The sequence below is a fragment of the Sorangium sp. So ce362 genome, from assembly GCF_051519845.1.
In the GTDB taxonomy this organism is placed as follows: Bacteria; Myxococcota_A; Polyangia; order Polyangiales; family Polyangiaceae; genus Sorangium.
Genome location: NZ_CP150332.1, coordinates 6,968,233 through 7,025,377 on the forward strand (window position 1 = coordinate 6,968,233; position 57,145 = coordinate 7,025,377).

Here is a 57,145-nt window from a genome sequence, read left to right on the forward strand (position 1 = left end):
GCCGTCAGGATGGAGGCGTTCGATCCGCACCTGTCGGACGCGCGCAATCCGCGCGGCGGGCTCTGCACCGTGCTCGGCCGGCGGCTCATCCTTGTCGACGCCAATGCGTCGCTGCCCGATCGCATCGCCACCATCGCGACCGCGCTCGCGCGCGTGGACCTGGAGTCCATTTTCCTGCCGCCGATCGTGCGCGCGACCATCGGCGCCCACGCCCGCGGCGCGCGGCCGCGGGCGCCCGCGCCGGGCGAGCCGGTGCGGCTGCCGACGCGCCACGGGAGGAGCGGAAAACCCCCGAAGCTCCTCCCGCTCGCCCGCACCAAGTGGCGTGACGCCTGAGCGCGGCGGCGCGCCCGCCCCCCTCGGGCGCGCCGCGCGTGCAGCGCGCTACGATGCGAGCGCCCGCTCGACCTCGGCGTAGATCGCCGCGATCGCCGCATCCAGCTGCCCGACGTCGGTCCCGCCGGCCTGCGCCATGTCGGGGCGGCCGCCGCCCGAGCCGCCCACGATGCGGGCGATCGGCTTGATCAGCTCCCCGGCCTTGAGCCGCTCGGTCGCCGGCTTGGAGACCATCACCGCGAGCTGCGCCTTGTCGCCCACGGCCGCGCCGAGCAGCACCGCCGCGCGATCGCCGAGCTTGTCGCGCAGCTTCTCCGCCAGGTCGCGCAGCGCGCCCGGGTTTGTGCCGTCCGGCATCCGGCGCGCCAGCACCTTGATCCCGCCGATCTCCCGCGCGCCCTCCAGCATCGCCTCGATGCCGCCGCCGCCGCCGCCCTGCGCCGGACCGGCGCCCTCCAGGATCCGCCGCTCGAGGTCCGCCACCTTCTTCTCGAGCTCCCGCTCGTGCGCCACGATCTTCCCGATCTTCTCGGCGAGATCGCCGCCCTGCGCCTTCGCGACCTGCCGCGCCCGCGCGAGCTCGGCCTCGACGCCCCGCGCGTAGCCGAGCGCGTTCAGCCCCGTCGACGCGAGGATCCGGCGCACGCCCGCGGCCACGCCGCCCTCGCTCGTGATCTTGAACAGCCCGATGTCGCCGAGCGCGCGCGCGTGCGTGCCGCCGCAGAGCTCCACCACGTCGGGCGTCATCGTGAGCATTCGCACCGTGTCGCCGTACTTCTCCTCGAAGATCGCCATCGCGCCCCGCCGCCGCGCCTCGTCCATCGGCAGGATCTCGGTCGTCACCCGCGCGTTCGTGAGGACCTTCTCGTTTACCAGATCCTCGATCCGCGCGATCTCCTCGCGGGTGAGGGGCCTGTTGTGCGTGAAGTCGAAGCGGAGGATGTCCGGGCCGACCCGCGAGCCCTTCTGCTGCGCGTGCTCCCCGAGCACCTTGCGCAGCGCCCAGTGCAGGACGTGCGTCGCCGAGTGGTTGCGGCGCGTCGCCGACCTCGCCGCGTTGTCGACCGCCAGGTGGACGCGCTGCCCCACCTCGATCGCCCCCTCGCGGACCACGCCCTCGTGCACGACAAGCCCGGCGACCGGCTTCTGCGCGTCCTTCACCTCGACGCGCGCCCCGTCCGCCGTCACCTCGCCGCTGTCGCCGACCTGGCCGCCCGACTCGGCGTAGAACGGCGTCTCGCGGACGACGATCTCGACCGCCTCCCCCGCCTCCGCGCGCGGGACAGGCGTCCTCATCTTGCGCGCCTTCTCGCCCTCGCCCTGCGCCTCGACCCGGAGGATCGCGACGATCTCGCTGTCGCCCTCCTCGTGCTCGTAGCCCGTGAAGACGACCGGCTGCGCGAGCTGCGCGCGCGCGGCGCGGTGCGCGGGATCCACGGCGGCGTTCGGATCGATCGGGCCGTCCGCCTCGGCCGCGCCGTGGATGACCGCCTCGGCCCCCGGGACGTCGACGTCGAAGTTCGACTCGGCGCAGATGACCTGCGTCAGATCCAGCGGGAAGCCGTAGGTGGTGTAGAGATCGGCGGCCGCGGCGGCCGGGAGCGTCCTCTCGCCCGACGAGCGCATCTCCGCGAAGCGCTCGTCCAGGATCTTCATCCCGCGCTTCAGCGTGGAGCGGAAGCGGACCTCCTCGTCCTCGGTGACACGGGCGATGAGCTCCCGCCGGTCCCTGAGCTCCGGATACGTCTCGCCCATCCGGCGGACCACCTCGAGCGCGACCTCGTGCAAGAACGGCCTGTCGATCCCGAGCCGGTGCCCGTGCCGGATCGCGCGGCGCATCACGCGGCGGAGCACGTACTCGCGCCGCTGCCGCTCGGGCATCACGCCCTCGGCGATCAGGAACGCTGTCGTCCGCGCGTGATCGGCGATGACCCGCATCGACACGTCGTCGTCGGCGCTCCCGCCCGTGTACGGCTTGCCGCTGAGCTCCGCGGCCTTGTCGACGAGCCCCCGGAGCAGATCCGTATCGTAGTTCGACGTGGCGCCCTGGAGCACGCTCGCGATCCGCTCCAGGCCCATACCCGTATCGATGCTCGGCGCCGGCAGCGCGACGAGCGGGCCGTCCTTCTCGACGCGCTCGTACTGCATGAACACATTGTTCCAGATCTCGGTCCAGCCGGTGCCGTCCATGCGCGGCTCCTCGCCGAAGCGCGAGACGTCGGGCTCGTTCCCGTGGAAGAAGTGGATCTCGGAGCAGGGCCCGCACGGGCCGACGTCGCCCATCGTCCAGAAGTTGTCGGCCAGCCCCAGCCGGAGGATCCGGTCGTCGCCGAAGCCGGTGACCTTGCGCCAGATCGCCGCGGCCTCCTCGTCGGCAGGAAAGCCCCCCTCGCCGTTGTAGATCGTGACCACGAGCCGCGAGGGAGAGACCTCGTAGACCTTCGTCAGGAGCTCCCAGGCAAAGGCGATCGCGTCTTCCTTGAAGTAGTCGCCAAAGCTGAAGTTGCCGAGCATCTCGAAGAACGTCTGATGGCGCGCGGTCACGCCGACGTTCTCCAGGTCGTTGTGCTTGCCGCTGATCCGGATGCACTTCTGGCTCGAGGCGGCGCGCTGGTAGGGGCGCTTGTCCTTGCCTGTGAACACGTCCTTGAACGGCACCATGCCCGCGTTCACGAACATCAGCGTAGGATCGTTCTGCGGCAGCAGCGGCGCGCTCGGAACGACCTCGTGCCCGCGCTGGGCGAAGAACTCGAGGAACGTGCGTCGGATCAGATCGGAGCTGGCAGGCGTTGCGATGGACATAGGAGGAGGCGCGGTCTAGCACGACCGGAGAGCGGCTTCCGCCCGCTCGATGCGCCGGCCCCGGCCGCTGCGGACGCGCGCGCGCCGGCCGGGCCCGCCGGCGCCGCCGGACGATCGCGGCCGGCGGCGCCGGCGGGCCTGGCCGGCGCCGGCGCGGCGCGCGGGTCAGCGGCCGGAGGGGACGACGCTGCTGCCCGAGGCGGCCTCGAGGGCGAGGGGCGCCCGCTGCAGCGCGCTCTCGATCGCGCCCGCGACGGCGTCGGTCTGCAGCTGGGCGAGCTCCCGCCGGCCGCTGGCGCGCCGCGCCTCGGCGACCGCCTGGGCCGAGCCGGTCATCGAGCCCTTCAGCGTCTGGCTGGGCATCTCGCGGATCACGTACTCGACCCTGGCCGAGAAGCCGATCCCGTCGGACCCCTGGCGCCTGTTCAGCTGCGTGACCGAGCCGTCCAGCGTGAAGGCCGGCAGCTTGCGGCTCTTGCCCTGCGCCGCCACGTCCGTGCCGTCGGCGACGACCTCGATGTCGGCGAACTGCGCCACGCGGTTGCGCGTCTGCTGCTTGAGCAGCGAGCCGATCATCGCGTCCTTCACGCCGGAGCGGTTCTCGAACTTGCCCAGGCTGACCAGGAAGCGCGCCTTCGCCGACGACCTCGAGAGCCGCTCGATGGCGGCCTCGATCGGGCGCTTCCGGCCGGCGGCGGGCTCGAGGTTGAGCGCCGCCTTGAGCGCCGGCACCGCCGCGGGGTTGCCCAGCGCGCCGAGCGCGGCCGCGGCCGAGGCGCGCACCGCCGGGTGCGGATCCTTGAGCGCCTTCTCCAGGGCGGGCCGCGCGCCCTGGCTCTTCGACCTGCCGAGCGCCAGCGCCGCCGCGACCCGCAGCCGGTAATCCTTGCCTACCGCGATGTCGCGGAAAGCGGACGTGTCGCCGTCCTGCGCGCTCGACAGGGAGGTCGACCCGAGGACCATCGAAGTCGCCAAGAACATCGCAATGAAGAGACGACGAACCATCACGTCCCTCCGGAGAACGGCGACCCTCGCCACCTGCTCTCCTCGGTGAACCACGGAAGTCTCGCGACGCGCCTGGCGTCCAGACGGTCTTATCCTTGGCCAGGACGGTCGCGAGATCAAGGCTCCTTTGGCCTGCGATGGCTCATGCAGGACTCGTGACGAGGGCGACGACGTCGTCGCTTCACACCGCTTTACCGCCCCGAGCGCTCATTTCCAGACACACTGCCACGAATGAGCCCAGGGCGGCTTGTCGACTCAGAAGAGGATACCGAGATACCAGCGCACCGTCTGTGCGGTCTCGAGGTCGATCTTCTGGGCAGCCTGCTCCCCCGGGAGCTGGCCGAGGCCGCCGAGCGGGAACAGCACGCCGTACTGCACCGCCGTGTAGAAGCCGCCCATCTTGTCCGGATCGTCGTTGAGCGTCCCGTCCTTCGACTGGAAGTACAGCTGGCCGTTCAGCTCGAGGCCGAGATCCCTGGAGTTCCCGGGCGCCTGCACGAACTCCGAGGCGCGGCTCCAGATGGCCGCGGCGCCGATGCCGGCGCGCTGGCCGTTCTTGTCACGAGCGAAGTCCCAGTCCACGCCGGGGCGGAAATAATACGCCCCCTGGACCCGAGACAGGATGTTCCTGAACAGGATCTGGTCGACGCGGTAATCCGGGTGGAAACGGAAGGTCGAGTAGGTGCGATCGGTCGAGTTCTGGGGGTCCATGCCCTCGGCCACGGGCTTGAGGGAGGGCACGTCGTCGTCGCCGGTCGCGTAGCCGAAGCCGAAATGCAGCCGCAGCCGGCCCTCCATCTCGGTGAGCTCGGCCTGGGTCGCGATCCCGAACTGGCGGATGCCCCAGCCGGTGTCCTTGTCGGAGAGGACGTTCGCGTAATCGGCCTCATCCTGCCCGCGCAGATCGAGGGATCCGTAGATCATCGCCGCCTCGAGCTCGAAGCGGAACTTCTTGTAGAGGAACTGGAACCACACGTCGGGGAGGATCATCTCCGCACCCCGGTGCCGGTACCCAGCCGCGACGGCGTCGGCGCTCGCGCCGAGCGAGGCGGACGTCTTGGCGTCGAGGCTGCCGGCGTAGTCGTTCGCCAGGGTCTGCTGCCGGTAAGCGAAGTAGACGCCGCCGTTCACGACCGTGTTGCCGCGGGCGAGCTCGAGCTTCTGGAGCTCCGGGTTCTTGCGGCGGACGGCGACGAACACGTACTGATCGACGTCATCGGCCTGGGCGAGGTCGTAGGGCTGGCCCTCCAGGTCGTGGAGGGAGGCGCTCGTCGCGCCCTCGTTGGTCCAGTCCCACGCACCGGCGAAGTAGAGGTCGTATTTCTTGATCCCCGTGACGAACATCAGCCGATCGACGGTCGACTGGTAATCGGAGTCATGCCCATCGCCGCTGTTCGCCACCATGCCGAGGCCCCAGTGGTTCGGCATGCGGCCGAAGCGCAGGAGCCCTACGGGGGTCATGTACTCGCCCCAGATCCGCTTGACGGAGATCGAGTCCTTGGGTGAGTTGATGCCGGCGCTCGGCGCCCACTGGGTGCCGGCGAAGGCCCCGAGCGGCGAGTACCCGCCCCGGCGGACGACCTCGTAGCCGCCGCTCGCCCCCGGCCGGTTCGCGTAGCCCTCCGGGGTCGAGCCGAGCACCACGTTGTCGAGCAGATCGACCTGCGAGAGGATCCGCAGGTTGTCGCTGATGTGCAGCTCGGGGTTGAGCCGGAAGCGCATGTTCGCGCCGGCCTGGGTGTCGTTCGTGCACCGCTCGAACGTGCGCGAGCCGCCGCTCGTTGTCTCGCTCGGGTTGCAGAGGTTGACCGGGTGGTCCGCGTTGTAGGAGTTGTCGGCCGGCTGCGGCCAGAGCGCCTTGTCGCGCGCGTCGAGGCGGCCGAGGGCGAAGCTGTTGAAGAGCTCCCACCGGAGCCGGTAGTAGCCGTGGAACTCGAACGTCGGCCGCGCGTGGGACCACCAGTCCTCGGCGTAGACCTCGCTGGGCCGGGCGCCGATCTCCCCCTGGGTCGCCTTCCGCTCCGGCTGCTCGGCGGCCGTGGCCGCCGCCGGTCCTTCCGAGGCCTCCAGGCCGGCCGGCTGCGGCGCGGCGGGGGCGACCGTGTCGCCCGGCGGCATCAGCGGCTCGCGCGACGGCGCCGGGGGCTCGAGCGCCTCCACGTCGTTGCCGCCGACCGGCGCCGCGCCGGGCTGCACCGGCGCCGCGCCGGGCTGCACCGGTGCCGCGCCGGGCTGCGCGCCGCCGGGCTGCGGAGCAGGAGCGCCCGCCTGGCCGGCAGGCGGCTGCGCTGGGGCCGCCGGCGGCTGGGCCGGCCGGCCCGCCGGCTGGGCGGACGCGGAGGACGCGCCCAGCACGAGCGCGAGCGCGAGGCCCGACCGGAGGCGACGGCGAGGGGTGCCAGGGCTGCACGACGTTCCCGGAGACCGCAACGAGATGGGCATCTGCTTGGTTTCGTTCGCGCGTTTTCGCCCCGCGCGCAGGAAGAGGTTGAAAGTTCCGAGCTCTCGGTGGCCCGGAGGCCGGGGGCCGATGTCTCATGCCCGGCTTGTGTGGTCAAGGCGCCGCTCGGGGCCGACCTCTGGAACCCAGACCCCGGAACGCCGCGCGGGCCCCCGCGCCCCATCGCGCACGGTCGCTTATTTGAGCCCTCTTGGAATTCCGCGCATGATCCGGGAAGATCCACCCGCAGCGGTGGATGCCGCCGGGCGTCTCGGCTGCCGTACTCGCCTCACCGTCCGCGCGGGGCGCCGCTGTCCCGGCGCACGTCCGTCCTGCAAGGCGCCGTGCGCTGCAGGATGCTCACCGACCGGGAAGATGTGTGAAAGGGGATAGATGAGAACGCTGCGAGCGCTGAGTCTGCTGTCGATCGTGGGCGCTGGGGTGGGGCTCGCCTCGAGCGTGGCGCGCGCGCAGGAGGCGGCCCGCGAGGGGGAGTTCTCGGTGCAGCGGTTCGAGCCGGCGCCGGGCTCGAAGAACTACCTGAGCGTCGAGGGCGCCCGGATGGAGGCGTCGCTCGGGGTCACGGCCGGCCTGATGTTCGACTACGCCCGGGAGCCGTTCGTCGTGGAGAGCTGCGTCTCGGCGACCGACTGCTCCGCGCCGGACGCGCGGGACAAGCGGGAGGTGCCGGTCATCTCGGACCTGCTGACCTGGAACCTGCTGGCCTCGATCACGCCAGCGCCGTGGCTCCAGGCCGGCCTGCGCTTCCCCGTCGCCTACGCGAGCGGCCAGGGCATCGACGCCGCGACCGGCGCGGCGCCCGCGGAGGGGCTGAAGGCGTTCGGCGCGGGCGACCCGACGCTCGAGGTCAAAGCGCGGTTCTTCGGCGGGCCGCGGGATCCGCTGGTGCTCGGCGCGGCGGCCGACGTGAGCTTCCCGCTCGGGCACGCGACGAGCGAGGGGAGCTACCTCGGCAGCTCGTCGCCGGTGACCGCGGGGCTGCGCCTCATCGTGGACGGCAGCGCCGGGCCGCTGTCGTTCGGGCTCAACCTGCGCGGCAAGCTGCTCCCCGAGACGGCGCGGATCGCGACGACGGAGGTCGGCCCTGTCGAGTTCCGCTACGGCGGGGCGCTCGGCTACCAGATCAACCCGACGCTCCGCGTGCTCGCCGAGGGGTACGGCGCGACCCAGTTCAAGGCGCGCGGCGGGACGAACTCGCTCGAGGTCGACGGCGCGCTCCAGATCGCCCCGCGCGACCTCGGCCTCGTGTTCACGGTCGGCGGCGGCGCGGGCATCGTCGAGGGCATCGGCGTGCCCGTCGCGCGCGGCATCGCGGGGATCCTCTTCGTGCGCGAGCCCGGCGACGCCGACGCCGACGGGATCGGCGACGCGGCGGACCAGTGCCCGACCCTGCCCGAGGACCGGGACGGGATCTTCGACGAGGACGGCTGCCCCGAGGACGACGGCGACGGGGACGGCATCCCGGACGAGAGCGACCGCTGCCCGGCGAAGGCGGAGGTCATCAACGGGCTCGACGACAAGGACGGCTGCCCCGACGAGCTGGCGGATCGCGACAAGGATCGGGTCCCCGACGCCCAGGACAAGTGCCCGGATCAGGCGGGCCACGTGCTCCTGCCCGAGCACTACGGCTGCCCCGACAAGGACGAGGACGGCGTGCCGGATCGGGTCGACAAGTGCGTCGACGCGCCCGAGGACACCGACGGGTTCGAGGACGAGGACGGCTGCCCCGACCCGGACAACGACCGCGACGGCGTGCTCGACGCGCAGGACGAGTGCGTCGACCAGCCCGAGGTCAAGAACGGCTTCAAGGACGAGGACGGCTGCCCCGACGAGCTCCCCGACACCGACGGGGACGGCATCCCGGACGAGAAGGACAAGTGCCCGACGCAGCCCGAGAACCTGAACGGCGTCGAGGACCTGGACGGCTGCCCGGACCGCGGCGCGAGCCTCGTGCAGGTCGGCGAGGAGGACATCAAGATCCTCCAGCGGATCGAGTTCGCGCTCAACAACGACAAGATCCATGGCGCGCAGAGCTTCGCCGTGCTCGACGCCGTTGTGTCGGCGCTGATGCTCCACCCGGAAATTTTCAAGGTGGAGGTCGCGGGCCACACGGACAACGCGGGGCCGGCGGACCTGAACCGCGCGCTGTCGCAGCGACGCGCCGAGGCCGTTGTCGCCTACCTCACGCGCAAGGGCATCGATCCGAAGCAGCTCGTGGCGCGGGGCTACGGGCCGGACAGGCCGATCGACGACAACAGGACCGCCAAGGGGCGCCAGAAGAACCGGCGCGTCGAGTTCACCATCCTGCACTCGGTGAAGAAGCCGCTGCAGGCGCCCGGCGATCCGGCGGCGCCGGCGGCGACAGCGCCGCCCGCCTCGACGCCGGCAGCGCGGCCTGCGGATCCACTGCCGCTGGCCCCGCCGCCGCCGAAGCCCTGATCCCTCCTGTCCCACGGCGCACGGCCGCGTGGACGGGCGGAGCCCGGCGTCCTCCCCTCTGGATCTCTCGCCCCGTCTGAGCGAGGCTCTGGCCCGCGGCACCGCGCTCCGCGGTACGGAGCCATGGAGAAAGCATGAACCGGACACTCATCGCGCTACCTCTCGTGCTGTCGTCGCTGTTCGCCGCGGGCTGCGGCCACTCCGAGCAGGAGTGGAAGGCGCAGCTCGCCAAGTACAACGACCTCCAGAACCGGAGCCAGAAGAAGGAGGCGGAGCTCGAGAAGGAGCTCGCCGAGGCGAAGCAGCGCGTCGAGGAGCTGGAGAAGCAGCTCGCGGACCAGGGCGCCGACATCTCGAAGATGACCTCGACGCTCGAGGACCGCGAGAAGGCCCTGGCGGAGTACAAGGCGCGCGCGAAGCAGCTGGAGGCGATCCAGGCGCGGTTCAACCTGCTCCGGAAGAAGCTCGAGGAGCTGACAAAGCTCGGCCTGGAGGTCCAGGTCCGCCGGAACCGGATGGTCATCTCGCTGCCCGGGGACGTCCTGTTCGACTCGGGCAAGGACACCCTGAGCAAGGAGGGCCAGGCGATCCTGAAGAAGATCGCGGACGTCATCCGCGGGGACAAGTCGCTGGTGGACCGCGATTACCAGGTCGCCGGGCACACGGACAGCCAGCCGTACAAGAACGGTCCGTACTACGACAACTGGGGGCTGTCGCTGATGCGCGCGCGGTCCGTGCTGCTGTTCCTGATCGGGCGGGAAGGCCAGCTGCCGACGCGGCACTGGAGCGCGGCCGGGTTCGGGGACACCGACCCCATCGCGAACAACGCCACGCCGGCCGGCAAGCAGAAGAACCGCCGGTGCGACCTGATCGTGATGCCGGACGTGGACGAAATGCTCGACCTGACGAAGCTCGCCACGAAGTGAGGGCGGGCGGGTGAGCGGGGGCTCGCAACGCGCGGGCCCCGCGTCGCCGCGGGGGCGGGCGGGGCGGTGTTCCGGGCCGGCAATTCGTGAGCTGGCTCACGTCGACATGAAAAAGCTGGGTGATTTCGAGATCCTGGCTCCTGAATCAACCACAACGCGTTGAGGTGGCGGGCGTCCGGGGACGCCGGCGACCTCAACGCGCTCAGGCGCGCGGGAGCGACGGCATGCCTGAGACGCGTCCGCTCTGTGACGTTGCGAACAACAAGGAGAAAAGGGTCATGAAGATTCGTTCCATCCCGCTCGTGATCTGCGTCTTTGCCCTCGGTGCTGCGTCGTGCTCGAAGGAAGCGCCGAGCGCCGGCAAGGCGGCGCCCGAGCCGACGCAGGCGGCGCACGCGCCAGCCGACGTGAAGCCCGGGTCCCACGAGGACTGGTGTGGAGAGCACGGCGTGCCCGAGTCCCAGTGCACGCGCTGCAACCCGGATCTGACGCCGGCCTTCAAGGCCACGGGCGACTGGTGCGCGGAGCACGGGCTGCCCGAGTCGCAGTGCCTCAAGTGCAACCCCGACCTGAAAATCGTCAGACCGCCGAAGGGGAGCTGAGATGCACGGCCGCCTTCACGTTGTTTGGTTACTGCTCCTCGCCGCTCTTTCGGGGTGCGGGGCGAAGGGGACCGGCAACGCGGCGCCGGAGAAGGCCGAGGCGACGCCCAGACCGGCGCCGGCCGTCGAGGGCGCCATGTGCAAGGAGCACGGCGTGCTGGAAGCGCTCTGCACGAAGTGCAATCCGAAGCTCGCCCCGGTCTTCCAGGCAAAGGGGGACTGGTGCAAAGAGCACGAATTGCCGGAGTCCATCTGTCCCATCTGCCACCCCGAGCGCGGCGGCAAGCCGGCGGCCGACGTGGCGAGCGACGGAGCGCCGGCCGACGGGACGAAGGTCAAGCTCAAGACCAGGGACACGGCGCGGCTCGCCGGCATCCTCACGACGAAGGCCGTCGAGCGACAGGGCAGCGGAGGCATCCCCGCCACCGCCAGGATCGTCTACGACGCGCTCAAGGTGGCGGAGCTCAACGCCCGCTCTCCGGGGGTCGTCCGGCAGCTGCACGTGGACGTGGGCTCGGCGGTCAAGAAGGGCGCGGCGCTCGCCGTCATCGACAGCGCCGACGTGGGGGCCGATCGCTCGCGGCTGGCCGGCGCGCTCTCGCGCCTCAAGGTGGCCGAGGAGCACCTGAAGCGCGAGGAGCAGCTCGAGAAAGAAGGGCTCGCGGCGCGCAAGAGCGTCCTCGCCGCGCAGCAGGAGCTCGACGCCGCCCGCGCCGAGCGCGCCTCGCTCGCGGCCTCCCTGGCCGTCGTGGGCGCCAGCGCGGGCGGGGGCGGGGGCTACACGCTCACGACGCCGCTCGCAGGGGTCGTGACCCAGCGCAAGGCGACCGTGGGCAGGCTCGTCGGCGTCGAGGAGACCCTGTTCGAGGTGGTCGACGTCTCGAGCATGTGGGCCGAGCTCGATGTCCCCGAGACCGACCTCCCGGCCGTCTCGCTGAAGCAGCCGGTGGTCATCGAGGTCGACGGCATCGAGGGGCGCGAGCTCCGAGGGGAGATCACGTACGTGGCGCCGGCCATCGACCCGGCGACGCGCACGGCCAAGGCGCGCGTCCCGCTCGAGAACCCGGGCGGCGCGCTGCGGGCCAACATGTTCGGCCGGGCGCGCATCCTCGCCCCCGCGCGCGCCGCGGTCATGGTGCCCCGCGCCGCGGTGCAGCGCGCGAGGACGGTGAAGCTCGTGTTCGTGCGGCTCGCGGAGGACCAGTTCGAGGCGCGGCGGGTCGAGATCGGGGCGACCGAGGGCGACCTCGTCGAGGTGAAGAAGGGCGTGCGCCCGGGCGAGGAGGTCGCGACCGAAGGGAGCTTCCTGCTGAAGACCGAGACCCTCAAGGAGAGCATCGGCGCCGGCTGCTGCGGCGAGGACTGAGGCGCGGTCATGCTGAACGCCGTCATCACGTGGTCGCTCCGCCACCGGCTGCTCGTGATCCTCGCCTCGATCGGCCTCTCGCTCGCGGGCATCCTCGCCTTCCGCCGCCTGCCGATCGACGCCTTCCCGGACACGACGCCGGTGCAGGTGCAGATCAACACCGTCGCCCCTGCCCTCTCCCCCGTCGAGATCGAGCGCCAGATCACGGCGCCCGTCGAGCAGGCGATCTCGGGGCTGCCGAGGCTCGAGGAGGTCCGCTCGCTCTCGCGCTTCGGCCTCTCGCAGGTGACGGCCCGGTTCGAGGACGACACGGACATCTACCTGGCCCGTCAGGTCGTCATGGAGCGGCTCCAGACCGTGGCGCTGCCGTCAGGCATCGATCGCCCGGAGCTCGGCCCGGTCGCCACGGGGCTCGGCGAGGTGTTCCACTACGTGGTCACGGGCAAGGGCAAGTCGCTGAGCGAGCTGCGCACGGTCCACGACTGGGTCATCGCGCCGCAGCTCCGCTCGGTGCGCGGCGTGGCCGAGGTCAACGCCTGGGGCGGCGACGAGCGGCAGATCCAGGTCCTCGTCGACCCGGCGGAGCTCACGGCGCGGGGGCTGTCGCTCCACGACCTGGCCGGAGCGCTGGAGCGCAACAACGCCAACGTGGGCGGGGGCAGCCTGGACCAGGCCGGCGAGTCGAGCCTGATCCAGGGCATCGGCATCGCCACGCGCGTGAGCGACATCGAGGACATCGTGGTCGCCGCCAAGGACGGGGCGCCCATCCGGGTGCGCGACGTGGCCCAGGTGGTCGAGGGGCGCGAGATCCGGCGGGGCGCGGTCACCGCGGATGGCCAGGGGGAGGTCGTGCTCGGCCTCGGCTTCATGCTGATGGGCGAGAACAGCCACGACGTCACGACGCGGCTCAAGGCGCGCCTCTCCGAGGTCAAGAAGAGCCTCCCGGAAGGGATCGACGTCGCCGTCGTGTACGACCGCACCGAGCTCATCGACCGGGTGCTCGGCACCGTGAAGAGGAACCTGCTCGAGGGCGCGCTCCTCGTCGTCGCGGTGCTCTTCGCCTTTCTCGGTAACCTCCGCGCCGGGCTCATCGTGGCCTCGGCCATCCCGCTGTCCATGCTCTTCGCCTTCGATCTGATGCTGCGCGCCGGCGTGGCGGGGAGCCTGATGAGCCTCGGCGCGATCGACTTCGGCCTCGTCGTCGACAGCTCGGTGATCATGGTCGAGAACTCGGTCCGGCGGCTGTCGGAGGACACGAGCGACCGGAGCACGACGGACGTCGTGCGCGACGCCTCGCTCGAGGTCCGCAAGCCGACGATGTTCGGCGAGCTCATCATCATGATCGTCTACCTGCCGATCCTCGCCCTCGAGGGGGCGGAGGGGAAGCTGTTCCGGCCGATGGCGCTCACGGTGATCTTCGCGCTCGTCGGCTCGATGATCCTGTCGCTCACGCTCATGCCGGTGCTCGCGAGCCTCCTCTTGCCGCGCCGCATGAAGGCGCGCGAGAACGCGCTCGTTCGCCTGCTGAAGCGGGCCTACCGGCCCGTGCTGCAGCTCGCGCTGCGGTGGCGCTGGGCGGTGCTCGCCGGCGCGGCGCTGCTCCTCGGCAACGCGGTCTTCCTGGCGACGCGGCTCGGCGCCGAGTTCGTGCCGCGGCTCCGCGAGGGCACCCTCGTCGCCAACACCGTGCGGCTCTCCGGGGTCTCGGCGGGCGAGTCGATCCGCTACGGGACCCAGCTGGAGCGGGTCCTGCTCGACAGGTTCCCGGACGAGATCGAGCGCGTCTGGACCCGCACGGGCACCGCGGAGGTGGCGACGGATCCCATGGGGCTCGAGCTGTCCGACATGTTCATCACGCTCAGGCCGCGGGAGGCCTGGAAGCGCGCCGCGACGCAGGACGAGCTCGTGCAGGCGATGGAGTCGGAGCTCGCGGGGATGCCGGGCATGCGCGTCATCTACACGCAGCCGATCGAGATGCGGGTCAACGAGATGGTGGCGGGGATCCGGGCCGATCTGGGGGTGAAGCTGTTCGGCGACGACTTCGACACGCTGAAGCAGAAGGCGCGCGAGATCGAGGCCGCCCTCAAGAAGATCCCCGGCGCCGCGGACGTTGTGACCGAGCAGATCACAGGCCAGCCCGTGCTCGAGATCGAGGTCGACCGCGCCGCCATCGGCCGGCACGGCATCGCCGCCGCCGATGTCCTGGAGGTCGTCGAGGCGCTCGGCGCGCGGGAGGTGGGGCAGCTCCAGGAGGGCGAGCGCCGCTTCCCCGTGGTGCTGCGCATCGACGATCGCTACCGGGAGGACCCGGCCTCCATCGGCCGCATCCTGGTCACGTCGGCCGGCGGGGAGCGCATCCCGCTCGCGCGGCTCGCGAAGATCCGCACGGCCGAGGGACCGACCGCGATCCACCGCGAGTGGGCGAAGCGCCGGATCGTGGTGCAGGCGAACGTCCGCGGCCGCGACGTGGGCACCTATGTCGAGGAGGCGAGAGCCAGGCTGGATCGGGAGGTCGAGCTCCCGCCCGGCTACTACGTCCGCTTCGGCGGGCAGTTCGAGCACCTCGAGCGGGCACAGGCACGCCTGCTCGTCGTGGTGCCCGTCGCCCTGGGGCTGATCCTGCTCTTGCTCTACTTCACGTACGGGCGGCTCCTCGATGCGGTCCGCGTCTTCACGGGTGTCCCGTTCGCCGCGATCGGCGGCGTCGTCGCGCTCTGGCTCCGCGGCCTGCCGTTCAGCATCTCCGCGGGCGTCGGGTTCGTGGCGCTGTCGGGCGTCGCGGTGCTCGGGGACATGGTGCTCGTCTCCACGATCCGGCAGCTCACCGCGGCCGGGATGCCGGTGCGGGCCGCCATCGAGCTCGCGGCGGAGCGGCGCCTGCGCCCGGTCCTGATGACGGCGCTCGTCGCTTCGCTGGGCTTCGTGCCGATGGCGCTGAACACCGGGGTCGGCGCCGAGGTGCAACGCCCGCTCGCGACGGTCGTGATCGGCGGCGTGATCTCCTCCACGCTGCTCACGCTGCTCGTTCTGCCGGTCCTCTACAGCGTGGCCGGTGGACGTCTCCGCACGGACGCCGCCGGCGAGCCGGACGCCGCCGAGCGCCCGCCGAGCGCCGGCGCGGCCCTGTCGCCCGCTGCGGAGTAGGCGATGAGCGCGCGCTCCCGCCTCCGCGTGGCCGCCGCTGCTGCGGGCGTCCTGGCCCTGGTTCAGGCGCTCGCGGCGGGGATCTACTGGGCCGTGGAGCATCGGCGCGAGGCGGAGCGGCCGGGTCGTCCTTTTGCGTACGAGCAGCTCAGCGGCGCCCAGCCGGTGCCGGACGTCGCCTTCGAGCAGCCGGACGGGACCTTGCTCCACCCGGGCGCGCTGCGCGGCCGGCCCGTGCTGCTCCATTTCTGGGCCACCTGGTGCGCCCCGTGCCGCGCTGAGCTCCCGCTGCTGCTGGAGCTTGGCCGAGAGGTGGAGCAAGCCGGGAGGGTCCAGCTCGTGGCCGTGAGCGTCGACGAGAACTGGGAGGTCGTGCGCGCCTTCTTCGGGGGCGAGGTCCCTCCCGGGGTCGTGCGGGCCGGATCGCCCGCCGTGCAGCGGCGGTTCGGGGTCTCGACGTTGCCTGACACCTTCCTGGTGGAGGCGGACGGCAGGATGGCCCTCCGGTTCACGGGCGCGCGCGACTGGCGAGCGCCCGAAGCGAAAGCGCTGTTGATTGGACAGGAGCGAGCAGGCCCCTGACCGCTCAGCTCCCTGCAACCCTGTTGAACAGCGAGACTGGAGCTCAAGATGACTCGTCCCTGGTTCGCCCTGGCTCTGTACGCCGTCTACATGGCGCTCGCGTTCGGGTGGCGGTCGCTCCGGCAGCGCCGTGCGACCGGATCCACGGGCTTCCGCGGCATCTCGGGGCCGCCGGGATCGCTGCCGTGGGTCGGCGGGGTGCTCTTTGTGCTCGCGATCCTGCTCGGTGTGGCGGCCCCTCTCGTGGAGCTCGCGGGCTGGATAGGGCCGCTTGTCGAGCCCGGCGCTCTGGTCGTCGGGCTCGGCGCGGCCATGACGATCGCGGGTACGCTCGGCACGCTGTGGTCGCAGGGCGCGATGGGTGAGTCGTGGCGCATCGGCGTCAGCGAGGCGGAGCGCACGAGCCTCGTGACCCGAGGACCGTTCGCCGTGGTGCGGAACCCCATCTTCAGCTTCATGATGCTGGCCGCGCTCGGGATGGCGCTGATCGTCCCGAACGCCGCTGCGCTCGCCTCGTTCGGGGCGCTGGTCTTCGCGATAGAGCTGCAGGTCCGGTGGGTCGAAGAGCCGTACCTGCTCGGCGCCCACGGCGAGGCTTACGCAGCGTACTGCGCGAAGGTAGGGCGCTTTGTGCCTGGCCTCGGCGTCGGGGTCCGGTCGCCTTCGCAATGAATGCAGAGGACGGCCAGAGCGCCGAATCTCAAGCTCCGGCCACCTGCGATAGCCGAGCTCGGCAGCGCAGCGAACGCGCTCGGCCTCGGCGCCCGCTGGGCGCGGAATGCATCTTGAACCGCCCTGATCCATGAGCGACGAGGCTGTGCATCCTGGTGACGCAGCGGGGGCCGCGGCGCTCCCGCTGACCGAGGCGACAAGCGAAGCGGGCGAGCGCGTGCGCCCGGTCGACGCATGGCTCGAGGAGCTCTTGTCCCGCGCGGTGCGCCGCTACAACCGGCGGCCTCGCCCCGCGACGATCGCCACGTCGACCGGCGTGACGGAGCCGACCGACGCGCGCGCGGTCATCCGGCGCGCCTGCATCCGCTCGGCGCTCGCGGGTGGCGCGACCGGGGCGTTCTCGACCGGCGCGGCCGCAGCCACGGCCGAGACGAACGGGCTCGGCGGGCTCATCGCGATCCCTGCCGCCATGCTCGCGATCGGCGGCGAGACGGTGCTCCGGCTGCTCCTGCACGTGCAGATGCTCTGCGAGCTCGCGGATCTCTTCGGGCACCGGTTCGATCCAGACGAGCCGGCCGACGTGTGGGCGCTGCTCGCCCTCACGTTCGGCGTCATGGAGCACCCCCAGGACACCGACGATCCAGCGGGCGTGCTCGTGCGCTCGGCGCGCGAGCGCGGCTCGGATGTGGCCAGGCAGCTCGCGGCGCGGCTCGCCGGCGAGAGCGTGGCGCGCAACCTGGTGCCCGTGCTCTCGGTCGCCTCGTCGTCGATCACGAGCTGGGTGGTAACCCGGCGCCTCGGGGATACCGCGCGCAGATACGTGCGTTACCGGCGCGCGCTCGACGGGGCGCTCTGCGACGAGACGCTGCGCCCGCACCTCGATCGGCTGTTCGACGGGCTCTGGTTCATCTTCACCGCCGACGGCCGCCTCAAGCCGGAGGAGACCGCGCTGCTCGCGGCCGTGCTGCGGCAGCTGCCGGCCTCGGCGCGCGCTGGCCTGAACGAACGGCTCGCCGACGACATCACCTGGATCGAGCGCCTCCGCGGCGTGCCGGAGGGCGCGCGCGCCCCGCTGCTGCGTGCGCTCGAGATCGCGGCGGCCGTCGACAAGGTCGCGTCGCTGCGGGAGCGGAAGCTCCTCGCCCACGCCGCGGCGGCCCTCGGCCTAAGGGTCGACGAGGGCGGGCTCGCTCGGATGATCCGCGAGTTCGAGGAGATCGGCACCCTCGGCGTGGCCGCGTAGCGCGGGCCGCCGGCGCCACGACGCGGGGGAGGGTCGCGATCCACGGCGCAATCGGCGCCAACGCGCGCATCGATCCGTCGATGGTCAACAACGAGGCGGGCCGGGTCGATACGCGCGCTCGGCTCGACGAGCTGCTGCCCGACGCGTGGGCGACGTCGTCGCTCGCTGCTGCGGCTGCCGGCAGCGCCGACGCGTCCTGAGCGACGGGGCCTCCGCCTCCCGCGTGAACCGGCGCAGGTCGTCCGCGCTCGCGCCCTGCAGCACCTTGAGCGCGACCGCCTCGCCCGACAGCCGGTCGCGCGCGCGGTACACGTCCCCCATCCCACCGGCACCGGCGAGCCGCTCGATCTCGAACCGATCCTCGACCACGTCCCCGGCGCGCATCGCCGTTCTTGTGTACTTCGAATGAGCCCCCCGGGTGTGTGTTCTCCCACGGGTGGCACTGCACTATTCCCGCGCAGGTACCACGCAACCGAGTTAACGCAACCCAAGGAGCTCGAAGTCACCAGCGCCGGCGAGCGTACCGAGAGGCCGACCTGCTGGCCATGACGTCCGGCTCAGCCGCCGAGCCACTGCCGCGCGAGATCGAGCGTGCGGGCGTTATCCGGGACGTCGCGGAGGAAGCGCTCGCGCCAGGTCGGGTCGATGAGCTTCTCGGCGCGCGCGAGCAGGGCAGTCCTGGCCGACGCGATGGCGGCAATCGCCTCGTGCTGTCTGCCGCTCGCGGAGAGCGCCTCGGCATACGTCAGGCGGACCAGCGACTCGCCCTCTTCGAGGGTGCCGAACGACTCCAGCATGGAGTTCGCCTCGGTGGCTGTCCTGACAGCCTCGTCGATGCGCCCGAGCCCCAGCAGCGCGCGCGCGAGGACCGCGTACGCCTGGACGCCGAGCGTCGGGGCGCTCTGCACGAGCGCTACCGCGGCGCGCGCTTCGGCCTCGGCGGCCTCGAAGTCGCCGAGTGCGACGCAGATCTTGGCAAGATAGCTGCGAGCAAACAGCTCCGTACGCGCGACCCCCGATCGCCGGCTCGCCGAGGCAGCCGACTCGGCGAACGCCCGTCCCTCGGCCAGCTGGCCGCGATACGCGAGGACCTGCGCGATGTTGGCCTCCGAGGCGTCCCTCAGGTCATGCAGATGCATCCGGCCAGCCTCCTCCAAGGCCGCCCGCAGCACCGACTCCGCCCTCTCGAAGTCGCCGAGCTCGGCGCAGGCGACGCCCAGACCGGCGCGCGAGCTGCAGGCATTGCGGCGATCACCGGCTTGCTCGAAGGCGAGGCTCGCGGCTTCCATCCCGTGCGTGCCTGCGACCAGATCGCCTGTGCATATGGCATAGCAAGAGCGCGCCTCATGGAGCTGCGCGAGCGCCCCCACGTCCCGTACATTGCCGTTCGTGAAAGCGCGCTCGACGGTCTCGATCAGGGCGCGCGCTTCCGCGTAGCGGCCGACCACCGACAGCACCGTTGCGCCGTTGGCGAGACAGACGAGCTTGACGCTCTGCGCGTCGACCGTGGCCTCCGCGTCGGTCGCCAGGGTCATCCAGCGCTCGATCTCGTCGAGCCGGCCCATCTTGTACGACGCGATGACCACCTGCATGATGGCCGAGAACCAGGCGGTCGAGCCACGCTCGATCCGCTCGATGGCCTCCGTGGCTCGCTCCACGGCGAGGGGGAGCTCGCCGCGCCACACGTCGGCCTCCGCCTGCACCCGGCGGAGCCTGCCGGCGGTGTCCCCGGCCGCCCCGCAGCCGATGCCGCGCTCGGCCCGCCCGACCGCCGCGGCGAGATCGCCGCCCCGGAGCGCCTCCTCGGCCGCGCGCAGGTACGCATCGGCCGCCCGCAACGGCGCGCCGCCGATCTCGAAATGCTCGGCCAGCGCCATGGCGTCCGCGCCGCCGCCCCGGTCCAGCCAGTCGCCCGCGAGCGCGTGCCCGACGCGGCGGTCGCGCTCGGTGAGCATGCCGTAGGCGGCCTCCCGCACCAGGGCGTGCCGGAACTCGTACTCCACCTCGCCCGCGATGCGCCCCTCGTGGCGCCGCAGGATGAGCTCCCGCCGCACGAGCTCGGCGAGCCGCCACGCCACCGGCGCGCCGCCCACGAGGGCCGCAATCCCGCCCTCCCAGAACGTCTCGCCGAAGACGCTCGCCGCGCGCAGCGCGCGGCGCTCCTCGACGCCCAGCGTCTCGAGCCGCGCCTGCACCATCGCCAGCGCCGTCTCGGGCATGCCCGCGCTCCGACCCTCGACGACCGCGCGGATCTGCTCCTCCAGCACGAACGCATTGCCCTCGGCGCGCGCGAGCAGCCGCTCGACCTGGTCGGCATCGACACCGTCGCCGAGCACCTCCCGCACGAGCCGCTCGCTCGCGCGCCGGGGCAGCGGCGCAAGCCGGAGCCGGAGGCCGTTGCGCTCGCTCCAGAGCCCAGGGAAGAGATCGTCGGCCTCCGGACGGGCGAGCGCCAGCACGAAGAAGGGCAGGTCCCTGGCGTGCTGGAGCGCGGCGTCGACCAGGTTCACCGTGGGCAGGTCGCCCCAGTGCAGATCCTCGATCAGGAGGAGCACTGGCTGCCTCTGGCACTCGGCTCGGATGAAGTCCTCGAAGGCCTGGCGGAGGCGGTCGCCCATCAGCACCGGGTTCTGGCGGGCTGCGCGGAGCTGCACGTCGCCCTCGTCGGGGAACGGCGCTCCGACGAGCTCGCCGAGGAACGCCGCGACGTGCCAGCCCTTGCCTCCGAGGCTGTCGAGCCGCTCCACCCGGGCGAGCACCTTGCGCCGCCGCACCTCCAGCGGCTCGCCCTCGAGGATGCCCATGGCGCGTCGGAGGGCCCGGGCGAGCAGGCCGAACGCAGAGCCGGCGGCCATCGGGTCGGTCCTTCCGATCCAGATCTCGGCGGCCTCGCTCCGCGCCTTGAGGGCGTGGAGGAACTCCCAGGCGAGGCGCGACTTGCCCATGCCCGGGGCGCCCATGACGATCACGGCGCTCGCGGAGGGCTCGTCCACGCAGTGGCGCCACTCGGTGGCGAGCTGCAAGAGCTCGCGCTCGCGCCCCACGCACGGCGTCGGCTTGCCGAGCAGCCGGGGCACGGTGTCCGGCTCCTCCTTCGGGCCGCGAAGCCAGGATCCTTCGGGCCCCTGCGTCGTGTCGAAGCGGCTGGCGAGCAGCCCCGCCGTCGCGGTGTCGAGCTGGATGCCCGCCTCGGGCGGCCGAGGGCGCTGCGGGAAGAGCTGCACGACGCGGTCGATCAGCGCGCCCACCGGCAGCCTCCCGGCGACCTCCGCCAGCCCCGTGGCGATGGACATGGGCACGCCCCCGAGCTCTGCCCGCAGGGCGATGGCACAATGGGCCGCGCGCGCGGCGAGATCCGTCGGGGTCTCGGCGCCGGACAGCGCGATGAGCAGCCACTGCGACTGCAGGAGCTCGAGGCGCCCGCCGTGGCGCGCCGCGATCTCGCGCAGCGCCTCGATTCGCGCAGCGCCCGCGGCCTCGGAGAGCGTTTCGCCCGCCTCCGCGCTGCCTCGTTCGGCGAGGATCACGCACATGACCCGGCGTTCCGCCGTCGTGATCTCCACGCTCGGCGCGGGCGGCTCCGCCGACTCGCCCCTTCCGACGGGGAGCCCTGCGCGCGCCAGCGATGCGAGCTCCTCGGCGACGGCGGCGCCGTCGCGCGGCCGATGCTCCATCGGCTTCGCGAGCATCCGGACCACGAGGCGCTCGAGCGGCTCGGGGACACCGTCGCGGAGCTCGCCGAGCCGCGGAGGTTCCTCCAGGACCACCTTCATGAGCAGCGAGAGCGCGTTGCCGCCGAGGAACGGCGGACGACCCGCGACGCACTCGAACAGCATGCACCCGAGCGCGAACACATCCGCGCGGGCATCGACCGACGACTCGCCGCGCGCCTGCTCGGGGGACATGTACCCGGGCGTGCCGAGGATCGCGCCGGGCGCCGTCAGGCTCCGCGCGAGCTGGATGTCGCGGGCGATGCCGAAGTCGAGCAGCGTGGCGCGCTCGACGGCGCCGCCCGCGAGCATCAGGTTGCTCGGCTTGAGGTCGCGGTGAACGATGCCGAGCTGGTGCACGGCGCCGAGCGTCGCCGCCACCCGCGCCGCCAGCCTCACGCTCTCGATCACCGAGAGCGGTCCCTCGGCGAGCCTCTCCTCCAGCGTCACGCCGTCGAGCCACTCCATGGCCAGGTAGGGCCGCCCTGCGCCGGTCATCCCGTGCGCCACGTACTGCACCACCCCTGGCAGCCGCAGCGTGGCGAGCGCCTCCGCCTCCCGCGTGAACCGGCGCAGGTCGTGCACGCTCGCGCCCTGCAGCACCTTGAGCGCGACCGCCTCGCCCGACAGCCGGTCGCGCGCGCGGTACACGTCCCCCATCCCGCCGGCGCCGGCGAGCCGCTCGATCTCGAACCGATCCTCGATCACATCCGCGGCGCGCATCGCAACGCCAGTGTACTTCGCGCGAGCTCGGCCCCCTACGCCTCTCGCGCGCGGCACGTCCCCCTCGCTCACGCGAGCGAGCGACGGGCAACCGCGAGCGAGTGCTCCATCACGCTCGGCTCCACACGGAGGCGGTGCAGCGCGCGACGACCCAGCTCCAGCGCGAGCTCCATCTCACCGATGACCGCCTCGTCCGCGCCCCGCTCCCGAAGGAAGACGCGATCCTCCTGGCTGTGGGTCCGGGCCAGCACGGTCGCTCCCGGGCTGACCTCCCGGGCGTGCTCGAGCGCCCGGCGAACCGCCATCCTCTCGGGAATGCAGAGGATCGGCAGGTGCGCCGTGCGCAGGCGCGCCCGGAGGAGGCCGCCGCTCTGCATCAGGTCGGCCGTCAGGTGGTCTGACAAGGCGGCACCACCAGGACGTCGCACGCCACCGCGCGCAGCACGTCCCCGGCCACGGTCCCCAGGAAGGCGTGCGCGACGCCGCTGCGGCCCTGGGTTCCGAGCACCAGGAGATCGTTCTCCGCCTTCTTGACGGCCTTCGCGATGAGCGCCCTCGGCGACCCGTACTTGACGCGGGTCTTCCAGGCCGGCGCGTCGTCCGGCGGGACGTTCGCCTCCGCGAGCGCAGCAGCCAGGATCTGCGCCAGCTCGTGGAGCGCCTTCCGCCGGTACTCCTCGAGGCACGCCTCGGCCTCCTCCAGTGACAAGCTGGGATAGGCCCGCTCGACGTACGGAGCGTCGTAGGCGTGGATGACCGATACCGTCGGGCGCGGCGGCGGGATCACCCGGAGCAGCGAGGTGACGACGTCACGAGCCGCGTCGTCGAGCGCCAGCGCGAGCGCTGGATGCCGGTACGGGGCGTGCGGGCGCAGGCGAACCACAAGCACCGGAAGCCGCGCTTGCCGGAGGACGCGCTCGGCGGTCGAGCCCAGGAAGAGGTCGCGAAGCCCGCGGCCTCCGCCGCGACCCACGACGATCAGATCGGCGGCGACGGCGGCCGCGTGCTGGACGATCTCGACGGCAGGAGCGCCTCCCCGCACGGCATGCTGGATCGTGACAGTCCGGGGCAGCGTCCGGGCCAGGGCCGCCACCTCGGCCTGGAGCGCCTTCCTCGCGTCGTTCTCGGCGCGCTCCCGGGAAAGGGGCTTGAGCCCCTCGGGGACCACGTGCAGGAGGGTGATCCGGGCGTCATCCGCCAGGGGCAGGAGCGCGGTCCGCCCGATCACCCGATCCGACGCCGCCGAGAGGTCCACGGGGACGAGCAGCGAGCGGAACCTGCCGGGCGCATGCAGCGCTTCGTGGTGCGGTGCGGGGGTGCGCTGGGTCATCGGTCAATCCTACCCCCCCTGCGTGACGGCGCGAGGAAGCGCTCGCGTCGCGTCGATGGCGTCGTGGCTGCCCGCCGCGTCATGGGGGTTCCCCTCGCAGCCCGACTCCCCGCAACAGGGGACGGAGCTCGCCGCGCGGGCCGAGCTCCCTCCCCTCGGGCCGGGCTACTCCGTGGCCGCCGCCGCCTCCCCCGCCCCGGCCGCCGCGCCCGCCGCCGCCTCCACCTCGCAGCGCACCACCACGACCTCGCCGTCCGCGAGCTCCGGCCGCTCCACGAGCGTGTGCGCGCCCGCGCGCACCGCCGCGAGCAGGTCGCCCAGCGAGGGCCGCAAACGGGCGAGCGTCGCGGCGTTCGCGCCCAGCGCGAGATCCGTCACCACGCGCCCCACGCTCGCGCCGAGCTCGCTCTTGCGCTTGTTGACGGCCGCCATCGCCCCCGCCGCGAGATCCAGGAGCCCGGCGTCCGCCGGCGCCGCGACGTCCGCGAAATCCGCCGCCGCCGGCCACGTCGCCCGGTGGATCGAGGCCTGCCCCGTCTCCTCCGCGTACACCCAGCGCCAGACCTCGTCCGTGATGTACGGCAAGACCGGCGCGAACAGCCGCAGCAGCACCGACAGCCCGAGCCGCAGCGCCGCCACCGCCGAGCCGCGCGCCGCCTCCCCGGCGCCGCCCTCGCCGCGCGCGCGCGCCTTCGCGAGCTCCAGGTAGGCGTCGGTGAACCAGCGCCAGAAGAAATCCTCTGTGCGCTCGAGCGCCGCCGCGAACTCGTGCTCATCGAACGAGCGCGTCGCGTCCGCCACCACCGCCGACAGCTTGTGCAAGAACGCCCGGTCGAGCTCCTCGGAGACCGGATGGAGCTCCGCGGACTGGCTGAGCACGTACTTGCTCGCATTCCAGATCTTCGTGACGAGGCGCTTTCCGATCTTCAGCACCTTCTCGTCGAACGCCGTGTCCGTGCCGAGCCGCGCGCTCGCCGACCAGTAGCGGACCGCGTCGGAAGAATATGTATCGAGCAGGTGCATCGGCGTGACGACGTTGCCCTTGCTCTTCGACATCTTCTTGCGATCGGGGTCGAGGATCCACCCCGAGATCGCGATATGACGCCACGGGATCGACGACTCGTGCAGCATCGCCTTGGCGATCGTGTAGAACGCCCACGTCCTGATGATGTCGTGGGCCTGCGGCCGCAGATCGGCCGGGAACAGCCGCGCGTGGCGCTCCTCGTCGTCCCCCCAGTGCGAGCTGATCTGCGGTGTGAGCGAGCTCGTGAACCACGTGTCGAAGACGTCGGACTCCGCGGTGAAGCCGCCCGGCTGGTCGCGCTGCGACGGCTCGTACCCGGGCGGCGCGTCGACCGTCGGGTCGACCGGGAGCCTCTCGCGGGTCGCGAGCAGCGGCCTGTCGTGATCCGGGTTGCCCTCGGCGTCGAGCGGATACCAGACAGGGAACTGCACGCCGAAATAACGCTGGCGGCTGATGCACCAGTCGCCCTGGAGCCCCTCGGTCCAGTTGCGGTACCGGAGGCGCATGAAATCCGGGTGCCACGCGATCTTGTCGCCGAACTCGAGGAGCTCGGCCTTCTTGTCGGAGAGCCGGACGAACCACTGCCGCGTGGGCACGAACTCGAGCGGCTGGTCGCCCTTCTCGAAGAACTTCACCGCGCGCTCGATCGGCTTCGGCTCGCCCCGGAGCGCCGGGCCGGCGCCGGGCGCCGCCGCGTGCTCGTCGCGGCGGAGGAGCTCGACGACCGCGGTGCGCGCCTGCTTCGCCCCCTTGCCCTGGAGCGGCGCATAGGCGGCGTTCGCCGCGGCCGGGTCGCGGCTCTGCCACTCGCCCTCGCCGAACGTCACCGGGAGGAGACGGCCGTTCTTGCCGAGCATCTGCCGCAGAGGGAGCTTCTGCTCCCGCCACCAGATCACGTCCGTCGCGTCGCCGAAGGTACAGACCATCAGGATGCCCGTGCCCTTCTCGCGATCGACGAGCGGGCTCGGGAAGATGGGCACCGGGGCGCGGAAGATCGGGGTGAGCGCCGTCTTGCCGAAGAGGTGCCGATACCGCGGGTCCTCCGGGTGCGCCGTGACGCCGACGCAGGCCGCGAGCAGCTCCGGGCGCGTCGTGGCGATGATGAGCTGCTCGCCCGTCCCCTCCACCGCGAACGCGATGTCGTGGAACGCGCCGGACTGCTGGCGATCCTCGACCTCCGCCTGGGCCACGGCGGTCTGGAAATCGACGTCCCACATCGTGGGCGCGAAGACCGAGTAGAGATGGCCCTTCTCGTGCAGATCCAGGAACGACAGCTGCGCCGTCCTGCGGCAGTGATCATCGATGGTGGCATACTCGTGCTGCCAGTCGACCGAGAGGCCCACCCGGCGGAAGAGCGCCTTGAAGACCTGCTCGTCCTCGCGCGTGACCTTGTGACAGAGCTCGATGAAGTTGGGCCGCGACACGATGCGCGGCGGCTCCTTCTTCATCGCCTCCGGCGACGCCTGCGGCAAGGTCAGGCCGCGCTCGTACGGCGTGCGCACGTCGGTGCGGACGTGGAAGTAGTTCTGCACGCGCCGCTCGGTGGGCAGGCCGTTGTCGTCCCAGCCCATCGGGTAGAAGATGTTGAAGCCGCGCATCCGGCGCTGGCGGACGACGACGTCCGTGTGCGTGTAGCTGAAGACGTGGCCGATGTGCAGCGAGCCCGAGGCGGTCGGCGGCGGCGTGTCGACGACGAAGGTCTCCTCGCGGGGACGCGACGGGTCGTATCGGTACGTCCCGTCGGCCTCCCACACGTCGGCCAGGCGCTGCTCGGCGACGGGCGAGTCGAAGTGCTTCGGGAGCGTCGCGGGATCGATGGTGCGGAACGTCTTCTTGGTCGTCACGTGGTCACCTGCAGAACAGACCCGCAGGAACCGCCCGCGGGGGCGGCATCCTACGTCGTACCCAGGGTGCCGCTCAAGGCGCGCCGCGCCGCGGGGCGGCGATCCGCGACCGCGTCCGCCCGAGGCCGGCGGCTCCGCCGTGGCGCCGCGGCGAGGCCGGCGGCGCCGCCGCGGACGGGCCCGGAGGCTCAGTCGTAGCGCTCGACGTGGACGTGCTTGCGGGGGACGCCGAGCTCGCCGCGGGCGAGCTCGCGGACGGACGAGACCATCCGATCGAGGCCGCAGATGAAGACGTGCGGGGCCGGATCGCCGCTCTTCTCCGCGAGCTCCCGGTAGAGCTCGGGCGCGTGCGCCTGCACGTAGCCGCGGCGGCTGGACCACGAAGGGCCGCCCCGCGAGAGCGTGATCTCGTAGCGGATCCGGTCGGATCCGCGCGCCAGCGCCTCGAGCTCGTCGCGGTAGATGGCGTCCTCCTCGAAGCGCGCGCCGAACAGGATCCACAGGTGGGGCGCGGCGAGCCCTGCGCGCAGGGATGCGTGCAGCATGCTCCGGAGCGGCGTGATGCCGGTGCCGGTGGCGACGAACAAGGAGGGCGAGGAATCCCCGGGATCGCGGGTGAAGAGCCCGTGCGGACCGATGGCGCGGAGCGTGGCGCCGGGCTCGATCCGGTGCAGGTGCTCCGAGCCGGCCCCGCCCTCCACCAGCGTGACCGCGAGATCGAAGCGAGGCGAGCCGTCGGGAGCGGATGCGATCGAGTAGGCGCGCTTCACCTCGCCGCCCGAGAGCGGGAGCACGAGGTTGACCCACTGTCCTGCCTCGAACAGGAACGACCTCCCGTCGGCGCGCTCGAACGAGAGCTCGCGCACGAAGGGGCTGAGAGGCCGGGCGGCGACGAGGCGGGCTTCGAACGGTTCGGCGTGGATCATGGTCGGGCCCGGCGAGGCTCAGGCTGCGGGAGCCGCGCGGGTAGCGAGGTCTTACCGCAGCCTGCGCCTCGGCCCAATCACGATCGAAGCCGGGAGGGCGCCGCCGGAGGACGCGCCATCGCGGGAATCCCGGGCCTCAGGTCCGGGACAACGCCGGAGGGCGGCCACGCCGCCGAGCGCGGCCGGGCCGGAAGCCCGGGGCCCGCGCTCCGGCGGGGGAGCCGGCGCGGGATCTACCGCTGCACGCCCATGCGGCGGCGCTGCGGGATGTTCACCGCCGGCCGGGAGCGATCCTGGCTGGGGAGCGCGCGCGGCGGGCGGGGATCCCGGTGCGCGGGCTTCGGCGCAGGGGGCTGCCCTCTCTGCGGCGGGCGCGGGTCGGGTGTCTTGGCCGAGCCCAGCGCGAGGTCGGAGACGGGGAGGTGCGCGCGTCGTTGCATAGAATCCTCCATTCGATCGGTCATCACCACATCAGGAAGAACACCAAGGCTGAACGAAACCTTCGAAGAACCGGCTCTCATAGACCCTCCATTCATCGTACGACCCCGGATTGCAGACAGACCGAACCCGCGACGGACACTGGCTCTCTGGGCCTCTCCCTGGCCGCTCGACAGGCGCTCTCTCGACGCACCTCCGCCTCTCGTCGGGACGGGACGGTCCGCCTCGCCGCGCGCTCCCTGTCGAGATGCCTCAGCGTCTCGACGTCAGGAGAGATGGCGAGTCGGCCCGTCGCGCCACGAACCGTCCGGCTCGGTGCTTCGAGCGCGCGGCCAGCGAGCGAGAGACAACCACCAGGAGATCGCGGATCTCCTGGAGATCGACCTCCAGCGCCTCGGGCTCGTCCGCTCGTCGGCCACGCTCCGTCCTCATGAGCGCACGACGCGAGCTCGCGCGGGGTTCCGCGGGTCGCCGTCGTGGCGGCTCATGCGCGACAACACAAGGACGCCGTGCCACCCTGGGCAGCAGGCGCTCAACCTTGACGGCCGCGCGACGGAGCGGTGGTTTCAGCCGGGAGTGCGCATGGTCGACGCGGGCTACGCGTCGAGAGGAACGCTAGCACTCGGCCGGGAGCATGCCCAGCGATTTTTGTGGAGGAGGGCAGTTCGCGCGCTGGCATCGCGTCGGCATCGCGCTGGCTTGCGGCCTTTTGCCGCGGACATCGAGACCTGGATATCGCTGCTGAGCTGGAGACACGGGGCGCTCGTGCTCAGAACGCGACGCGCAGCCCCGCGCTCAGGGGGCCAGCCCCGGGCGACGCAGCGACGGCGCCCGGACCGACGAGGAGCCGCGCGACGACAGGCGCGCTCGACGCGGCGTCGCGCCGCACCCGCTTCTTGCCGATCACGTAGAGCGGCAGGCCGATGGCGGCGCCGGCCACCCCGCCGGCCGCGGTGGCGATCGCCAGCTTGGACGCTTCGCTGCGCCCCGCGCTGCTGTCGTCGTAGCTCGCGAAGACCAGCACCGCGCCGCCGAGGATGGCGGCGCCGCCGAGGCTCGCGAGGACGAGCCCCGAGACCATCATGACAGGGCTGTTCCACTCCGTCGTTCGCTCCTCGAAGTCGTCGAAGTCCCTCCGCGCCGCCGCGAGTTCCAGCTCGATCCGGCGCTGCGCGGCGCGCCGCTCGTCCTCGGAGCCGATCTCGTGGACGCGGCGCGCCTGGCTCTCCAGCGCCGCGATGCGCGCCTCGTGCACAGCGGCGGTCTCCTCCCACGTGGCCCCCGGCCGGAGACCCGCCACGGCCGGCGCGACAGGGGACGCGGGCGCCGCGGGCGGCGGGGTCGAGGCGCCCGCCGCGCCTCCCGCCGGCGGCTCCGCGGCGGCCGGAGGCGCGGGCGCCGCGGCGGCGAGGGCCAGCGCCCACGCGACGAGACGACAGCGCGCTGCGCGACCACGGCGGTGCGCCGACGACACGCGCGGACGCACGGGTCGGGACTGGACCGGTTCCATTCAACGCAGCGTCATCGCTCGACTGAGCGGGGTCAAGGCGCGAGCAGGCGAGCAGGCCGCCGGGTCCTCAGGCCCTCAGGAACGAACGGCTCTGACGGCGTCTTAACGATGGACAACCCGGGGCGGCCGAGTATAGTGCCACGTTCTTGCTAGCACTCACATCTCGTGAGTGCCAGAACTCCAAGCCAACGCCAGCATCCGGCCAGACGGCAGAGGCGCGCCCGAAGCTGTTCCCGGGGAGACCCGGGAGCCGAGGCACGAGCGTGCCGCCATGCACGACGCACGGGATGAAGTGACGTCAGGTCGTGACCGGTGGGTCACGCCAGGAGAAAACAGAATGAAAATCCGACCGCTCCAGGACCGTGTGATCGTTCGTCGCGTGCAGGAAGAGGAGAAGACCAAGGGGGGCCTCTTCATCCCGGACAGCGCCAAGGAGAAGCCGATGGAGGCCATCGTGCTCGCCGTGGGCAACGGGAAGACGCTCGAGGACGGCACCGTCCGCAAGCTCGACGTGAAGGAGGGCGACCGCGTCCTCTTCGGCAAGTACACGGGGAACGAGATCAAGATCGACGGCGAGCAGGCCCTCATCCTCCGTGAAGAAGACATCCTCGGCATCATCGAGAGCTGATTCGGGCAAGACCGTTTCAAGGAGATTCGCACCATGGCAGCCAAAGAAATCATCTACAACGAGTCGGCCCGAAGCATGATCCTCGCGGGCGTCAACGCCCTCGCGGACGCGGTGAAGGTCACCCTCGGTCCCAAGGGCCGGAACGTCGTCATCGAGCGGAGCTTCGGCGCTCCCACGATCACCAAGGACGGCGTGACCGTCGCCAAGGAGATCGAGCTGGAGAACCGCTTCGAGAACATGGGCGCCCAGATGGTGCGCGAGGTCGCCTCGAAGACCAGCGACATCGCCGGCGACGGGACGACCACCGCGACCGTGCTCGCCCAGGCGATCTACCGCGAGGGCTCCAAGCTCGTCGCCGCGGGCCACAACCCGATGGAGATCAAGCGCGGGATCGACAAGGCCGTCGAGGCCATCGTGGCGCACCTCAAGGGCGCCGCCAAGTCGACCCAGGACGCGAAGGAGATCGCGCAGGTCGGCACCATCAGCGCCAACGGCGATCTCACCATCGGCAAGCTCCTCGCGGACGCGATGGAGAAGGTCGGCAAGGAGGGCGTGATCACGGTCGAGGAGGCGAAGAGCCTCGAGACGACGCTCGATGTCGTCGAGGGCATGCAGTTCGACCGCGGCTACCTCTCGCCCTACTTCGTGACCGACCCCGAGGCCATGAAGTGCACGATGGAGGACGCGTATGTCCTCATCTCGGAGAAGAAGATCTCCAACATGAAGGATATCCTGCCGGTGCTCGAGGCGATCGCCAAGAGCCAGAAGCAGCTCCTCATCATCGCGGAGGACATCGAGGGCGAGGCGCTCGCGACGCTCGTCGTCAACAAGCTCCGCGGCACGCTCCACTGCGCCGCCGTCAAGGCCCCCGGCTTCGGCGATCGCCGCAAGGAGATGCTCAAGGACATCGCGGTGCTCACGGACGGCCAGGTGATCGCGGAGGAGCTCGGGCTCAAGCTCGAGAACGTCACGCTCAGCGACCTCGGCCGCGTGAAGACCGTGATCATCGACAAGGACAACACGACGCTCGTCGGCGGCGAGGGCAAGAAGGACAAGATCAAGGCCCGCCTGACCGAGATGCGCGGGCAGATCGAGAACTCGACGAGCGACTACGACCGCGAGAAGCTCCAGGAGCGCCTGGCGAAGCTCGTCGGCGGCGTGGCGGTGGTCAAGGTCGGCGCCGCGACCGAGACCGAGATGAAGGAGAAGAAGGCCCGCGTCGAGGACGCGCTGCACGCGACCCGCGCGGCCGTCGAGGAGGGCATCGTCGCCGGCGGCGGCGTCGCGCTCATCCGGGCCCAGGCCGCCCTCGAGAAGCTCCAGGTGAGCGACGAGCAGCGGACCGGCGTGAACATCATCCGTCGCTCCATCGAGGAGCCCCTCCGCCAGATCGCCGCCAACGCCGGCGAAGAGGGCTCGATCGTGGTGCAGAAGGTCCGCGAGGGGAAGGGCTCGTTCGGATACAACGCCGCGACCGGCGAGTACGGCGACCTGATCGCGATGGGCGTCATCGACCCGGCGAAGGTCGTCCGCTCGGCGCTCCAGAACGCGGCGAGCGTCGCGAGCCTGATGCTGACGACCGAGGCGCTCATCGCCGAGCGTCCGAAGGACGAGAAGTCGTCCGGCGCCGGTGGTGGCCACGCGGGCCACGGCCACGGCGACTTCTAGTCTCCTGAGGGCGCGCGCCGGGCGATGAGCCCGCGCGCGCCGCCGGGAGGAGCGTGAGGGCCGGTCTCCCGGGCGGGAGACCGGCTCTTCGCCTTTTTATGGCCGGGAAGTGCCCCGCCGGGCGCGCTCACCCCTGGCCGCTCTGCGCCGCCGGCGGCCGGCCGCGGCGGCGCCTCCCCTCCCCCGCCGGCCGCGCGTCCGCGGCCACGCGGAGCAGCTCCTGGAGAACTCGCGGGTGCCCGCGGCCTCGAGCAGCTCCGCGGCCTCGATCTGCGCGCGGACGCCGTCCCGCAGCCAGGCGAGCGCAGGGGCGTCGCCGTCGCGCCGGAAGCGGCTGCGCGCCGCCCGGCGAGCTCGGGCAGAGCGAGCGATCGGGCTGCCCGGGCTTCGCGAGGGGATCCATGACGCCGCTCGTCGAGGGCCGTCGGCCCGGCCAACTCGAGTAAGCTGCTCGCCATGGACCCTGCCCTGCTCCGTTATCTCGATCTCGTGCAGCGCGAGCTGTCCGCCGATGACGTCCTGATCGAGCTCGGCGGCAGGCCGCCCGGCGATCCGCGCGCGGTGTGGTGCGCGCTGCCGAACGGCTCGCGGCTGGTCGCGCGCTTCGCCGAGCCGCCCGGCGAGCCCGCCAGGATCTCGAGGCAGCTGGAGGAGCTCGCCGCGTCGTTCTCGGGGCTCTCGTCAGGGGGTGGCGACCAGCGGCCCTCGCGCAGCGGGTCGACGCACCGCCTGGACGACGAGCTGGAAGCGCTCGCGTCGCGCGCGGGCGCGCTCGGCGCGATCGTCGTGGATGACACCTCCCCGGTGATCTGGGGGACCTCGGAGCCGCGCCGGGACGAGGTGGACGTCGGCGATGCGTTGCTCCTGGCGCAGTGGGCCGACGACGTGGAGCGCGTCGGCGTGAACCTGATCGATCTGCTCGAGCTCGACGACGCCGCGCTGGAGCAGGCGCTCGCGACAACGTCGCTCGGCCCCGGGGCGCGCGAGACCATCGCCGGCCACCTCCAGAAGATCCGGGAGCGCGGCTCACGCAGCCCGATGGCGTGGCGGCGGCAGGTCGCCATCGCGCGCGCCATCGACCGCGTGCGGGGCCCCGCGGCCTCGGAGAGCGCCGCTCACGGCAGGTTCATCAGCCAGCACGAGCAGGTCGGCGTGTACGCGCGCGCCTTCGCGAACATCTACCGCCTGATCCTCGCGTATCCTGGCCCGTTCTCCGAGCTCCAGGCAGAAGGCTCGGTGCAGCAAGCATTGCCGCTGATCGAGCGGCTCGTGCTCGCGTTACCCCCGATCGACCCCCATCGCGGCGCGAAGATCCTCCACTTGCGGCGCCCGAGCTGATGCGGGGAGGGGGTTCCGGGGCCGGGTCGTGAGCGTCCTTTGACCCCCACCCTGGACACCGATGCTCCGCGCCGAGCACGCGTGACCGATGGACCCGCCGGAAAGCCGATGATACTGTCCGGCCGATGTCGGAGAGCGTAGCCCAGCTCGAGGAACACCGCGCGGCGCTCACCGGGCACTGCTACCGGATGCTGGGTTCGGTGGTCGACGCCGACGACGCCGTCCAGGAGACGATGGTGCGCGCCTGGCGCAGCCTCGATCGGTTCGACGGGCGCTCGTCGCTGCGCACCTGGCTGTACCGCATCGCGACAAACGTCTGCATCGACCTGCGGGCCGACCGCGCGCGCCGGGCGCGCCCCATCGAGGAAGGCCCGGTGGGCACCGCGGACGACACGCTCGAGACGCGCCCGCGCACGCACTGGCTGGAGCCCATTCCCGACGCGCACGCCCTGCCGGCGGACATCGACGCCGCCGAGAAGGCGATGCTCCGCCAGAGCATCCGCCTCGCGTTCGTCGCGGCGCTCCAGCACCTGCCGCCGAAGCAGCGCGCCGCGCTGCTGCTCACGGAGGTGCTCGGCTGGTCCGTGGCGGAGGTCGCCGACAGCCTCAGCACCTCGGTCGCCGCGATCAACAGCGCGCTCCAGCGCGCGCGGGCGACGCTCGCGAGCCGCGATCTCGGCGACGCGCGCGTCTCGCTGCCCGAAACGCAGTCCGCCCTGGTCGACCGCTACGTCGCCGCCTTCGAGCAGTACGACGTGGACGCGCTCGCGGCGCTGCTGCACCAGGACGCGGTCCTGTCGATGCCGCCCTACACCCTCTGGCTGCGCGGCCCCGAGGCGATCCGCACCTGGTTACTGGGCCGGGGAGCGGGCTGCCGCGGGTCGCGGCTCGTGCCGACGGCGGCCTGCGGCGCGCCGGCGTTCGCACAGTATCGCCCCACCCCCGAGGGCGGCCACCGGGCCTGGGCGCTCATCGTGCTCGACATCGCCGGGGACCGCATCGCCGGCATGACGTCCTTCCTCGACACCGAGACGCTCTTCCCGCGGTTCGGGCTGCCGCTCGATCTTGCGGCCTGACTTCCGGCCTGACCGCGGGCGCCCTCCCGGCATCGCGGCGCGGCGATCTTTTTTTTCGGCGACCGATGATTCCCGACGGGCGCGGGGGTCTATGGGGTGAATCCAGCACGGAGGCACCCATGACCGCGAACGTCGCCAGCACCCATCATCGTGACAAAGATCTCACCACCGGGCCCCGGACCGAGGCGCCGACCCGCGTCGCAGCGCCCGGCGCGGCGCCGTCCAGGCGAGCCCTGTGGGCGGGTCGCGTCCTGAGCGGGCTGGGCGTGCTGTTCCTGACGTTCGATGCCGCGGTGAAGGTGCTGCGGCTGGTCCCCGCGGAGGCGGGGACCGCCGATCTCGGATTCCCGGCCAGCCTCGTCCCCACCCTCGGCTATCTCCAGATCGCCTGTCTGGTGACGTACCTGATCCCGCGCACCGCGGTGCTCGGCGCGATCCTGTGGACCGGTTACCTGGGCGGCGCGATCGCGATCCACGTGCGGGTCGGGAGCCCGCTCTTCAGCCACACGCTCTTTCCGATCTACATCGCCGCGCTCCTCTGGGCGGGGCTCTGGCTGCGCGACCGCCGCGCGCGCGCGCTGCTCGCGAGCCCGGCGTCGCTCGACCGATGAGCTTCACGTTTCCCCGGAGTCCGTCACAGCAGAGGAAGCAGAGGAGAAGAGAGCCATGACAACGAACAACCCTCGCAAGATCTTCGTCAACCTGTCCGTCCGCGACCTGAAGCGGTCGATGGAGTTCTTCGGCAAGCTCGGGTTCGAGTTCAACCCGCAGTTCACGGACGAGAACGCCGCCTGCATGGTCATCAGCGAGGAGGCCTACGTCATGCTCCTCGCGGAGCCGTACTTCAAGACGTTCACGAAGAAGGAGATCTGCAGCACGAGCACGCACACGGAAGGGCTCTTCGCGCTCTCGTGCAGCAGCCGGGCCGAGGTCGACGAGATGGTGAAGAAGGCGCTCGAGGCGGGCGGGTCGCACGCGATGGATCCGCAGGATCACGGCTTCATGTACGGCTCCAGCTTCTACGACCTGGATGGCCACCACTGGGAGGTCCTCTGGATGGACCCCGCGGCGATCCAGCCGTAGCCCGCGGCGGCGGCCGCGCCGCCCGGAGGGAGCTCACATGAAGGCACCTCAGCTCGCGCTGACGCCTATCTCTGCTGCGACCTTCCGCATCTTCTGATCGTCCGGCGCAAGAACGCTCAGGACACGCCGAGTGAGCTCGGGACCTGCAGCTTCCGGCGTTCCCGCGTTGAACGGCGGGGCAGGGTGCGGCGCCGCGCCTGGCCATGACGAGCGCCCTGTCGACGGCGCTCGGTGGACCCGACTGTGAGCGACGCCGAGGTGAACCGACAGGACATTCCACCCTGCTTTCAGGACACGGGGCTCAGGCCCCCGCGCGAAGTTGCGAGGAGCACCACGAGATCCCTCGCCACCTCGAGCGCCACATCGTACCCGAGCTCCTCTTCCACCAGCGAGAGCGCGAGATCGATGCTCGCGGTGGTGCCCGCGGACGTGTAGATCTTCCCGGATCGAACGAAGGTCGCGTCGGGGTCGTCACGCGGGGAGCGCTCTTCGATGGCCGGGGCCGATTCACGCGATGACGCTCCCCCGCTGCGCAGTTGACCGTCAAGACAAGGTACCTGCATTTCCTGCCAAGCACCCTGAGCGCGGAGAAGGTGGTATGGGACCGTTCTCCGAGTGACCTGCGCAGAGGGTTCAGCGCTTCGAGCGCTCGCCCTTGCTCTCCTGCTCCTTCAGCTCCTCCAGCAGGGCGTCGAGGCGCTCGTAGCTGCCCTCCCAGAAACGACGGTAGTTGTCCAGCCAGCCGCTGGCGTCCGCGAGCGGCGTGGCCTCGATCCGGCACGGCCGTCGCTGCGCGTCGCGACCGCGCGAGATCAGGCCCGCGCGCTCCAGCACCTTGAGGTGCTTCGAGATCGCGGGCTGGCTCATCGCGAACGGCTTCGCCAGCTCGTTCACCGACGCCTCGCCGGACGCGAGGCGCGCGAGGATCGCTCGCCGTGTCGGATCGGCGAGCGCAGCGAACGTTGCGTCGAGGCGCTCGGAGGGCGTCACTTTATAACTCCTTGGTTAAAAAACTATGTGGTTATACATGATACGGGCGCCACCGTCAAGCCTCCCGTGAAGGTGAGGCTGCTCGGCGTCCGTGAGGCCGTCCTTCACGGGCGCTCCCAGCGCGGAGCGATCCCTCGATGGCAGGACCCGGAGGGCGACGTCGATGCGCTCGCCGACGAGATCGACATGACGATCGACGGTGAGGCCCTCGACGCGGAAATCGGGCGGAGCTCCGCCTTGACAAGCGCGGGGCGGCGGTGTACTTAACCCAAAGGTTAATTAACCAATTGGTTAATCACGGGTGCCGGCCCATCCGCTGGGCATCCCGTACAGGATCGGGAACGATTGCGCAGGAGGAGGAGAGTCATGGTCGCAACCAGCGTCGCCAACAAGAGCAGCTTCCAGGTCACGACGCCGTCGGAGCAGGAGATCTGCATGACGCGCCTGTTCAATGCGCCGAGGCACCTCGTGTTCGAGGCGATGACGAGGCCCGAGCACGTGAAGCGATGGTGGGGCTGCCTGAGCGAGGGATACTCGGTGCCCGTCTGCGAGATCGATCTTCGCCCGGGCGGCGCGTGGCGCTTCGTGAACCGCTTCCCCGAGGGCGAGGCCGCTTTCCACGGCGAGTACAAGGAGATCACGCCGCCGAGCCGGATCGTGTTCACCGAGATCTTCGAGCAATTTCCGGACACCGTCTCGGTGGTGACATCGGTCTTCACCGACGAGGGCGGCAAGACGCGCGTCACGACCACGGTGCGCTATCCGTCGAAGGAAGTGCGCGACGCGGTCGTCGCGTCCGGAATGGAGCAGGGCGCGGGCGTGAGCTACGACCGCCTCGAGGAGCTGGTCGCGCAGCTGCAGTAGCGATGAGGCGGCTGGGGTCGGCGGGGGCGCTCGCCTGGCCCTCACGGCGGCTCGGGGTGGCTGCAACGCATTGACTGCATATGGCACCTCCACATGCTCCACCCGAAAGCCTATGTCGCCGACTGCATGAGGCTGTTCGGCGAGATCCTCGATCACGACGGCGGGTTCGGCGGAACATGCGAGGAGGAGCCGGTGCTCCAGGCGATGTTCGTCAGGACGGCCGCCTCTGGGAGGCGAAGCTCGGCGAGCCGTACCTGGGATCCGTCGTCGCGTGCAAGCGGAACTGCGTGAGCCGCTGCCGCCGGAGGTGCTCGTCGCGGGCGACCACGTCGCAGCTCGACCCGACCTGCTGCTCCTCCCCCGCTTCACGAGCACGCCCGTGTCGGTCGCGCCAAGCCATGCAGGGTGGCCGTCGAGCGGGACCTTCCGGGGGGCGCCGCGCCTCGGCGCCTCGTACAGGAGCCCGCGGAGCACGTCGCCCCCCCCCAGAACGAGCGCAGCCGCAGCGCGGCCGGCAGCGCGCCGCCGAAGGCCTCGTAGGCATCGCAGGCGTCGTGGCCGGGGTCGAGCGGGAGCAGATCGGCGTCGTCCGGGACGAGGCGAGCGAGCGCCGCGTCGCGCGCCTCCACGAAGCGCGAGAGCGCGCGGCGCAGGCGGGCGGGGGGCAGGTTGGTCACCGGGTGCTTGGCGACGCCGTGCACCTTGGGATCCCAGGGCGTGCCGCTCATCTCGCCGGGGTGGATCACGCCCTTCGGCCCATTCACGTAGTCCTTGCCGTCGATCGTCGTCTCCGACTTCGACCAGAAATTGTACCAGGGCCGCGGCTTGACGAAATTCCCTTCCCAGTCCCCAGCGCGGTCACCTTGGCCATCGCGTCCGACCTCCTGGTGGGGAGCGTACAGGGCGCCGCAGGGCGAGCCAACAGGCCCCTGGGCAGCACCGGCGACGGCCACGCAGCAGGACCCGCGCGCCACGGGCGGACGCGCGCGCGGCGCCTGCCCGCGTCATCGCCGCATGTCACACCGCATCTGCATCCGACGTCCGGCGGATCCACTCGACGGCAGCCTGGCGCGTCTCGAACACCCCGAAGTGCGCGCCGCGGCGCTCCTCGGCCACCATCTCACCGAACCGGCTGCTGAAATCGGATCCCCCCGGCGGACACACCACGGCGAGCCGGATCCAGTAGTTCCTGAGCTTCTGCAGGATCTCCCCGGCCTCTCTCGAGCTGAGATCGAAGAAGGCGGCCGGCAGGTTCGCCGCGTAGAGCAGGGCGCACCGCACGCCATCCGAGAAACAGGCCTCGAGCACGCGATCGACGTCGCGAGCGCTCGACATGAGCGCCTGGTCCGGCAGGCCTTCCACGAACCTCACACCGCCCTCGTCGACCGCCGTCAGATCCATCGCTGCCCTCGCATGCGGCTCCGGCGCCGCGGGCCCAGCGCCGCAAGAACCGCTAGGCCCGCGCTGGGTAATACCAGAGGAGCCTAGCGCCGCGCGCCGGCAGCGGCCACGTCGGGCTGACGCCGAGACCAAGATCGCGCTCGCCCGCCCTGCGGCAGGCCAGCGCGACCTCATGTGCGTCACCGCAGCGACGCTATCTCCCCGCGAACGGGAACGGCGTGGGAGGACAGCTCGCCAGGCATCTCCAGTAGCGCTGGTAGCACACGTGGGGCAGCGCAAATGACAAGCAAGTTCGATACATGCGCTGGCACCTGAACCTGCAATAGGGCGAGATGGCCTCGACGGCGCTGCCGATCGTCTCGGAGTCTGTCTCCTCGACGGCCCGGGGCTGAACCTCTCCATCGGCTCCGCCCGGCAAGAGCTCCTCTGCGCTGGCCGGGCGCGCCCCGCCGGCGAAGGCCGCCAGCATGCCGAAAGCGAGGACTGCCTGAATTCTTCTCGTCGTTCTCATGGTCGCCCCCTCCGCGTGGAATCCGCTGCATAAGACGAACGATCGGAATCGCGCACCGTCTCATGGCCGCACGACATGTTGTGCGGGCATCGCTGGATGTCCACCCGGCCGCGCGGGGCGGCGCGGTGTCGCTCTTCTCCGCGTCCGATCCGCGTCCGATCCGCGTCCGATCCGCGTCCGATCCGCGTCCGATTCGCGTCCGATTCGCGTCCGAGCGACCTATCCATGCTCGCTCATCGAGCGCGGTCGACCGGCGACCTCACTGGGCGCGCTGGATCTCGTCGGAGAACCTCACCGCCTCGCGGAGGACGTGATCGGCGAGCGACGGATCGATGATGCTCTTGATCTGCCCCGTCTCGATGCCCTGCTCCGCGGCCGTCTTGAAGTCGATGACCTCGTCGGCCATGCTCGCGAGCTGCCCGCTGCCGACGCGCTGCGTGTGCGCTTGATACAGCTGCTCCGCGCGCGCCTTCGCGTCCGCGACGAGCGCGCGCTCCTGCGGGTCGAGCAGGTGCGCGACGAACTCGAGGTGATCCGCCATGATCGTCGTCCAGAACGCCGAGACCTCGTCGCGCTGGAGCGCGGCGCTGCCGTTCGCGAGCAGCTCGAGCCGGGCGGCGAAGCGCTCGGCCTCGCGCGCGATGTGGTCGAAGAAGAGCGGCCAGACGAGGCTCCGGAGCGTGCCGGCCTCCTGCGCGCGCTGCATGCGGCGCTTGTACTCGATGAACGGGAGGACGCTCGCCCGCGTCGAGGAGAGGAGCGAGGAGAGCCCGTCGTCGCGATAGCCGCCGTCACGGGCCGAGAGGAAGTGTCTCGCAAAGACGAGCTGGAACTGCCGCGCCTCGCTCCGGGGCCCGCGGAGGTGATCGCCCGGCATGAGCAGCGACATGAACATCGCGTGCTCCATCATGATGTCCGTCCAGAAGAGGACCTCCGAGACGGCGTACCCGGCGAGCCCGGCGTTCATGCCGGGCAGGTAGATCGGCTTCCTCGCGCGCTGATCGACGAAGACACCGGGCGTGAACGCCGCCGCCTCCGGCAAGGAGAGCGGCCCGATCGACTCGCAGCTGCCCTGACCCTTGCTCGGATCGAGCGAGAGGCCCGGTGTCGCGATCAGCGATACACCGGCGGCGGCCGCCGCCGTGCCGGCGAATTGCCGGCGTCCAAGTTTCCCTTGCAAAGCACGCTTCTCCATCGACGCTCCTCCAGGTTCGTACGGCGTTGAGAATCCGAGCGCGAGGGTGCATGTCCCGCGCCCGGGCCGAGGCGCGGGACGGAGAGCGGTCCGCCAATGCGCGTCCCGCAGATCCCACCGACCCGCGGCGCCGGGATTCACCACGCCCGGGCGCCTCGTCGCGAGGGATGCCGCCGGAGGATCCGTCGGACGCATGGCCGCGGAATCCGCCCGTGATGGGAGGTCGGCGAGCGACAACCTGCGAAGACCGAGCACATGCTCCCTCATTCGCGGACCACCTGCGACGACCGAGCACACGGGCCCCATCCTACCGTCCGCGGGAGAGCCCCGGACGCGCTTCGAGGACGTACCGCCGCTCGCCCCCCGCCGGCGCACGACGCGGGCGGAGCGGACAACGTCGCCCACGCAAGCGCAACGGCCAGGTCGCCGGCGCGACAGGCACCGCCGACACACGCCAGCCGCCACGCCGGCACCACCTACATTCCCCTACCCTCGCCCTGTATTGGTCCCAGCATTTTTCGCTATCGTCGCCCGGGATGTCGAGACCCCGCCCTCGGCTCCGACCCGCCCATGAACGCGCCTGCGAGCTCGCCGCGCAGGCGTCCGCCGCGCCGGGCCCCGGCGGCGGGCCGCTCCACCTGGCGATCGACGTGCGAGAGGTGGCGTGTCGAGCGAGCCGCTGGAACTGGAAGAAGACGAGACCGATCTCATCGTGCACGGCTTCCCCCGCGGGTTGCGGCGACGGCGTCTGCAGCACCGGCGAGAGCACCTCGTCCTGCCCGGCGGACTGCCAGCTGGAGGTGCTGTACGACGAGCACACGCCGCAGCCGAACTGGGTGACGCCGGGCATCCAGGTGCGCAATGCAGGGCCCGCCAACTGAACCGGTACAGTAGGAGAGGAGCGATACCGTGAGCCTGATGGCGAGTGAAGGGTGATCGCGCGAAAATGGTGAGGATGACCCTGGATCCTGCGCGAAGGCGGGCGACGAGGATTGCCCGCCCCGCTCTGCTCGTGCATACCGGCGTCTGGTGCAGTCAGGTGCGGGGGCAGGTGAACGGGAGATCACGATGCGCGTTATCCATGGATCGGTAGCTGGCTGGGCCGGTGCAGCCCTCATGGCTTTGGGCCTCTCCGCCGGGTGCGGCGAAGCGGACGATCAGCAGGGCTCGGGGCAGGAGGCGACCGGATCGGGCGGGGGCGCGTCGGGCACGGGCGGCGATGCCACCGGCGCCACGTCCGGCGCCGGCGCCGGCAGCGCCACCTCCGGCGCCGGCAGCGCCACCTCCGGCGCCGGCGGCGACACGTCGGGCACGGGCGCCACCTCCGGCACGAGCGCCACCTCCGGCACCGGCGCCGGGGGCGGGGATGTCACGGGGCCGGGGTTCTCGGTGCGAGGCCGCTTCCTCCACGACCGCTGCGGCGAGAAGGTGCTGCTCCGGGGCGTCAACGAGATGGTCGTCTGGCTCTCGTCGGGGTCCGACGGCATGCCGGAGTTCCAGGAGATCGCGAAGACGGGCGCCAACACGGTGCGGATCGTGTGGGAGACCAAGGCGTCCGTGGCGGGCCTCGATCAGGCCATCACGAACGCGCTCTCGCAGAAGCTCATTCCGATCGTCGAGCTGCACGACGCCACGGGCAAATGGGAGCTCCTGCCGAGCCTCGTCGACTACTGGACGAAGCCGGAGGCCGTCGCCATGATCAAGAAGCACGAGCAGAACCTGCTCGTCAACATCGGCAACGAGGTCGGGGACGTGGTGGACAACGCGGCGTGGGAGACGGGCTACAAGCAGGCCATCACCCGGATGCGCGACGCCGGCATCACGACGCCGCTCATCATCGACGCCTCCAAGTGGGGGCAGAACATCGACCAGCTCCAGGCCGTCGGTCCCGCGCTCGTCGCGCACGATCCGAACATCCTGCTCAGCGTGCACATGTGGTGGACGGACGGGAGCGGGGCCACGATCACGAGAGAGCTCAACGAGTCCGTGGCGCTGAACCTGCCTCTGATGGTCGGCGAGTTCGCGCAGCACGCCGTGTACGAGTGCAGCCGGCACCCGTTCGATTACAAGACCCTCCTGGCCAAGAGCGTCGAGCTCGAGGTGGGGTGGCTCGCCTGGTCGTGGGGCGCCGCCGAGAACGGCGACTGCAAGGACGACGGGCCGTTCGACATGACGACCGACGGGACCTTCGCGGGGCTCACCGGCTGGGGCCGCGAGGTCGCGGTGACCGACCCGAACAGCATCCAGAACACCTCGGTGCGCCCGCACTCCATCGAGACGGGCTCGTGCAGGTAGCGCGGCGGTCGCCTCAGGCGCTCACCAGCGCGCCGGCGAGGCGGATCGCCGCGTCCAGGTCCTCCGCGATGTAAACGCGCTTGGACCTCTCCTCCAGGCGCGCCTTGTCGAAGATCTCGCGAGGCCTGGGCAGCGGGCCGGCCAGGACCACCGTCTTCTGACGCCGCACGAGCCCGTCGAGCACGTTCTCGAGGGCGACGAACCCCGTGCTGTCGATGAACGGGACCTTGCCGAGGTGGAGGATCATCACCTCGTAGCTATCCCCACGGATCGCGTGCAGCGCCGCCATCGCCTTCTGGACGGCGCCGAAGAACAGCGGGCCATTGATCTCGTACAGGGCGACCCGCTCCGGGAGCGCGAACTCGCCCAGGTCGTCGGCGGTGCTCAGCACCGTTCGACTCCCCGTCAGCTCGGCCATCCGGCGCATGAAGAGGACGGCGGCCAGGACCACGCCGGCCGACACCGCGACCACCATGTCCATCACCACGGTGAGCCCGTAGCAGGTGAGCAGCACGAACACATCGCTCCTCGGCGCGAGCTTCACGATACGGATGAAATGGTGGAGCTCCGACATGTTCCACGCGACGAGCAGCAGCAGCGCTGCCAGCGACGCCATGGGGACGTAGGCCACGAGCGGGGCGAGGAAGAGGATTGACAGCAGGACGACCACGGCGTGCGTGACGGCCGCGATCGGAGAGCGCGCGCCTGCCCGGATGTTCGTGGCGGTGCGCGCGAGCGCGCCGGTCGCCGCGATGCCGCCGAAGATCGGCGCGACGATGTTCCCGATCCCGAGGCCGATGAGCTCCGAGTCCGGATCGTGCTTGGTCCCCGTCATGCCATCGGCGATGACCGCCGACAGCAGCGATTCGATGGCGCCGAGCATGGCGATGGCGAACGCGGAGGGGAGCAGCTCCCTCACGAGCTCGTGCGACAGGCCGTCGCCCCACGGGAGCGCGGGTGTCGGGAGGACCGGCGGGATCCCGGCGAACTCCACGCCGTCGAGGGTGGTGTGAAAGCGGCTGCCGATCGTCGCCACGGAGAACACTGGGTAGACCTCGGCGACGACCACCGCGGCGAGCGACACGAGGGTGATGGCGAGGAGCGGCGCCGGCACCTTCTTGACGACGCGGGGGATGACAAGGAGCAGGGCGAGCGTCGAGGCGGCGACGGCCAGCTCGAAGACGTCGGCCGTCCCGCGAGCCGCCCACAAGGCGGCCACCTTGGCCGCATAGTGCTCCGGGAGCGGCCCTGCTGCCTCGAGGCCCAGGACGTCCTTCAGCTGGAGCGTCGCGATCACGGTCGCGATCCCTGCGGTGAAGCCGGTCGTCACCGGATACGGGATATATTCGATGAGCCGGCCGAGCCGCGCGAGCCCCATGATCACGAGCAGCACGCCGGCCATCAGCCCCGCCGTCATCAGCCCTGTCACCCCGTGCTTCGTCACGATCGGCGCGAGGATCACCACGAAGGCCGCCGTCGGGCCGGTGACCTGGAACTTGCAACCGCCCAGGAGCGCCACCAGGGCGCCGGCCACGATCGCCGTGTAAAGCCCGTGCTGAGGCGGAGCGCCCACCGCGATGGCGAGGGCCATCGAGAGGGGGAGCGCCACGACGCCGACGACGGTGCCGGCCAGGAGGTCGGCCTGGAAATCCCCGAGTCCGTATCCCTTGCTGAAGCTGCGCCGGAGGGCAGCCGCCACCGGGATTCGACGCCTCACCGGCTCGGACTGAGGAGAAGGCCGAGGAGAAGCAGACATCGTCACACCTCCACCACCCGCGCACGGATGGTGTCCAGGATAGTCCATCCCCAGGCGGGCTTCGGGATGATCGTGAGGAGATGGCGCGCGCCTCCGCCCGTCGCGAGCGCCGCGAAACCTCGAGGATTCCGGGTCACGAGGAGGGGGAGCACGCCGGGACGGTCGCGCGTGATGCGCTCGACCGCCGCCTCGACCTCCGCCAGCGGGTAATCGTCCGGGAAGAGCACGATCGCCGAGATGGCGGCGCCGTCCAGCACCGGCGCGCGCAGGTGGCGCGTCACGTGCGCCGTCACGCCGGCGCGCTGGAGGTACTCTTGCAGCCCATCCAGCGTCTCCGCGTTGTCCGAGACGATCACCACGTGAAGCGGATCGCCCCGTCGTCGTCGCACGCTGGAGTGCACCGCGGCCCTTGTCTTCTTCACCATCAGTTCGACGCCATCTTCAGGCGGTGGACGATGCCTTCGTGCTCGCCGCGCAGCGCTTCGGGCAAGCGGTTCCCGAAGCGCGCGAGGAGCTCCTGATTGCGGGCCATCTGCTCTGTCCAGGCGCGAAGATCGACCTCGTGCAGCTTCTGGGCGTGGTCCGCGGAGAGGCCCAGGCCGGCCACGTCGAGCTCGGTGGGAACGAACCCGATCGGCGTGAGCCGCGCGGCGGCGTTCCGCTGCACGCGCTGGACGATCCACTTCAGGACGCGCGCCTCGTGCCCGCGGTCGGGCCACAGGGGCTTGCCCCTGTCGGCGCGGTGCCAGTTGACATGGAAGACCCGCGGCGCCCTCGGCAGCCGCGCGCCGATGGACAGCCAGTGAGCGAAGTAGTCGCCCATGTTGTAACCGCAATAGGCGAGCATCCCCATCGGGTCGCTCCGCGGCGCCGCGGCGGGCGTCGTCTGCGAGAGCAGGGTGGCTCCGATGTACACGCCTTGCGCCCAGCTCGTGGCCTCGTACACGAGCGGCGCCACCTCCGCCCCGCCGCCGGCGAAGACGATGGCGGAGATGGGCACGCCCTTCGGGTCGTGGATCGCGCGCGTCACGGTGGAGCACTGGCTCGCCGCGACAGTGAACCGCGCGTCCGGGTGCGCCGCGGGCTCCGGCGACGAGGCCGACCACGGGCGCCCCCGCCAGTCGACGAGCCCGTCTCTCGGCTCCTCGCCCATGCCCTCCCACCACGGCGCGCCGTCCTGCTGAAGCGCGGTGTTCGTGAACAGGACATCGTGACGAAGGAGCTGCTTGACGCTGGGGTTCTCCTTGAGGCTCGTCCCGCTCACGACGCCGGACATCCCGGCCAGCGGGTTGATGGCCCAGAGCTGCCCGTCCTCCCCCGCGTGCATCCAGCAGACGTCGTCGCCGAGCACCTTCGCCGACCATCCGGGCACGTCCGGGAACAGCGTCGACAGGCGCGTGTTCCCGCCGGCGCCGGGGCTGGCCACGGCGATGTAATGCAGGTCTCCCTCCGGATCGGTCAGCTCCAGGAGGAGCATGCGCTCCGCGAGCCAACCTTCCTTCCGTGCCTGCGCGCTCGCCATGCGGAGGGCGTGGCACGACGTGCCGAGGACCGCGCTGTCCCCGTGCCCGGAGCCGATGCTCCAGATCGTCTTCGTCGAGGGGAAGTGGACGACGTACCGGCGGTCCGGGGAGAGATCGCCCGTGCTGTGGAGACCTCGAACGAAGTCGGAGGAGCTGCCGAGGTGCTCCAGGGCCGCCTTCCCCATGCGCGTCATGAGCCGAAGGCTCGCGACGACGTACGGGCTGTCCGTGAGCTGCACCCCCACGCGGCTGAAGCGCGAGCCGCACGGGCCGAGGAGGTACGGGACCACGAACAGCGTCCGGCCCGCCATCGCCCCGGCGAACAGCGGCCACACGATCCGGCTCGCGTCGTCCTCGGACATCCAGGTGTTCGTCGGCCCGGCGTCGACGCGCTGCTGCGTGCAGAGGAGCGGCGGAGGCTCCGCGCGAGCCACGTCGTCCGGAGGGGAGCGATGCAGGAAGCTCCGCGGGTATCTGTCCGGATCGAGCGGCGCCAGCACGCCCTTCGCGACCATCTGCTTCTGGAGCCACCTGATCTCCGCGTCCGTACCGTCACACCAGTGGATGCTCGAGGGGCGGACGTGCGTCGCGACCGAGAGTACCCAGGAGTCGAGCTCTTCGTTCTGCATGCTTGTTCTTTCCTTCAGGCGCCTCTCGGCTGCTCCGATGGCCACCGGCGCGTGGCGCCGCGATGCGCCTTCTCCCGCGCAGCCACGTCGGTCACAGCGACGGCGGTCACAGCCACGTCGGTCACGGCCACGGGGCACAGCAACATCGGTGCCACGCGACGATGTCCTCTGTTCGTCGCGCGATCCCTACCCGTCCAGCGCAAACAGCGGGATGGATGTGGCATGGCGACATATTGTCGCTATAATTTCATCGTGAACCGCCGATCGCGACAGCTTGACGTAGTTATCGAGCCCGTGATGCGGTCGGCTGCGATGCGGGATCTCGGCCGCGTTCTTCGCACGGTGGCCCCGAAGGAGGTGGGGATCTCGCTCGTCGGCGAGAGCGGGACCGGCAAGGAAGTGCTCGCCCGCCAGGTCCATGATCTGTCGCTCCGTCGCTCGGGTCCTTTCATCCCCATCAACTGCGCTGCCGTGCCGGAGGCGCTCTTCGAGAGCGAGCTGTTCGGCCACGAGAGAGGCGCCTTCACCGGAGCGGTCGAGAGGACGCGCGGCAAGATCCAGGCGGCGGACGGCGGGACGCTCTTCCTCGACGAGATCGGCGAGATGCCGATCTCGGTTCAGGCAAAGCTCCTGCGCTTCCTGGAGAACAGGAAGTTCATGCGCGTCGGCGGCACCGAGAAGCTGTCCGTGGACGCCCGCATCGTGTGCGCGACGCTGCGGCCGCTGGAGGAGGAGGTGAAGGCCGGCCGTTTCCGGGCCGACCTCTATTATCGTATCCAGGGGGTCACGCTGCTGGTGCCGCCCCTCCGGGAGCGACAGGCCGATTTCCCGCCGCTCGTGCACCTGTTCCTGCAGCAGCTCGCCGCCAAGCACGGGGAGCCGCCGGCCCGGATGACGCGGGCCGCGATGGCCGCTTTGCGCCGGCACGACTGGCCGGGCAACGTGCGCGAGCTCCGGAGCGTCATCGAGCTGCTCACGCTCCTGCGATCGGGCAAGCAGGTCCGGGTGCGCGATCTTCCAAGGCCGCTCCGGGAGCTGGCCCCGGCCGGAGAGGCCCTTTCCGCATCGGGCTCCGGAGGCGCTCGCGTGCTGGAGATCTCCCTCGACGCCACGCTGGACGAGTCGCTCCGGAAGATCCTCGACGCCGCGCTGGCGCTGGAGAGCGGCAATCGCTCGAGGGCCGCAAAGCGGCTCGGGATCAGCCTTCGCACGGTGCAGCGGTATCTCGCGGCGTCGGGCCCGCTCGGGCCGGCTGCGCCGCCCGCGCCTTGAGCCAGCCAGTCGACGCCGCGCACATTCCCGCTCGCGTCGACGCGGACCGCGCGGATACGCGACAGATCGGCGACGGGGATGGCACGCGGCGCTTCACGAGCGGCGATTCGCCCTTGACACCTCGAATCGCTTCGAGTTTCGGCAGACGAAGCGAGCACTCACAGTGCGGATGAGCCCGCCGTGAACACCGCGCGCCCACAAGGGAGCCATCTCGGCTCACGCCACGGGGAGCTGCTCCGCGACCCACGCCTCCCAGTCCGGCGGCATGCGCGTGGCGTCGAGGTAGCGGCGGAGCTGGTCGGCGTCATCGAAGGCCGACATTCCCCACAGGCGGAACGCGTCGACATAACCCATGTCGTCCTCGAAGGAGTCGGCGAAATCGGCGAGCGACAGGCCGAGCTGCCAGGGCGCCTTCACGTGCCCGGCGCAGAGCACTCGGGCGAGCGACAGGAGCCCGCGGTGAGGATCGAGCATGCCAGCGTCCCCTGTCTCGAGCGCCTGTGCGCACGCTCGCCAGCTCTCCGGCACGCCGGGGGGCGTCCATCCGCTGCCTTTCCGGAGCTCGGCGACCTGGCGCGACCAGAACCAGAGCTCGCGGGTGTTGTAGCGGGCCGCGTCCTCGGGCGTCGGGTACATCTCCCACGGCCAGCTCAGCTCCTTCTGCTGGGCGAGCCAGGTGGTGAAAGCGACGTCGGACGCGATGAGCCCCTGTTCCAGGAGCGCGGAGCGGCGCTGGACCACCGCAGTCGGGTCGTCCTCGTCGCTGTCGTCCTCGTCGCTGTCGTCCTCGTCGCCACCCTCCGCGGGGTACAGGACATCGTGAACGGCGTCTGCCCAGCTGATGGGAGCGGGCGGGTGGCGTCGCAGGTAGGCGATGCGGCTCTCGGGATCCGGGGCAAGCTGCTCGAGGAAGACGCCCCACAGCCCCATCCAGTCCTCACCTGCGCCCATTCGCCAACCGAGGGTGTGGCGCTCGTAGTCGGGGAAGCGCTCCCATGGCGGAGCGAGATCGCCGCGCGGGTCGAGATGCTCGCGGAGGCGGGAGCGACAGCTCTCTTTCCAGCTCATGACGGCAGCATACAGCACACGACGCGAGCCGTCGTGGACGGCGTCGAGCCATACGGCTCGACCGTCCGATCCGGGATGGACGAGACAGCGCCCGTCCGGCGCCGCCGCGACGAAACCGGCGACGCCGCCCCGCGTAGGAGCGGTGGGTGCGCTGCGCCCGGAGGGCCTCGACGAGGTCATCCAGGGCGATGCGGTCGCGCAACCCGCGCGCGAGCGCGCAGCTTCCAACCGGAGTATCCCTCCCCCGTCCAAGGACTGACCCCCAATGAGCCCCCTGAGACATCTTCAAGGATGGTCCCTGCTGCGCACGAGCCTGCTGATCATCGCGGCCGTCGCGGTCGCGATCCTGTGGCGCAGCGACTTCTCGGTGGATGGCGTGCGCATGGTCCTGCGGACGACGGCGCGCACCTCCCTGGCGCTGTTCCTGCTGGCCTTCACCGCGTCGGCGGCGTTCCGCCTGTGGCCCAGCACCTTCACGCGCTGGCAGCGCGCCAACCGCCGCTACCTTGGCCTGTCGTTCGCGGGCTCGCACGCCATCCACGCGCTGGCCATCATGGCGTATGCCTTCATGGATCCGGTGCTCTATCACTCGCGGGTCCCGCCATCGACCCATGTGATCTCGGGCCTCGGCTACGTCTTCATCCTCGCGATGGCCGTCACGTCCTTCAGGCGCACCGCGGCCTGGCTCGGCCCCCGGGCGTGGAAGGCGCTTCATCTCGCGGCATCCTATTATCTGTGGCTGTCATTCATGAACTCCTTCGGCAAGCGCGCGGCGTCGGACCCGTTCTACTGGCCGTTCGCGGGCCTTGTCGTGGCCGCGTTGCTGATCCGCATCGTCGGCAAGACCCCGGGTCTTGCCGCGGATCCAGCGAGTGATGAGCTGCCGCGGGCTCGGTCGAGGACGCCCGCCCCGACCCTGCTATGAAGAGATTCGGCTCTTCCAGTATCCAGGTTCGCGGCGAGCGTGCATCACAGCGATGATAACGATGTGCTCGCTCGAGAGCCGGTAGATCAACGCGTAAGGGAACTTGCGCAGGTTCCACCGCCGCACGTCATCCTCGATCCGCGCCGCGGCGTCAGGGTTCCGTCGAGCGAAACCGACGGCCGCCTCGAACGCATCGACGAACCGCGATGCCGCCTCGGGCGACAGCTCGAGATAATGGTCGACCGCCTCTTCGAACTCCTGAAGCGCACGCGGGTGGAACCGGAACCGCCTCACTGCCGGCGCGCATCGATCCGGGCGCGCGCATTGCGGAGGACGTCCTCGCCGTCCACGAGCTGCACCGTCCCTGCCTCGACCTCCGCTGCTCGCCTTCGGATCTCCTCGATCTGCCCTGATGCGAGAGGCCAGCTCTCCTCGGGGTGGAGGCTCTCCCAGATCCGGTAGGCCACGAGCTCACGCAGCGCCGGCGGGAGGGCGAGCGCCAGATCTGTCAACCTGTCCACTTCGGCGTCCACGTCGGCAGGCATGCGATCCGATCTCCTCTTGCGGAGCGCGATCCTACCACGAACGGCGACGTGGGCGACCCTTTCCGGCGCGCGCGCCCTCCCCCGGATACCCCTTAATCCACGATCTCGAGCGCTCGCCGCGGGCACGCCCGCACCGCCCGCTCGACCTTCGGCCGCAGCGCCGGGTCCACCTCGTCCAGCAGGACGTGGAGCCGATCCTCCTCGTCCACGCGGAAGGCCTCCGGCGCGACCCGCATGCAGGCCTGGTTGGCCTCGCAGAGATCCCGGTCCACGACGACCCGGCTCATCCGCCCACCCCGGACCGAGCCGCGGGCGTCACCGCCACGCGCAGCGACGAGAGCTTGCGGAGGATCGGGTGCCGCGCGTACGTGGGCTCTCCGATGACCCGCATGTCCGCGTAGCGGCGCATCAACGTCCCGATGGCGACCTCGCCCTCGAGCCGCGCGAGCGAGGCGCCCAGGCAGTAATGCGGCCCGAGGCCAAAGCTCAGGATCTCCTCGGACTGCCGCCGCGGGTCGTAGCGGTCCGCGTCGGGGATGGCGCGAGGATCGCGCAGCGCCGCCGGCAGGATCGCGACGAGGGTCGACCCCCTGCCCATGCGCACGCCGCCGATCTCGACGTCCTCCGTGCAGTACCGCACGATCCCTCCCTTGCCGAAATTGTCGAAGCGCAGGAGCTCGTCCATCGCGCCGCGCAGGAGCGCGGGCTCGGCCCGCACCGCCGCCGCGCGCTCGGGCACGCAGAGCAGCGACATGACGCCGAAGCAGATGAAATGCACCGTGGTCTCCGAGCCGGCAGCGAGGATCGTGGCGACGAGCCCGAGCATCTCGTCCTCGCTCAGCCGGTCCCCCTCGGCCTCGGCGCGGATGAGCGTGCTCAAGAGATCGTCGCCCAGGCGGTCGCGCCGCTCGGCGATGAGCTCGCGGAGGAGCTCCACGCCCGCAGGCACCGGGGCGACGACCGCCGCGAACGTCTCGGGGGTGAGGCGCGGGTCGACGGTCCTGATGAGCGCCTCGCCGAAGTCCCGGAAGATCTTCTCGTGCGTTCCCGGGATGTCGAGCATCGAGGCGACGACGCGCAGGGGGATGAAATCGGCGAACTCCGCGATCTCGATCTCGTCCTTGCCCTCGAACGGCGCGAGCGCCTCGTCGACCGTGCGCTGGATCATCGGGCGCAGGCGGTCGATCGCGCGCGGGGTGAAGGCAGGGCTCACGGCCCGGCGGACGCGCGCGTGGTCCTTGGGTGCGAGGCGGAACAGCGAGTGCTCGAACGGCGCGCGGCTCGGCTCCGGCAGCCCCGCCTCGGGCGCGGGCAGCCCGGCCGCCGCGGGATCGGTCGCGAGCCGCGGATCGCGCAGCACGCTCGCCACATCGTCGAAGCGGCTCACCACATAGGACTGCGCATCCGGCCAGAAATACACAGGCGCGGACTCGCGCAGCTCCGTGTACGCGGGGTAAGGGTCCGCGTCGAACCCCGGCGCGTCCGGCTTGAAGTGGAGCACCGGACATCCCTTTGCGGCTCGATTCGGCGTCATCATCGTCCCTCCTTCACGCGCGGAGACGGGCACCCCTCCGATCTCCGCCGGCGCCCCTCGCAGCCAGCGCGATCGGCGAGCGAGCCCACCATCGCGGCGACAAGCATACCCACGAACCGAGGAGAAGGTGCAGCTCGAATGGCGCAGGGAGCATCGATCCGGCGCGGCGCACCACGGGGTCTCTCGCGGGGGAAGCGCTTCCCTCGCGGCCCCGAGCGCGCCGAGCGACCCACCGGGAGCCCGATGCGCGCTCGTTCGATCGCATTGCGGAGGAAGAGCCCCGATCGTGCACACTCGTCCCCTGTTCTCCTTCTCATGTGAGCAGGAGAAGCAGCTGGGTCCCCACACCGCACGAGACACCGGCCCGGTTTCCGCTCTCGTCAGAGATTGTGCTCTATGCGGCGCTCCCGGGCCGGTTATTCCTGGGCTTGCTCGATCGGACGAGGGGATGCCCCTCGCGGGACACACGTCGAGCCCATCGCTGCCCAGGAGCCCCTCAGTCCTCCAGGGGATAGCAGGACCCGGCCAAGCAAATGCAGGTCTCGGAGAATCCGCACGCACAATCGCTGTCCTCGACGCACTCATCGCCCATGCACTGGCCCTCCCCGTCGCACTGCTCCTGCCCCCCCCAGCCGCACGGCATCCCTCGCTGAACGGGCTCCGTCAGGCAGGCACCGTCGATGCAGATGTGCTCCGCACATTCCGTCGAGGAGTCGCAATCGGCGTCATCCACGCACTCTGCCGACGCGCATTCGCCAGCCTCGTCGCAGTCCCCGCCTGGGCACGAGCACCCCGCCGGCACGCATTGGCCAGCCTCATCGCAGATCCCTCCTGGGCACGACGACCCTGGCTGGGGCGAGTGCTCGGGCGTCACCCCGGCGCAGGCGTCGACGGTGCAGGGATTGCCATCGTCCGGGAGCTCGTCCGCGGGGACCCCCTTCCGAGCGCCGCGGCCATCGCAGACCGTCCGCTGGCAATCGCCCGCCACCGGCTCGATCTCGGTCCCCTCCGGCAGCAGCGCCGCGCCGCACCTGCCGTCGACGCACGCCGAGATCTGGCATGGATCCGCCGGAGCAGGGCAATCCGACGGCACAGCGCAGCTCCCCCCGGAATCAGGGTTCGAGGCACCAGCGCCGCCGCTCCCCCCGTCGCCGAAGTTGCGTTCCTCGACCTCGCATCCGGTCACCGACGCGCCGAACCCGGCCATCGCGGCAATCAGGAGGAGCTGGAAAGAACCAGCGGTGCTGCGACGATCACAGCGCCACTGTCGATTTACAGGGACATAAGATGGCGACATGGGTCATTGTAATGCAGGACGCGCCCGCTGGCGAAGCGAGTGCCCCCATGCTCGTCGCGCGCGAAGCAGGGTGGCTCGACCCGGCCCGGCTTGAGGGCGACGCGGCCGAGCGCCGCTCAGAAGAAGCTGTAGAGGGACAGCTTGAAGCGCTCGTTTGTCGCGGTCACGTCGTCGGCGAACGTCTGCTCCGAGCGCTGGAACGAGAGGCCCGCGCGGAGGGCCGGCAGGATGTCGACGAACAGGTTGCCATCGATGTAGCGCGACTCGCGGAAGGCGGTGCGAAGGTCCCTGTAGCCGTGCTCCGCCGTGATCCGATCCGACCAGCCCTGGGTATAGTTGGCGGAGAGGGAGACGCGGCCCGAGGGGGGCAGATAGTACTGGAGCCCGACCATCATCCCGCGCCAGCCGATGGTCTTGAGGTCGTTGTTCGCGTCGTACACCGCGAGGCCGTTGTCGATGTCCGGCGTGTAGGGCGCGCCGTCCGGGAGCGGCGGGTTCGGCACGTTGCTCGCGACGCCCACGATGTCCGCGATGCCCGTGCCGGAGAAGAACGAGCCGGTCAACGTCAGCGCATTGCCCGGGTCGTCGAGCGCGCTCGCCGGGATGATCGGGATCAGCGCGTCGACCGAGATCCCGTAGCCGTTGGCAGACCTCGAGTGGAGCGGGGCGGCGGTGTGCTCGGCCACCTTCAAGTGGCGGAACAGGCCCGAGACGCCGAGGGTCAACGAGTCGAACAACATCCCGCCGGCGCCCAGCGTGTGAATGCCCTTCCAGCCGTTGAAGCCGAAGCGCATGCCCGCCTGGAAGTCGGGCACCTCGGAGTCGCGCTGCGGCGGCTTGACGACGGCCGCCGCGATCTCGACGTTGACCGGCTCCGACTTGAAGGTGTGGCCGACGCGCACCTGCGGCATCCTGCCGAAGACCTGGTTCATCACCGGGAAGAACGACGACGTGGCCGGGAAGAAGAACGGCTGCCACGCGAACAGGTGATAGGTCTGGCCAATCACCACGTCGACGTAATCCGACTCCAGCTTGACGAACGCCTGGCGCAGGCGGAAGGTGCCGCTGCTCACCAGCGCGGCTTCCGAGACGTTGGGCGGCTGGCTGCCGAAGAAGTCGAGCTCCAGGACGGAGGTGGCCTTGATCCCCTCGTACTCGGGCGCGCTCACCTTGACGCCAAGGCGGGAGTTCCGCGTCGTGAAATGCGTGCGGGCGTGCCTGCCCGCATAGGTGTCCTCGCGCTGGATCACCGTGGCCCCCACCGACTCGCCGAAGCTCTGGGTGGAGTCGTGCATGATGTCGAACTCCGCCATCCCGTAGATCGTGGCTTTCCACTTGGAGGTCACGGGAGCGGCGGCCGGAACGGGCGGCTTGGCCGACTCCACCGGAGGGACCGGCTCCGGCGCCGCAGCCGCAGGCCCGGTGCCCGCCATCGGCGGAGGCGTGGCCGGCGCCTGCGTGCCCGTCGGGAGCTGCGTCATGCCGGCGTCCGCCGGCTGGGGGGCTTGCGCCGCCTCAGCCGGGGCCGGAGCCGCCGCCTCAGCCGGGGCCGGAGCCGCCGCCGCAGCCGGGGCCGGAGCCGCCGCCCCCGGAGGCGGCGCCGGCGGGGGAGCCTGGCCATGCGCCGCCGCCGCCGCGAAGAGAATCGACGCACCGAATAGGTTCGCAACCTTCGATTGGTTCATGTTCGAAGCCCCTGATGTTCGACGGCGCCGGGGATCCTCGCGAGCGCCGCAAGTAATTGATTTTGTTATATTTTTACGTCACACCGGGCGGATCACGGCCCGGGCGTCTTGATCATCACGGCTGCCCGGCGGCGCAGACCGGGGTCGAAACGACGAACGGCGTTCGCGCCTGCTGTGTCCGCCTCAAGCCGGGCGGACGGCCTCGCGGAATGCGCGGGCCCGGGCGACGAGCTCGTCGCGCCGCCCCTCGCGCAAGAGCTTGAGATCCACGAGATTGCTGCCGACGCCGACGGCCACCGCGCCCGCGGCGAGAAAAGAGCCCACGTTCTGCAGCGTCGCGCCGCCGGTGGGCATGAGCGGGATGTGCGGCAGAGGCGCCTTGAGCGACTTGAGGTACGACGCGCCGCCGAGCGCGTCGCAGGGGAACACCTTCACGACGTCCCCGCCCGCCCGGTGCGCCGCCACGACCTCGGTCGGCGTGAGCGCGCCGGGGGCGTGGACGACGTTCATGGCGAGGCACGCCTTCACCGTCGCCTCGTCGAGCGCGGGGCTGACGACGAAGCGCGCCCCGGCCTCGACGCACGCCTCGGCGGTGCGGGCGTCGAGCACGGTGCCCGCGCCGACAAGGGCCCGATCGCCGTGGCGCGCGGCGATCTCGCGCACGACCTCCACCGCGCCGGGCACGGTCATCGTGATCTCGAGGACGTCGATCCCGCCGTCGAGGAGGGCCTCGACCGCCTGCAGCGCCTCGTCGGCCGAGCCCGCGCGCACGACAGGCACGATGCGCGTGCGCCCGATCCAGCCGAGCACGGCTTGCTTGTTCATCGGCCCGCTCATCGATCCACCCGCGCCGTGCCCAGCTTCATCGCCTTGAGTACCTCGTCAAGGGTCGCCATCGTCGTGTCGCCGGGCGTCGTCATCGCGAGCGCCCCGTGCGCCGCGCCGCAGTCGACGGCCCACTGCGGGCCCTGACCCGCGAGGAAGCCGTAGATCAGGCCCGAAGCGAACGAGTCGCCGCCGCCCACGCGGTCGTAGATCTCGAGGTCCTTGCGCTCGGGCGCCTGGTACAGCTGGCCGCCCTCGTACAGCACCGCGCTCCAGTCGTTGCGCGTCGCCGAGGTCGCCACACGCAGGGTCGTCGCGACCGCCTGGATGTTCGGGAACGCCGCGATGACGCGCTCGATCATGGCCTCGAACGCGCCCACGTGGAGCGTCCTGTGCGCGTCGTCGAGGTCCTCGACCTCGAAGCCGAGGGCCGCGGTGAAGTCCTCCTCGTTGCCCAGCATCACGTCGACGTACGGCGCGAGCGCGCGGTTGACCTCCCGCGCGCGGGCCTGGCCGCCGATCGACCTCCAGAGCGAAGGGCGGTAGTTCAGATCGTAGGAGACGACGACCCCGCGCCGCCTGGCCGACTCCATGGCCTCCTTCGCGACGTCCGGCGTGGTCTCGGAGAGCGCGGCGAAGATGCCGCCGGTGTGGAACCACCTCGCGCCCTCCCGACCGAAGATCGCGTCCCAGTCGATGTCGCCGGGCTTCAGCTGCGACGCGGCGGTGTGGCCGCGGTCCGAGACGCCCACCGCCCCGCGGATGCCGAAGCCCCGCTCGGTGAAGTTCAGGCCGTTGCGCACGGTCCGCCCCACGCCGTCGTGGGGCACCCAGCGGAGGTGCGAGATGTCCACGCCGCCCTGCAGCATGAGATCCTCGATGAGGCGCCCGACCGGGTTGTCCGCGAGGGCGGTCACGATGGCCGACCGGAGCCGGAAGCAGCGGCGGAGGCCGCGGGCGACGTTGTACTCGCCGCCGCCCTCCCAGGCGTGGAAGCCGCGCGCGGTCGAGATCCGACCGTCGCCTGGATCGAGGCGCAGCATGACCTCGCCGAGGGAGACGAGGTCCCAGCGGCAGGCAGCAGGATCGCGGAGCGTGAAGGGCATGGTTCACCGGCAGGAGCGCTGGCCGCGCGACGGAGGGGCCGAGTCGCGGAGGAGGGCGCGAGGGGACGTGAGAGCCGCGGAGAGGCGATGAGGCTCGCCGGGGGCGGAGCTCACGGGTTGCCTCCCGGCGCTGCGGACGACTGCACCTCTGCGACGGACGGGCCCGTATAGCCCTTGGCGCCGGCGCCCCTGGACTCGACGATGGGCCGCCCGTCGCGGTCGAGCTTGACGAGCTCGGCCTTGGTCCCCTGGGCCGTCGGCCAGAGATACCAGCGCGCGTCCATCCAGCCCACGTGAGCGGCGGGGCCCTCGACCGGCGCGCCCGTCGCGCCGAGCTGGGCGGACCGCGTCGCGCGGTACTCGGCGACGGAGTCGTACGGAGGACGGTTGAGGGCGAACTGCAGGGCCGCGATGCTGGCCAGCATCGCCAGGCCGCCGGCGACGATCGCCGCCTTCGGCACCCGCCGCCTGGGCACGACCGGCTCGACCCGCGGCAAGAGGAGGTGCAGCACGAGCAGCCCGACGAGGTACAGGCTGCCTGCGAGCAGGAACGGCACGGCGTACGAGCCGGTGAGCGTGAGCGACCGGGCCACGAAGATCTGGAAGATCGCCCCGCCGACGACGCCGAACGCGGTCTTGATGCCGACCACCGTCGCCATCGCGGGGCGAGGCAGGGTGTCCGAGACGAGCGTGTAGAGATTGCTGCTCCAGCCCTGATGCGCCGCCGCGGCGAGCGAGATGAGCCCGACGGCGATGTACACCGACGGGATGCCGGCGACGCTCGGGACGTCGACGAGCTGGCCGACGGCCATGACGGGCACCGCGGCGAGCGCGCAGGCGAGCATCGC

General features: G+C 71.1%; 48 protein-coding genes and 1 pseudogene (2 of these 49 running past the window's edge). 21 read left to right on the forward strand and 28 right to left on the reverse strand.

Annotated features, from left to right (window positions below; translation table 11 throughout):
• Positions 1 to 336 carry the 3' portion of a hypothetical protein gene (locus tag WMF17_RS26525; RefSeq protein WP_437595955.1) on the forward strand. Its footprint begins 57 nt before the window's first position, so only the last 336 of its 393 coding nucleotides appear in the window; its start codon lies off the left edge, out of view; its stop codon occupies positions 334 to 336.
• Between the two features lie 48 nt (positions 337 to 384).
• Here the strand turns inward: WMF17_RS26525 and alaS are convergent, their stop codons facing one another.
• From alaS to WMF17_RS26540, 3 genes are all read right to left on the reverse strand, one after another.
• Positions 385 to 3,138, reverse strand: a complete 2,754-nt coding sequence (alaS, locus tag WMF17_RS26530) for an alanine--tRNA ligase (protein ID WP_437595956.1) — start codon at positions 3,136 to 3,138, stop codon at positions 385 to 387.
• A gap of 165 nt (positions 3,139 to 3,303) precedes the next feature.
• Positions 3,304 to 4,143 carry a HEAT repeat domain-containing protein gene (locus tag WMF17_RS26535; protein WP_437643931.1) on the reverse strand — a complete coding sequence of 280 codons (840 nt, stop codon included), beginning with the start codon at positions 4,141 to 4,143 and terminating at the stop codon, positions 3,304 to 3,306.
• 255 nt (positions 4,144 to 4,398) lie between these two features.
• On the reverse strand, positions 4,399 to 6,585 hold the full coding sequence (locus WMF17_RS26540; RefSeq protein WP_437595958.1) for a TIGR04551 family protein: 2,187 nt from the start codon (positions 6,583 to 6,585) through the stop codon (positions 4,399 to 4,401).
• 391 nt (positions 6,586 to 6,976) lie between these two features.
• Between WMF17_RS26540 and WMF17_RS26545 the strand changes: the two genes are divergently transcribed.
• The 8 genes from WMF17_RS26545 (at position 6,977) to WMF17_RS26580 (ending at position 17,578) form a co-directional block, all read left to right on the forward strand.
• Positions 6,977 to 9,043 (forward strand): OmpA family protein, encoded by a 2,067-nt coding sequence (locus WMF17_RS26545; protein ID WP_437595959.1) that lies wholly within the window; start codon positions 6,977 to 6,979, stop codon positions 9,041 to 9,043.
• Positions 9,044 to 9,177: 134 nt separating this feature from the next.
• Positions 9,178 to 9,969, forward strand: a complete 792-nt coding sequence (locus tag WMF17_RS26550) for an OmpA family protein (protein WP_437595960.1) — start codon at positions 9,178 to 9,180, stop codon at positions 9,967 to 9,969.
• Between the two features lie 278 nt (positions 9,970 to 10,247).
• The gene (locus tag WMF17_RS26555; protein WP_437595961.1) at positions 10,248 to 10,571 is read left to right on the forward strand and encodes a hypothetical protein; all 324 of its coding nucleotides are present in this window, start codon (positions 10,248 to 10,250) and stop codon (positions 10,569 to 10,571) included.
• Between the two features lies 1 nt (position 10,572).
• Positions 10,573 to 11,937: an efflux RND transporter periplasmic adaptor subunit gene (locus tag WMF17_RS26560; protein ID WP_437595962.1), complete on the forward strand. Its 1,365-nt coding sequence runs from the start codon at positions 10,573 to 10,575 to the stop codon at positions 11,935 to 11,937.
• Between the two features lie 9 nt (positions 11,938 to 11,946).
• On the forward strand, positions 11,947 to 15,081 hold the full coding sequence (locus WMF17_RS26565; RefSeq protein ID WP_437595963.1) for an efflux RND transporter permease subunit: 3,135 nt from the start codon (positions 11,947 to 11,949) through the stop codon (positions 15,079 to 15,081).
• A 3-nt stretch (positions 15,082 to 15,084) separates the two neighbouring features.
• On the forward strand, positions 15,085 to 15,663 hold the full coding sequence (locus WMF17_RS26570) for a TlpA family protein disulfide reductase (protein WP_437595964.1): 579 nt from the start codon (positions 15,085 to 15,087) through the stop codon (positions 15,661 to 15,663).
• A 48-nt stretch (positions 15,664 to 15,711) separates the two neighbouring features.
• Positions 15,712 to 16,335, forward strand: coding sequence for a methyltransferase family protein (locus WMF17_RS26575; RefSeq protein WP_437643932.1), 624 nt, complete (start codon positions 15,712 to 15,714; stop codon positions 16,333 to 16,335).
• Between the two features lie 130 nt (positions 16,336 to 16,465).
• Positions 16,466 to 17,578, forward strand: coding sequence for a hypothetical protein (locus WMF17_RS26580; RefSeq protein WP_437643933.1), 1,113 nt, complete (start codon positions 16,466 to 16,468; stop codon positions 17,576 to 17,578).
• An 84-nt stretch (positions 17,579 to 17,662) separates the two neighbouring features.
• On the opposite strand, the gene WMF17_RS26585 is transcribed toward WMF17_RS26580, so the two are convergent.
• From WMF17_RS26585 to WMF17_RS26620, 8 genes are all read right to left on the reverse strand, one after another.
• Complete coding sequence (locus WMF17_RS26585) at positions 17,663 to 17,962, reverse strand: hypothetical protein (protein ID WP_437651477.1); 300 nt, start codon at positions 17,960 to 17,962, stop codon at positions 17,663 to 17,665.
• A gap of 173 nt (positions 17,963 to 18,135) precedes the next feature.
• Positions 18,136 to 22,011: a protein kinase domain-containing protein gene (locus tag WMF17_RS26590; RefSeq protein ID WP_437643934.1), complete on the reverse strand. Its 3,876-nt coding sequence runs from the start codon at positions 22,009 to 22,011 to the stop codon at positions 18,136 to 18,138.
• A 68-nt stretch (positions 22,012 to 22,079) separates the two neighbouring features.
• A complete protein-coding gene (locus WMF17_RS26595; RefSeq protein WP_437643936.1) occupies positions 22,080 to 22,415 on the reverse strand; it encodes an NAD-binding protein in 336 nt (111 codons plus the stop codon).
• Positions 22,400 to 23,341 carry a universal stress protein gene (locus tag WMF17_RS26600; RefSeq protein ID WP_437643938.1) on the reverse strand — a complete coding sequence of 314 codons (942 nt, stop codon included), beginning with the start codon at positions 23,339 to 23,341 and terminating at the stop codon, positions 22,400 to 22,402. Before WMF17_RS26600 ends, WMF17_RS26595 begins: the two co-directional genes overlap by 16 nt.
• A gap of 165 nt (positions 23,342 to 23,506) precedes the next feature.
• On the reverse strand, positions 23,507 to 26,209 hold the full coding sequence (gene valS, locus WMF17_RS26605; protein ID WP_437643939.1) for a valine--tRNA ligase: 2,703 nt from the start codon (positions 26,207 to 26,209) through the stop codon (positions 23,507 to 23,509).
• A 188-nt stretch (positions 26,210 to 26,397) separates the two neighbouring features.
• Complete coding sequence (locus WMF17_RS26610) at positions 26,398 to 27,135, reverse strand: ferredoxin--NADP reductase (protein WP_437643941.1); 738 nt, start codon at positions 27,133 to 27,135, stop codon at positions 26,398 to 26,400.
• A gap of 233 nt (positions 27,136 to 27,368) precedes the next feature.
• Positions 27,369 to 27,575, reverse strand: a complete 207-nt coding sequence (locus WMF17_RS26615) for a hypothetical protein (protein WP_437595971.1) — start codon at positions 27,573 to 27,575, stop codon at positions 27,369 to 27,371.
• Positions 27,576 to 28,342: 767 nt separating this feature from the next.
• On the reverse strand, positions 28,343 to 29,059 hold the full coding sequence (locus WMF17_RS26620; RefSeq protein WP_437643942.1) for a hypothetical protein: 717 nt from the start codon (positions 29,057 to 29,059) through the stop codon (positions 28,343 to 28,345).
• 361 nt (positions 29,060 to 29,420) lie between these two features.
• On the opposite strand from WMF17_RS26620, the gene groES reads away from it, so the two are divergent.
• The 6 genes and pseudogenes from groES to WMF17_RS26650 all read left to right on the forward strand — a co-directional run bounded on the left by groES (position 29,421) and on the right by WMF17_RS26650 (position 34,876).
• Positions 29,421 to 29,711 (forward strand): co-chaperone GroES, encoded by a 291-nt coding sequence (groES, locus tag WMF17_RS26625; protein WP_437595973.1) that lies wholly within the window; start codon positions 29,421 to 29,423, stop codon positions 29,709 to 29,711.
• Between the two features lie 33 nt (positions 29,712 to 29,744).
• Entirely contained in the window at positions 29,745 to 31,379 is a 1,635-nt protein-coding gene (gene groL, locus WMF17_RS26630; protein WP_437643944.1) for a chaperonin GroEL, read from the forward strand.
• Positions 31,380 to 31,835: 456 nt separating this feature from the next.
• A complete protein-coding gene (locus WMF17_RS26635) occupies positions 31,836 to 32,717 on the forward strand; it encodes a hypothetical protein (RefSeq protein ID WP_437643946.1) in 882 nt (293 codons plus the stop codon).
• A gap of 74 nt (positions 32,718 to 32,791) precedes the next feature.
• A pseudogene (locus WMF17_RS26640) lies at positions 32,792 to 33,793 on the forward strand (sigma-70 family RNA polymerase sigma factor); the annotation flags it as partial.
• 119 nt (positions 33,794 to 33,912) lie between these two features.
• Positions 33,913 to 34,404, forward strand: coding sequence for a DoxX family protein (locus WMF17_RS26645; protein ID WP_437595976.1), 492 nt, complete (start codon positions 33,913 to 33,915; stop codon positions 34,402 to 34,404).
• Between the two features lie 55 nt (positions 34,405 to 34,459).
• Positions 34,460 to 34,876, forward strand: a complete 417-nt coding sequence (locus WMF17_RS26650) for a VOC family protein (protein WP_437595977.1) — start codon at positions 34,460 to 34,462, stop codon at positions 34,874 to 34,876.
• 287 nt (positions 34,877 to 35,163) lie between these two features.
• Here the strand turns inward: WMF17_RS26650 and WMF17_RS26655 are convergent, their stop codons facing one another.
• Together WMF17_RS26655 and WMF17_RS26660 are read right to left on the reverse strand one after the other, a co-directional pair.
• Positions 35,164 to 35,439 carry a hypothetical protein gene (locus WMF17_RS26655; protein ID WP_437643948.1) on the reverse strand — a complete coding sequence of 92 codons (276 nt, stop codon included), beginning with the start codon at positions 35,437 to 35,439 and terminating at the stop codon, positions 35,164 to 35,166.
• Positions 35,440 to 35,509: 70 nt separating this feature from the next.
• On the reverse strand, positions 35,510 to 35,866 hold the full coding sequence (locus tag WMF17_RS26660) for an ArsR/SmtB family transcription factor (protein ID WP_437595979.1): 357 nt from the start codon (positions 35,864 to 35,866) through the stop codon (positions 35,510 to 35,512).
• A 366-nt stretch (positions 35,867 to 36,232) separates the two neighbouring features.
• Between WMF17_RS26660 and WMF17_RS26665 the strand changes: the two genes are divergently transcribed.
• Entirely contained in the window at positions 36,233 to 36,730 is a 498-nt protein-coding gene (locus WMF17_RS26665; protein WP_437595980.1) for an SRPBCC family protein, read from the forward strand.
• Between the two features lie 93 nt (positions 36,731 to 36,823).
• A complete protein-coding gene (locus tag WMF17_RS26670) occupies positions 36,824 to 37,021 on the forward strand; it encodes a hypothetical protein (protein WP_437643950.1) in 198 nt (65 codons plus the stop codon).
• 74 nt (positions 37,022 to 37,095) lie between these two features.
• Here the strand turns inward: WMF17_RS26670 and WMF17_RS26675 are convergent, their stop codons facing one another.
• From WMF17_RS26675 to WMF17_RS26685, 3 genes are all read right to left on the reverse strand, one after another.
• Positions 37,096 to 37,683, reverse strand: a complete 588-nt coding sequence (locus tag WMF17_RS26675; protein WP_437643952.1) for a hypothetical protein — start codon at positions 37,681 to 37,683, stop codon at positions 37,096 to 37,098.
• A gap of 64 nt (positions 37,684 to 37,747) precedes the next feature.
• Positions 37,748 to 38,131: a DUF4180 domain-containing protein gene (locus WMF17_RS26680; protein WP_437595983.1), complete on the reverse strand. Its 384-nt coding sequence runs from the start codon at positions 38,129 to 38,131 to the stop codon at positions 37,748 to 37,750.
• A gap of 770 nt (positions 38,132 to 38,901) precedes the next feature.
• Entirely contained in the window at positions 38,902 to 39,837 is a 936-nt protein-coding gene (locus WMF17_RS26685) for a DUF2935 domain-containing protein (RefSeq protein WP_437643953.1), read from the reverse strand.
• A gap of 536 nt (positions 39,838 to 40,373) precedes the next feature.
• On the opposite strand from WMF17_RS26685, the gene WMF17_RS26690 reads away from it, so the two are divergent.
• Both WMF17_RS26690 and WMF17_RS26695 read left to right on the forward strand, forming a co-directional pair.
• Positions 40,374 to 40,718, forward strand: coding sequence for a hypothetical protein (locus WMF17_RS26690; protein ID WP_437643955.1), 345 nt, complete (start codon positions 40,374 to 40,376; stop codon positions 40,716 to 40,718).
• 235 nt (positions 40,719 to 40,953) lie between these two features.
• Positions 40,954 to 42,132, forward strand: a complete 1,179-nt coding sequence (locus WMF17_RS26695; protein ID WP_437643957.1) for a cellulase family glycosylhydrolase — start codon at positions 40,954 to 40,956, stop codon at positions 42,130 to 42,132.
• Between the two features lie 13 nt (positions 42,133 to 42,145).
• Here WMF17_RS26695 and dauA read toward each other — a convergent pair whose 3' ends face one another.
• Genes dauA through WMF17_RS26710 form a run of 3 tightly spaced genes read right to left on the reverse strand, consistent with a single transcriptional unit; the run spans position 42,146 to position 46,085 of the window.
• Positions 42,146 to 43,888, reverse strand: coding sequence for a C4-dicarboxylic acid transporter DauA (gene dauA, locus WMF17_RS26700; RefSeq protein WP_437643959.1), 1,743 nt, complete (start codon positions 43,886 to 43,888; stop codon positions 42,146 to 42,148).
• 2 nt (positions 43,889 to 43,890) lie between these two features.
• The gene (locus WMF17_RS26705) at positions 43,891 to 44,313 is read right to left on the reverse strand and encodes a hypothetical protein (RefSeq protein WP_437643961.1); all 423 of its coding nucleotides are present in this window, start codon (positions 44,311 to 44,313) and stop codon (positions 43,891 to 43,893) included.
• The gene (locus tag WMF17_RS26710) at positions 44,313 to 46,085 is read right to left on the reverse strand and encodes a phosphoenolpyruvate carboxykinase (GTP) (RefSeq protein ID WP_437643963.1); all 1,773 of its coding nucleotides are present in this window, start codon (positions 46,083 to 46,085) and stop codon (positions 44,313 to 44,315) included. The genes WMF17_RS26705 and WMF17_RS26710 overlap by 1 nt, the downstream gene beginning before the upstream one ends.
• Positions 46,086 to 46,337: 252 nt before the next feature.
• Here WMF17_RS26710 and WMF17_RS26715 point away from each other — a divergent pair, with 252 nt between their 5' ends.
• A complete protein-coding gene (locus WMF17_RS26715; protein WP_437643965.1) occupies positions 46,338 to 47,312 on the forward strand; it encodes a sigma-54 interaction domain-containing protein in 975 nt (324 codons plus the stop codon).
• Between the two features lie 216 nt (positions 47,313 to 47,528).
• On the opposite strand, the gene WMF17_RS26720 is transcribed toward WMF17_RS26715, so the two are convergent.
• Positions 47,529 to 48,380 carry a hypothetical protein gene (locus WMF17_RS26720; RefSeq protein WP_437643967.1) on the reverse strand — a complete coding sequence of 284 codons (852 nt, stop codon included), beginning with the start codon at positions 48,378 to 48,380 and terminating at the stop codon, positions 47,529 to 47,531.
• Positions 48,381 to 48,645: 265 nt separating this feature from the next.
• On the opposite strand from WMF17_RS26720, the gene WMF17_RS26725 reads away from it, so the two are divergent.
• Positions 48,646 to 49,305 (forward strand): hypothetical protein, encoded by a 660-nt coding sequence (locus WMF17_RS26725; protein WP_437643969.1) that lies wholly within the window; start codon positions 48,646 to 48,648, stop codon positions 49,303 to 49,305.
• Here WMF17_RS26725 and WMF17_RS26730 read toward each other — a convergent pair.
• The 8 genes from WMF17_RS26730 to WMF17_RS26765 all read right to left on the reverse strand — a co-directional run.
• The gene (locus WMF17_RS26730) at positions 49,300 to 49,599 is read right to left on the reverse strand and encodes a type II toxin-antitoxin system RelE/ParE family toxin (RefSeq protein ID WP_437595993.1); all 300 of its coding nucleotides are present in this window, start codon (positions 49,597 to 49,599) and stop codon (positions 49,300 to 49,302) included. The two genes, WMF17_RS26725 and WMF17_RS26730, sit on opposite strands and share 6 nt — an antisense overlap.
• Positions 49,596 to 49,850, reverse strand: coding sequence for an addiction module protein (locus WMF17_RS26735; RefSeq protein WP_437573748.1), 255 nt, complete (start codon positions 49,848 to 49,850; stop codon positions 49,596 to 49,598). Before WMF17_RS26735 ends, WMF17_RS26730 begins: the two co-directional genes overlap by 4 nt.
• A gap of 92 nt (positions 49,851 to 49,942) precedes the next feature.
• On the reverse strand, positions 49,943 to 50,137 hold the full coding sequence (locus tag WMF17_RS26740) for a ferredoxin (protein ID WP_437477000.1): 195 nt from the start codon (positions 50,135 to 50,137) through the stop codon (positions 49,943 to 49,945).
• A complete protein-coding gene (locus WMF17_RS26745; protein WP_437643971.1) occupies positions 50,134 to 51,387 on the reverse strand; it encodes a cytochrome P450 in 1,254 nt (417 codons plus the stop codon). The genes WMF17_RS26740 and WMF17_RS26745 overlap by 4 nt, the downstream gene beginning before the upstream one ends.
• 1,410 nt (positions 51,388 to 52,797) lie before the next feature.
• The gene (locus WMF17_RS26750; RefSeq protein WP_437643973.1) at positions 52,798 to 54,162 is read right to left on the reverse strand and encodes a hypothetical protein; all 1,365 of its coding nucleotides are present in this window, start codon (positions 54,160 to 54,162) and stop codon (positions 52,798 to 52,800) included.
• 387 nt (positions 54,163 to 54,549) lie between these two features.
• Positions 54,550 to 55,191 (reverse strand): bifunctional 4-hydroxy-2-oxoglutarate aldolase/2-dehydro-3-deoxy-phosphogluconate aldolase, encoded by a 642-nt coding sequence (locus WMF17_RS26755; RefSeq protein WP_437595998.1) that lies wholly within the window; start codon positions 55,189 to 55,191, stop codon positions 54,550 to 54,552.
• A gap of 8 nt (positions 55,192 to 55,199) precedes the next feature.
• Positions 55,200 to 56,297: a PfkB family carbohydrate kinase gene (locus WMF17_RS26760; protein ID WP_437643975.1), complete on the reverse strand. Its 1,098-nt coding sequence runs from the start codon at positions 56,295 to 56,297 to the stop codon at positions 55,200 to 55,202.
• 110 nt (positions 56,298 to 56,407) lie between these two features.
• Positions 56,408 to 57,145, reverse strand: partial view of an MFS transporter gene (locus tag WMF17_RS26765; RefSeq protein WP_437596000.1) — the end only. The gene runs 927 nt beyond the window's last position; only the last 738 of its 1,665 coding nucleotides appear in the window; its start codon lies off the right edge, out of view; its stop codon occupies positions 56,408 to 56,410.

Coding starts and splice junctions, on each gene's coding strand:
- alaS (WP_437595956.1), bottom strand. CDS start 3,138: ATGTCCATCGCAACGCCTGCCAGCTCCGATCTGATCCGACGCACGTTC.
- WMF17_RS26535 (WP_437643931.1), bottom strand. CDS start 4,143: ATGGTTCGTCGTCTCTTCATTGCGATGTTCTTGGCGACTTCGATGGTC.
- WMF17_RS26540 (WP_437595958.1), bottom strand. CDS start 6,585: ATGCCCATCTCGTTGCGGTCTCCGGGAACGTCGTGCAGCCCTGGCACC.
- WMF17_RS26545 (WP_437595959.1), top strand. CDS start 6,977: ATGAGAACGCTGCGAGCGCTGAGTCTGCTGTCGATCGTGGGCGCTGGG.
- WMF17_RS26550 (WP_437595960.1), top strand. CDS start 9,178: ATGAACCGGACACTCATCGCGCTACCTCTCGTGCTGTCGTCGCTGTTC.
- WMF17_RS26555 (WP_437595961.1), top strand. CDS start 10,248: ATGAAGATTCGTTCCATCCCGCTCGTGATCTGCGTCTTTGCCCTCGGT.
- WMF17_RS26560 (WP_437595962.1), top strand. CDS start 10,573: ATGCACGGCCGCCTTCACGTTGTTTGGTTACTGCTCCTCGCCGCTCTT.
- WMF17_RS26565 (WP_437595963.1), top strand. CDS start 11,947: ATGCTGAACGCCGTCATCACGTGGTCGCTCCGCCACCGGCTGCTCGTG.
- WMF17_RS26570 (WP_437595964.1), top strand. CDS start 15,085: ATGAGCGCGCGCTCCCGCCTCCGCGTGGCCGCCGCTGCTGCGGGCGTC.
- WMF17_RS26575 (WP_437643932.1), top strand. CDS start 15,712: ATGACTCGTCCCTGGTTCGCCCTGGCTCTGTACGCCGTCTACATGGCG.
- WMF17_RS26580 (WP_437643933.1), top strand. CDS start 16,466: ATGAGCGACGAGGCTGTGCATCCTGGTGACGCAGCGGGGGCCGCGGCG.
- WMF17_RS26585 (WP_437651477.1), bottom strand. CDS start 17,962: ATGCGCGCCGGGGACGTGGTCGAGGATCGGTTCGAGATCGAGCGGCTC.
- WMF17_RS26590 (WP_437643934.1), bottom strand. CDS start 22,011: ATGCGCGCCGCGGATGTGATCGAGGATCGGTTCGAGATCGAGCGGCTC.
- WMF17_RS26600 (WP_437643938.1), bottom strand. CDS start 23,341: ATGACCCAGCGCACCCCCGCACCGCACCACGAAGCGCTGCATGCGCCC.
- WMF17_RS26610 (WP_437643941.1), bottom strand. CDS start 27,135: ATGATCCACGCCGAACCGTTCGAAGCCCGCCTCGTCGCCGCCCGGCCT.
- WMF17_RS26615 (WP_437595971.1), bottom strand. CDS start 27,575: ATGCAACGACGCGCGCACCTCCCCGTCTCCGACCTCGCGCTGGGCTCG.
- groES (WP_437595973.1), top strand. CDS start 29,421: ATGAAAATCCGACCGCTCCAGGACCGTGTGATCGTTCGTCGCGTGCAG.
- groL (WP_437643944.1), top strand. CDS start 29,745: ATGGCAGCCAAAGAAATCATCTACAACGAGTCGGCCCGAAGCATGATC.
- WMF17_RS26635 (WP_437643946.1), top strand. CDS start 31,836: ATGGACCCTGCCCTGCTCCGTTATCTCGATCTCGTGCAGCGCGAGCTG.
- WMF17_RS26645 (WP_437595976.1), top strand. CDS start 33,913: ATGACCGCGAACGTCGCCAGCACCCATCATCGTGACAAAGATCTCACC.
- WMF17_RS26650 (WP_437595977.1), top strand. CDS start 34,460: ATGACAACGAACAACCCTCGCAAGATCTTCGTCAACCTGTCCGTCCGC.
- WMF17_RS26655 (WP_437643948.1), bottom strand. CDS start 35,439: ATGCAGGTACCTTGTCTTGACGGTCAACTGCGCAGCGGGGGAGCGTCA.
- WMF17_RS26665 (WP_437595980.1), top strand. CDS start 36,233: ATGGTCGCAACCAGCGTCGCCAACAAGAGCAGCTTCCAGGTCACGACG.
- WMF17_RS26670 (WP_437643950.1), top strand. CDS start 36,824: ATGCTCCACCCGAAAGCCTATGTCGCCGACTGCATGAGGCTGTTCGGC.
- WMF17_RS26680 (WP_437595983.1), bottom strand. CDS start 38,131: ATGGATCTGACGGCGGTCGACGAGGGCGGTGTGAGGTTCGTGGAAGGC.
- WMF17_RS26685 (WP_437643953.1), bottom strand. CDS start 39,837: ATGGAGAAGCGTGCTTTGCAAGGGAAACTTGGACGCCGGCAATTCGCC.
- WMF17_RS26690 (WP_437643955.1), top strand. CDS start 40,374: ATGTCGAGACCCCGCCCTCGGCTCCGACCCGCCCATGAACGCGCCTGC.
- WMF17_RS26695 (WP_437643957.1), top strand. CDS start 40,954: ATGGCTTTGGGCCTCTCCGCCGGGTGCGGCGAAGCGGACGATCAGCAG.
- dauA (WP_437643959.1), bottom strand. CDS start 43,888: ATGTCTGCTTCTCCTCGGCCTTCTCCTCAGTCCGAGCCGGTGAGGCGT.
- WMF17_RS26705 (WP_437643961.1), bottom strand. CDS start 44,313: ATGGTGAAGAAGACAAGGGCCGCGGTGCACTCCAGCGTGCGACGACGA.
- WMF17_RS26715 (WP_437643965.1), top strand. CDS start 46,338: ATGCGGTCGGCTGCGATGCGGGATCTCGGCCGCGTTCTTCGCACGGTG.
- WMF17_RS26720 (WP_437643967.1), bottom strand. CDS start 48,380: ATGAGCTGGAAAGAGAGCTGTCGCTCCCGCCTCCGCGAGCATCTCGAC.
- WMF17_RS26725 (WP_437643969.1), top strand. CDS start 48,646: ATGAGCCCCCTGAGACATCTTCAAGGATGGTCCCTGCTGCGCACGAGC.
- WMF17_RS26735 (WP_437573748.1), bottom strand. CDS start 49,850: ATGCCTGCCGACGTGGACGCCGAAGTGGACAGGTTGACAGATCTGGCG.
- WMF17_RS26740 (WP_437477000.1), bottom strand. CDS start 50,137: ATGAGCCGGGTCGTCGTGGACCGGGATCTCTGCGAGGCCAACCAGGCC.
- WMF17_RS26745 (WP_437643971.1), bottom strand. CDS start 51,387: ATGATGACGCCGAATCGAGCCGCAAAGGGATGTCCGGTGCTCCACTTC.
- WMF17_RS26750 (WP_437643973.1), bottom strand. CDS start 54,162: ATGACGCAGCTCCCGACGGGCACGCAGGCGCCGGCCACGCCTCCGCCG.
- WMF17_RS26755 (WP_437595998.1), bottom strand. CDS start 55,191: ATGAACAAGCAAGCCGTGCTCGGCTGGATCGGGCGCACGCGCATCGTG.
- WMF17_RS26760 (WP_437643975.1), bottom strand. CDS start 56,297: ATGCCCTTCACGCTCCGCGATCCTGCTGCCTGCCGCTGGGACCTCGTC.